Source organism: Kitasatospora sp. NBC_01300 (assembly GCF_041435235.1).
Classification (GTDB): Bacteria; Actinomycetota; Actinomycetes; order Streptomycetales; family Streptomycetaceae; genus Kitasatospora.
This window is the reverse complement of record NZ_CP108408.1, coordinates 3,758,693-3,813,239: the sequence shown is the minus strand read 5'-3', so window position 1 is coordinate 3,813,239 and position 54,547 is coordinate 3,758,693. Positions and strand designations below refer to the sequence as shown.

General features: G+C 72.8%; 55 protein-coding genes and 1 pseudogene (2 of these 56 cut by a window edge). 27 read left to right on the top strand and 29 right to left on the bottom strand.

What is annotated here, in order from left to right:
* The 4 genes and pseudogenes from OG556_RS17010 to OG556_RS16995 form a co-directional block, all read left to right on the top strand.
* Positions 1-1,105 carry the 3' portion of a phenylacetate--CoA ligase family protein gene (locus tag OG556_RS17010; protein ID WP_371517783.1) on the top strand. It extends 365 nt beyond the left edge of the window, so 1,105 of the gene's 1,470 nt are visible here — the last part of the coding sequence; the start codon falls outside the window, past its left edge; the stop codon is at positions 1,103-1,105.
* Positions 1,102-2,127 carry a hypothetical protein gene (locus OG556_RS17005; protein WP_371517782.1) on the top strand — a complete coding sequence of 342 codons (1,026 nt, stop codon included), beginning with the start codon at positions 1,102-1,104 and terminating at the stop codon, positions 2,125-2,127. Before OG556_RS17010 ends, OG556_RS17005 begins: the two co-directional genes overlap by 4 nt.
* A gap of 112 nt (positions 2,128-2,239) precedes the next feature.
* A pseudogene (locus OG556_RS17000) lies at positions 2,240-2,791 on the top strand (winged helix-turn-helix domain-containing protein); the annotation flags it as partial.
* The gene (locus OG556_RS16995) at positions 2,686-3,297 is read left to right on the top strand and encodes a transposase (RefSeq protein WP_371522728.1); all 612 of its coding nucleotides are present in this window, start codon (positions 2,686-2,688) and stop codon (positions 3,295-3,297) included. The pseudogene OG556_RS17000 and the gene OG556_RS16995, both read left to right, overlap by 106 nt.
* A 72-nt stretch (positions 3,298-3,369) precedes the next feature.
* Here OG556_RS16995 and OG556_RS16990 read toward each other — a convergent pair whose 3' ends face one another.
* On the bottom strand, positions 3,370-3,990 hold the full coding sequence (locus OG556_RS16990) for a hypothetical protein (RefSeq protein ID WP_371517781.1): 621 nt from the start codon (positions 3,988-3,990) through the stop codon (positions 3,370-3,372).
* Positions 3,991-4,832: 842 nt separating this feature from the next.
* Positions 4,833-5,720: an LLM class flavin-dependent oxidoreductase gene (locus tag OG556_RS16985; RefSeq protein ID WP_371517780.1), complete on the bottom strand. Its 888-nt coding sequence runs from the start codon at positions 5,718-5,720 to the stop codon at positions 4,833-4,835.
* A 221-nt stretch (positions 5,721-5,941) separates the two neighbouring features.
* On the opposite strand from OG556_RS16985, the gene OG556_RS16980 reads away from it, so the two are divergent.
* The 5 genes from OG556_RS16980 (at position 5,942) to OG556_RS16960 (ending at position 10,398) form a co-directional block, all read left to right on the top strand.
* Positions 5,942-6,586 (top strand): SIMPL domain-containing protein, encoded by a 645-nt coding sequence (locus tag OG556_RS16980; protein WP_371517779.1) that lies wholly within the window; start codon positions 5,942-5,944, stop codon positions 6,584-6,586.
* 241 nt (positions 6,587-6,827) lie between these two features.
* Positions 6,828-7,790, top strand: a complete 963-nt coding sequence (locus tag OG556_RS16975; protein WP_371517778.1) for an ABC transporter ATP-binding protein — start codon at positions 6,828-6,830, stop codon at positions 7,788-7,790.
* On the top strand, positions 7,774-8,676 hold the full coding sequence (locus OG556_RS16970) for an ABC-2 transporter permease (RefSeq protein ID WP_371517777.1): 903 nt from the start codon (positions 7,774-7,776) through the stop codon (positions 8,674-8,676). The genes OG556_RS16975 and OG556_RS16970 overlap by 17 nt, the downstream gene beginning before the upstream one ends.
* A gap of 26 nt (positions 8,677-8,702) precedes the next feature.
* Positions 8,703-9,620: an ABC transporter ATP-binding protein gene (locus OG556_RS16965; protein WP_363621121.1), complete on the top strand. Its 918-nt coding sequence runs from the start codon at positions 8,703-8,705 to the stop codon at positions 9,618-9,620.
* A 58-nt stretch (positions 9,621-9,678) separates the two neighbouring features.
* Positions 9,679-10,398 carry an ABC transporter permease gene (locus tag OG556_RS16960; RefSeq protein WP_371517776.1) on the top strand — a complete coding sequence of 240 codons (720 nt, stop codon included), beginning with the start codon at positions 9,679-9,681 and terminating at the stop codon, positions 10,396-10,398.
* Between the two features lie 78 nt (positions 10,399-10,476).
* Here the strand turns inward: OG556_RS16960 and OG556_RS16955 are convergent, their stop codons facing one another.
* The 11 genes from OG556_RS16955 to OG556_RS16905 form a co-directional block, all read right to left on the bottom strand.
* Entirely contained in the window at positions 10,477-11,796 is a 1,320-nt protein-coding gene (locus OG556_RS16955) for a CynX/NimT family MFS transporter (protein ID WP_371517775.1), read from the bottom strand.
* Between the two features lie 66 nt (positions 11,797-11,862).
* Positions 11,863-12,594 carry a FadR/GntR family transcriptional regulator gene (locus OG556_RS16950; RefSeq protein ID WP_371517774.1) on the bottom strand — a complete coding sequence of 244 codons (732 nt, stop codon included), beginning with the start codon at positions 12,592-12,594 and terminating at the stop codon, positions 11,863-11,865.
* A 139-nt stretch (positions 12,595-12,733) separates the two neighbouring features.
* On the bottom strand, positions 12,734-13,594 hold the full coding sequence (locus tag OG556_RS16945) for an HAD family hydrolase (RefSeq protein WP_371517773.1): 861 nt from the start codon (positions 13,592-13,594) through the stop codon (positions 12,734-12,736).
* 47 nt (positions 13,595-13,641) lie between these two features.
* Positions 13,642-14,916 carry a serine--tRNA ligase gene (gene serS, locus OG556_RS16940; RefSeq protein WP_371517772.1) on the bottom strand — a complete coding sequence of 425 codons (1,275 nt, stop codon included), beginning with the start codon at positions 14,914-14,916 and terminating at the stop codon, positions 13,642-13,644.
* A 559-nt stretch (positions 14,917-15,475) separates the two neighbouring features.
* Positions 15,476-16,411: a prephenate dehydratase gene (gene pheA, locus OG556_RS16935; protein ID WP_363581480.1), complete on the bottom strand. Its 936-nt coding sequence runs from the start codon at positions 16,409-16,411 to the stop codon at positions 15,476-15,478.
* A 125-nt stretch (positions 16,412-16,536) separates the two neighbouring features.
* Positions 16,537-17,889 (bottom strand): iron uptake transporter deferrochelatase/peroxidase subunit, encoded by a 1,353-nt coding sequence (efeB, locus tag OG556_RS16930; protein ID WP_371517771.1) that lies wholly within the window; start codon positions 17,887-17,889, stop codon positions 16,537-16,539.
* 5 nt (positions 17,890-17,894) lie between these two features.
* The gene (locus OG556_RS16925) at positions 17,895-19,928 is read right to left on the bottom strand and encodes a FixH family protein (protein ID WP_371517769.1); all 2,034 of its coding nucleotides are present in this window, start codon (positions 19,926-19,928) and stop codon (positions 17,895-17,897) included.
* Positions 19,929-19,942: 14 nt separating this feature from the next.
* The gene (locus OG556_RS16920) at positions 19,943-20,464 is read right to left on the bottom strand and encodes a copper chaperone PCu(A)C (RefSeq protein ID WP_371517768.1); all 522 of its coding nucleotides are present in this window, start codon (positions 20,462-20,464) and stop codon (positions 19,943-19,945) included.
* Positions 20,461-21,129, bottom strand: a complete 669-nt coding sequence (locus tag OG556_RS16915; protein ID WP_371517767.1) for an SCO family protein — start codon at positions 21,127-21,129, stop codon at positions 20,461-20,463. The genes OG556_RS16920 and OG556_RS16915 overlap by 4 nt, the downstream gene beginning before the upstream one ends.
* Before the next feature lie 79 nt (positions 21,130-21,208).
* Positions 21,209-21,964, bottom strand: a complete 756-nt coding sequence (locus OG556_RS16910) for a YcnI family protein (RefSeq protein WP_371517766.1) — start codon at positions 21,962-21,964, stop codon at positions 21,209-21,211.
* A gap of 224 nt (positions 21,965-22,188) precedes the next feature.
* Entirely contained in the window at positions 22,189-23,019 is an 831-nt protein-coding gene (locus tag OG556_RS16905; RefSeq protein WP_371517765.1) for a hypothetical protein, read from the bottom strand.
* 229 nt (positions 23,020-23,248) lie between these two features.
* Between OG556_RS16905 and OG556_RS16900 the strand changes: the two genes are divergently transcribed.
* On the top strand, positions 23,249-23,884 hold the full coding sequence (locus OG556_RS16900; protein WP_371517763.1) for an ATP-binding protein: 636 nt from the start codon (positions 23,249-23,251) through the stop codon (positions 23,882-23,884).
* 102 nt (positions 23,885-23,986) lie between these two features.
* Here the strand turns inward: OG556_RS16900 and OG556_RS16895 are convergent, their stop codons facing one another.
* A complete protein-coding gene (locus OG556_RS16895; protein ID WP_371517762.1) occupies positions 23,987-24,997 on the bottom strand; it encodes an LAETG motif-containing sortase-dependent surface protein in 1,011 nt (336 codons plus the stop codon).
* A gap of 208 nt (positions 24,998-25,205) precedes the next feature.
* Here OG556_RS16895 and OG556_RS16890 point away from each other — a divergent pair, with 208 nt between their 5' ends.
* Both OG556_RS16890 and OG556_RS16885 read left to right on the top strand, forming a co-directional pair.
* On the top strand, positions 25,206-25,436 hold the full coding sequence (locus tag OG556_RS16890) for a hypothetical protein (RefSeq protein WP_363368038.1): 231 nt from the start codon (positions 25,206-25,208) through the stop codon (positions 25,434-25,436).
* 39 nt (positions 25,437-25,475) lie between these two features.
* Positions 25,476-26,828, top strand: a complete 1,353-nt coding sequence (locus OG556_RS16885) for an amidase (protein WP_371517761.1) — start codon at positions 25,476-25,478, stop codon at positions 26,826-26,828.
* On the opposite strand, the gene OG556_RS16880 is transcribed toward OG556_RS16885, so the two are convergent.
* On the bottom strand, positions 26,825-27,466 hold the full coding sequence (locus OG556_RS16880) for a TetR/AcrR family transcriptional regulator (protein WP_371517760.1): 642 nt from the start codon (positions 27,464-27,466) through the stop codon (positions 26,825-26,827). The two genes, OG556_RS16885 and OG556_RS16880, sit on opposite strands and share 4 nt — an antisense overlap.
* A 187-nt stretch (positions 27,467-27,653) precedes the next feature.
* Here OG556_RS16880 and OG556_RS16875 point away from each other — a divergent pair, with 187 nt between their 5' ends.
* The 3 genes from OG556_RS16875 to OG556_RS16865 all read left to right on the top strand — a co-directional run bounded on the left by OG556_RS16875 (position 27,654) and on the right by OG556_RS16865 (position 30,300).
* A complete protein-coding gene (locus OG556_RS16875; protein ID WP_371517759.1) occupies positions 27,654-28,520 on the top strand; it encodes an alpha/beta hydrolase in 867 nt (288 codons plus the stop codon).
* Positions 28,517-29,137, top strand: a complete 621-nt coding sequence (locus tag OG556_RS16870) for a TIGR03086 family metal-binding protein (RefSeq protein ID WP_371517758.1) — start codon at positions 28,517-28,519, stop codon at positions 29,135-29,137. The genes OG556_RS16875 and OG556_RS16870 overlap by 4 nt, the downstream gene beginning before the upstream one ends.
* Positions 29,138-29,478: 341 nt before the next feature.
* Positions 29,479-30,300 carry an integrase gene (locus OG556_RS16865; RefSeq protein WP_371517757.1) on the top strand — a complete coding sequence of 274 codons (822 nt, stop codon included), beginning with the start codon at positions 29,479-29,481 and terminating at the stop codon, positions 30,298-30,300.
* Between the two features lie 70 nt (positions 30,301-30,370).
* Here the strand turns inward: OG556_RS16865 and OG556_RS16860 are convergent, their stop codons facing one another.
* Positions 30,371-31,321 carry a pirin family protein gene (locus OG556_RS16860; RefSeq protein WP_371517756.1) on the bottom strand — a complete coding sequence of 317 codons (951 nt, stop codon included), beginning with the start codon at positions 31,319-31,321 and terminating at the stop codon, positions 30,371-30,373.
* 126 nt (positions 31,322-31,447) lie between these two features.
* Positions 31,448-31,951 carry an SseB family protein gene (locus tag OG556_RS16855; protein ID WP_063348360.1) on the bottom strand — a complete coding sequence of 168 codons (504 nt, stop codon included), beginning with the start codon at positions 31,949-31,951 and terminating at the stop codon, positions 31,448-31,450.
* A gap of 214 nt (positions 31,952-32,165) precedes the next feature.
* Here OG556_RS16855 and OG556_RS16850 point away from each other — a divergent pair, with 214 nt between their 5' ends.
* Together OG556_RS16850 and OG556_RS16845 are read left to right on the top strand one after the other, a co-directional pair.
* A complete protein-coding gene (locus tag OG556_RS16850; protein WP_371517755.1) occupies positions 32,166-33,995 on the top strand; it encodes an acyl-CoA dehydrogenase in 1,830 nt (609 codons plus the stop codon).
* Between the two features lie 399 nt (positions 33,996-34,394).
* Positions 34,395-35,705, top strand: a complete 1,311-nt coding sequence (locus OG556_RS16845; RefSeq protein WP_371517754.1) for a M18 family aminopeptidase — start codon at positions 34,395-34,397, stop codon at positions 35,703-35,705.
* 109 nt (positions 35,706-35,814) lie between these two features.
* On the opposite strand, the gene OG556_RS16840 is transcribed toward OG556_RS16845, so the two are convergent.
* On the bottom strand, positions 35,815-37,644 hold the full coding sequence (locus tag OG556_RS16840) for an NHL domain-containing thioredoxin family protein (protein ID WP_371517753.1): 1,830 nt from the start codon (positions 37,642-37,644) through the stop codon (positions 35,815-35,817).
* An 87-nt stretch (positions 37,645-37,731) separates the two neighbouring features.
* Here OG556_RS16840 and OG556_RS16835 point away from each other — a divergent pair, with 87 nt between their 5' ends.
* Positions 37,732-37,986 carry a hypothetical protein gene (locus tag OG556_RS16835; protein WP_371517752.1) on the top strand — a complete coding sequence of 85 codons (255 nt, stop codon included), beginning with the start codon at positions 37,732-37,734 and terminating at the stop codon, positions 37,984-37,986.
* Between the two features lie 45 nt (positions 37,987-38,031).
* On the opposite strand, the gene OG556_RS16830 is transcribed toward OG556_RS16835, so the two are convergent.
* Positions 38,032-38,541, bottom strand: a complete 510-nt coding sequence (locus tag OG556_RS16830) for a GNAT family N-acetyltransferase (RefSeq protein ID WP_371517751.1) — start codon at positions 38,539-38,541, stop codon at positions 38,032-38,034.
* 91 nt (positions 38,542-38,632) lie between these two features.
* On the opposite strand from OG556_RS16830, the gene OG556_RS16825 reads away from it, so the two are divergent.
* From OG556_RS16825 to OG556_RS16815, 3 genes are all read left to right on the top strand, one after another.
* Entirely contained in the window at positions 38,633-39,121 is a 489-nt protein-coding gene (locus OG556_RS16825) for an LURP-one-related family protein (RefSeq protein WP_363581438.1), read from the top strand.
* 121 nt (positions 39,122-39,242) lie between these two features.
* Positions 39,243-39,665, top strand: a complete 423-nt coding sequence (locus tag OG556_RS16820; RefSeq protein WP_371517750.1) for a DUF350 domain-containing protein — start codon at positions 39,243-39,245, stop codon at positions 39,663-39,665.
* A 148-nt stretch (positions 39,666-39,813) separates the two neighbouring features.
* Positions 39,814-40,383, top strand: coding sequence for a GNAT family N-acetyltransferase (locus tag OG556_RS16815; protein ID WP_371517749.1), 570 nt, complete (start codon positions 39,814-39,816; stop codon positions 40,381-40,383).
* 175 nt (positions 40,384-40,558) lie between these two features.
* Here the strand turns inward: OG556_RS16815 and OG556_RS16810 are convergent, their stop codons facing one another.
* The 3 genes from OG556_RS16810 to OG556_RS16800 are packed head-to-tail and all read right to left on the bottom strand — an operon-like array spanning position 40,559 to position 42,248.
* Positions 40,559-40,819: a hypothetical protein gene (locus OG556_RS16810; protein WP_371517748.1), complete on the bottom strand. Its 261-nt coding sequence runs from the start codon at positions 40,817-40,819 to the stop codon at positions 40,559-40,561.
* A gap of 38 nt (positions 40,820-40,857) precedes the next feature.
* Positions 40,858-41,133: a type II toxin-antitoxin system Phd/YefM family antitoxin gene (locus OG556_RS16805; RefSeq protein ID WP_371517747.1), complete on the bottom strand. Its 276-nt coding sequence runs from the start codon at positions 41,131-41,133 to the stop codon at positions 40,858-40,860.
* 59 nt (positions 41,134-41,192) lie between these two features.
* Positions 41,193-42,248, bottom strand: a complete 1,056-nt coding sequence (locus OG556_RS16800) for an aldo/keto reductase (RefSeq protein ID WP_371517746.1) — start codon at positions 42,246-42,248, stop codon at positions 41,193-41,195.
* A 225-nt stretch (positions 42,249-42,473) separates the two neighbouring features.
* Between OG556_RS16800 and OG556_RS16795 the strand changes: the two genes are divergently transcribed.
* Complete coding sequence (locus OG556_RS16795; RefSeq protein WP_371517745.1) at positions 42,474-43,472, top strand: NAD(P)/FAD-dependent oxidoreductase; 999 nt, start codon at positions 42,474-42,476, stop codon at positions 43,470-43,472.
* A gap of 148 nt (positions 43,473-43,620) precedes the next feature.
* Positions 43,621-44,523, top strand: coding sequence for a methyltransferase domain-containing protein (locus OG556_RS16790; protein ID WP_371517744.1), 903 nt, complete (start codon positions 43,621-43,623; stop codon positions 44,521-44,523).
* Positions 44,524-44,613: 90 nt separating this feature from the next.
* Here OG556_RS16790 and OG556_RS16785 read toward each other — a convergent pair whose 3' ends face one another.
* The 4 genes from OG556_RS16785 to OG556_RS16770 all read right to left on the bottom strand — a co-directional run bounded on the left by OG556_RS16785 (position 44,614) and on the right by OG556_RS16770 (position 48,085).
* A complete protein-coding gene (locus tag OG556_RS16785; protein ID WP_063348348.1) occupies positions 44,614-44,925 on the bottom strand; it encodes a helix-turn-helix transcriptional regulator in 312 nt (103 codons plus the stop codon).
* Between the two features lie 183 nt (positions 44,926-45,108).
* Positions 45,109-46,842 carry a methionine--tRNA ligase gene (gene metG, locus OG556_RS16780; protein WP_371517743.1) on the bottom strand — a complete coding sequence of 578 codons (1,734 nt, stop codon included), beginning with the start codon at positions 46,840-46,842 and terminating at the stop codon, positions 45,109-45,111.
* Positions 46,843-47,036: 194 nt separating this feature from the next.
* On the bottom strand, positions 47,037-47,237 hold the full coding sequence (locus OG556_RS16775) for a DUF397 domain-containing protein (RefSeq protein ID WP_063348346.1): 201 nt from the start codon (positions 47,235-47,237) through the stop codon (positions 47,037-47,039).
* Positions 47,234-48,085, bottom strand: coding sequence for a helix-turn-helix domain-containing protein (locus tag OG556_RS16770; RefSeq protein WP_371517742.1), 852 nt, complete (start codon positions 48,083-48,085; stop codon positions 47,234-47,236). Before OG556_RS16770 ends, OG556_RS16775 begins: the two co-directional genes overlap by 4 nt.
* A gap of 309 nt (positions 48,086-48,394) precedes the next feature.
* Between OG556_RS16770 and OG556_RS16765 the strand changes: the two genes are divergently transcribed.
* The gene (locus tag OG556_RS16765; RefSeq protein ID WP_350880619.1) at positions 48,395-48,553 is read left to right on the top strand and encodes a hypothetical protein; all 159 of its coding nucleotides are present in this window, start codon (positions 48,395-48,397) and stop codon (positions 48,551-48,553) included.
* Positions 48,554-48,604: 51 nt separating this feature from the next.
* On the opposite strand, the gene OG556_RS16760 is transcribed toward OG556_RS16765, so the two are convergent.
* The 3 genes from OG556_RS16760 to OG556_RS16750 form a co-directional block, all read right to left on the bottom strand.
* Complete coding sequence (locus tag OG556_RS16760) at positions 48,605-48,805, bottom strand: DUF397 domain-containing protein (protein ID WP_350880617.1); 201 nt, start codon at positions 48,803-48,805, stop codon at positions 48,605-48,607.
* 60 nt (positions 48,806-48,865) lie between these two features.
* On the bottom strand, positions 48,866-49,495 hold the full coding sequence (locus OG556_RS16755; protein WP_371517741.1) for a GNAT family N-acetyltransferase: 630 nt from the start codon (positions 49,493-49,495) through the stop codon (positions 48,866-48,868).
* Between the two features lie 123 nt (positions 49,496-49,618).
* A complete protein-coding gene (locus OG556_RS16750) occupies positions 49,619-50,902 on the bottom strand; it encodes an adenylosuccinate synthase (protein ID WP_371517739.1) in 1,284 nt (427 codons plus the stop codon).
* A gap of 126 nt (positions 50,903-51,028) precedes the next feature.
* On the opposite strand from OG556_RS16750, the gene OG556_RS16745 reads away from it, so the two are divergent.
* The 3 genes from OG556_RS16745 to purM all read left to right on the top strand — a co-directional run.
* Entirely contained in the window at positions 51,029-51,883 is an 855-nt protein-coding gene (locus OG556_RS16745; protein WP_363621220.1) for a diacylglycerol kinase, read from the top strand.
* Between the two features lie 242 nt (positions 51,884-52,125).
* Positions 52,126-53,709 carry an amidophosphoribosyltransferase gene (purF, locus tag OG556_RS16740; protein WP_350880611.1) on the top strand — a complete coding sequence of 528 codons (1,584 nt, stop codon included), beginning with the start codon at positions 52,126-52,128 and terminating at the stop codon, positions 53,707-53,709.
* Positions 53,710-53,788: 79 nt separating this feature from the next.
* Positions 53,789-54,547, top strand: partial view of a phosphoribosylformylglycinamidine cyclo-ligase gene (purM, locus tag OG556_RS16735; RefSeq protein ID WP_371517738.1) — the 5' portion only. Its footprint extends 327 nt past the window's final position; 759 of the gene's 1,086 nt are visible here — the first part of the coding sequence; it begins with the start codon at positions 53,789-53,791; the stop codon falls past the right edge of the window.

The window sequence follows — 54,547 nt, the reverse complement described above, 5'->3', positions numbered from 1 at the left end:
CTCCGCCGCCGCCGCGCCCGCCCTGATGGCGCTGACCACCGGCACCAGCGGCACCCCGACCGCGGTCTGGTACTCCCGGGCCGAGTTGGAGACCACGATCGCCCTCAGCACCATCTCGGCGGCCCTGACCCTCGGGCTGCGCCCCCGACACACCGTGGCCTACGCGGGCTGCTCCAGGGCCACCCTGCCGCTGGTCGTCGCCGAGGAGTCCACCACCCGGGTCGGCGCCTCGTTCGTCCAGTTCGGGACGATCGACCCCGCGCTCGCCCTGGACCGCCTCGCCGCACCGCTCGGCCTGCCCGGCAAGGCCCCGCAGATCACCCACCTCACCGCCTCCGCGTCGTACCTCTCCGCGCTCGTGCAGGAGGCCGAACAGGGCGGGTGGCGGTCCGCGGACTTCGGGCTGGAGAGCATCGGGGTGGGCGGCGAAGTGCTGTCGGCCCCCCTGCGGGAGCGGGCCGAAGCGGCCTTCGGCGCACCGGTGTCCACGTCCTACCTGATGACGGAGACGCTCCCCTCGGGCGGCACGCCGTGCTCCCAGGGGCATCTGCACCACACCACCGAGTTCGGGCACCTGGAGGTGCTCGACCCGCAGACCTGGGCGCCGACCGCGCCGGGGGAGGTCGGGATGCTGGTGCACACCCCCTTCGTGCCCTACCGGGAGTGCACGCTGCTGCTGCGGTACGCCACCGGCGACCTGGTCCGGCTGCCCGTCGGCGAGACCGGGTGCGAGTGGGCGCACCTGCCGGCCACGTCCGCCGTCCTGGGCCGCTGGTCGGGGCCGCTCAGCGCCTCCGTGCCGACCAGGGACGTCCTCGACCTGGTCGAAGCGGAGCCGGACGTGCCGCTGCCGGCCCGGTACGCGCTGACCGAGGAGCCGGACGGCGGTGCGCTGCTGCACCTCCTGGTCCGGGCGCTGCCCGCGGCGACGCTGCACCGCAGGCTGGAGGAGCGGGCGTCGGCGGCGGGGCTGCCGCTGGCCGGCATCGTGCTCCACGACGACCGGTCGAAACTGCCGCCGTCCAGTCCGGTCCGCGCGGACCTGCGGGAACACACCTTCGAGTCGGCCCGTCCGGTCGGCGTCCCGGCCGGGAGCGGCGCATGAACGCGATCCCCCTCATCGCCCTGAGCTGCTGCGTGGCCCTGCTGATGGCCGCGGCCGGGGGATACCTCGTCCGCGTGCGGATGCCCAGGCCCCCGGTGGGCGTCTACACCTCCGGCGACATCGCCGTCCTGTGCGTCGGCGTCGTGCTGGCCCCGCTGCTCTACCTCAAGCTGCCGGGCGTGGTCGTCTCGGCGCTGTTCGGCCTGGTGCTCTGCCTGGCGGTGCAGTTCACCCTGGCGCCGGTCTGCTCCGGCCGCTGGGCCTGGGGCCTCGCACTCGTGGCCGCCGGAGCCACGGCGGCGTGCAGCGGCCACCCCGTCGCGGTGCGCGCCTGTACCGACGTGATGCTCGCCGTCGCGGTGGTCGGCGTGGCCAACCTGTGGACGCAGAGCGGAATGCGGTCGGCGCACGCGGCCGGCCTGGCCGCCGTCCTGTCCTGCTACGACCTGGTCGCGACCACCCTGACGCAGGTCACCGCGAACTTCGTCACCCAGGTCCAGGGAAGGCCGTTCGCCCCGATGCTCGTCCTGACGGGCGGCAGCCCGCCGGTCGCCGTGGGCCTCGGCGACCTGCTCCTCCTCGTGCTGTTCCCACTGGTCGCCGCCAAGGCCTTCGGACGCACGGCCGCGTTGCTCGCGGCAGCCGTCGGAGTGGTCGTGACCAGTGCGGTCAGCGCGCTGTTCGCCCTGGGCGCGCTGACGGCGGGCTTCCCCCTGCTGACCGTGCTCGGCCCCCTGATCGTGGTCCAGCACGTGGTGTGGTCACGCCGCCTGGGCGGCGAGCGGACGACGGCCCGCTGGCGCGCTGGCACCACGTCGCCGGCCCCAAACCTCGACCGCCTCCAGCCGGACCCCGCCCTGACGTCGGCCCTGTCCCTCACCCCGCCCGCCGGGCTGGCACCGGGTACCTGGATCGCGATCGCCGACGGCCGGATCCTCGGCACCGGCAACTCCCCCGGCCTCGCCCGCCGCAACGCCCGCAGGCACGGCACAGCCACCCTCCCCATCGTGCGCCAACTCTGACCGGCCGCCCTTACTGACTTCGGCGCGCCAGGGTGAACTGTCCTGGTTTGCCTGACGAGTTCGGTGTGGTGGCTGTATCCGATGGTGTGTGAGATACGCGGATGGGGGCGGGCTGACCGCCTCAGGACGGCTGCGCCGGGAGACGGTGCGGATGCAGGCGGCCGAGCTGTTCGAGCAGGAGGTCAAGCCGGCAGAGGTGGCCCGGCGCCTACGGGTGAGTGTGAAGTCGGCCTACCAGTGGCACCAGTTGTGGCGCGACGGCGGGGTCGAGGCGCTGGCATCACGCGGCCCGGGTGGGTCACGGTGCCGCCTGTCCCCGCGATGCCTGGAGAAGCTCGCCGCGTATCTGGACCAGGGCCCGGCCGCACACGGCTGGGTGGAGGACCAGGTGTGGACTGCTTCGCGGGTGGCCACGCTGATCGGGCGGACGTTTCACGTCTCGTACAGCGTCTCGGGCGCTACACGGCTGATGCACAGACTCGGCTTCACTCCGCAGATGCCCGCGAGACGGGCCGCGGAACGTGACGAGCAGGCCGTGACCGCGTGGACGGAGGTGACCTGGGCGGAGGTAAAAGAGCCCGGGCGGACTGCGACGGGTGGGTCTGCTTCGAAGACGAGGCCGGCTTCACGCGCAGGCCGCCCCGTGGACGCACCTGGGGACGGCGGGGCATCACCCCTGTCGTGAAGGTCTCCGGCAGCCGCTCCGGACGTGTCTCGGTCGCTGGGCTGATCGCCGTGCGGCCGGGTTCCCGGACCAGGCTGTCCCACCGCATCCGGCGGCACACCGGTCGCAAGGGCGAGCGGCGGAGCCTGTCCGAGCGCGACTACATCGGCCTGATCGACGGAATCCACCATCTGGTGAAGGCGCCGATCGTGCTGGTCTGGGATCGGCTGAACACCCATGTCTCCCACGTGATGCGCGAGTTGGTCGCCGCCAGGAACTGGCTGACCGTATACATCCTGCCCGCCTACGCGCCGGACCTGAACCCCGTGGAGTGGCTCTGGGCGCACGTCAAGCACAGCCTGGCCAACCTCTCCTCGGTCGCCGTGGACCGTCTCGAAGCCCTCGTCCGCAACCGGCTCAAACGGCTCCAGTACCGCCCCGACATCCTCGACGGCTTCCTCGCCGGGACCGGCCTCTCCCTGGACCTGCCACCACCATCACCCTGAAACGCCGAAGTCAGTAAGCGGCTTTCAGCGCCCTTCTACCGACGGCGGCCACGGCGTTCGCGGCGTTCCCGGCTACGGGCGATGGGCCTGGCCCGGCACGCGCCGTGCGCTGGTGAACCGCTGCCGTCGCCCGCCGGCCGCCAGTTCGCCGAGGCGCTCACCGACGACGGAGACACCGGGCCGGGGCTCCTGCGCGTAGTACCAGGGCTTGCGGCGACGCAACAGTTCCTCGCCGTGCTCGCTCCAGGTGAACCCGGGTTTCCGCAGCAGCTTCCGGAACACCGAGTCGGCGGTCTCCGGGTGGGCGGTGGCCAGTCGCCGGATCGGCAGTGGCGTGATCGACTGCTCGCGCAGGTACGTGCGCAGCAGGTCCTGGTGCGGTTTGCGACCTGTGAGGGAAGGACCGGCGAAGAGGTCCCGCAACAGCCCGTAGTCCGCGTAGAAGTTGAGCCCGTCGACCTCGTCGTAGATGACTCCGACGGTGTCCGCGTCCGCAAGGTCCCGCGGCAGCTCGAAAGCCGGGAAGTCGAGGCCCGGGAGCCGCCGGCCCCGGGCGCGGTCGGGATGCCCGGCGGCGGCGTCCTCCTGCCGGTGCCGGTAGTAGGCGTTGAGCCGTTCCTCGGCTTCGGCGGGCGGAAGGACCAGTTCGTCGCTGCCGAGGAACTCGACGAACGCGTCCCGGTCCGCCCGCATCGACTCCCATCCCTGCTCGATCTTTTGGTCGGCCGTTGCTCGATCATGAACTCGCTCTGGTTCAAGCGTAGTTCGCTTGCCATGAGCGTCTCGATGTAGACCACGGCTCAAGCTTGGGGATCTTCAAGGCGACATAGGCCACAACTGGCATCGGCCTACGTCGCCATCGAAAGCCCCCTCGCCACCGCCTTCCTCCCCGTAACTCAGGTGGCCAGCAGGCTGCCTCAGCACGGTGGTCGAAAGGTGCCACTGTGGCGAGCCTGAGCAGCCCTTCCCTCGGGGCGCCGATCGTTGATGCACTCAACCGGATCTCCGCCCTGGCCACTGTCCCGGTGAGTGTCTACGATCCCCGTGATCGCGACTTCAATCACTACCTGCTAACCCACCTCGGCGCGCTGACCAGCCGGGACTCGCGCGCCGATCTCCTGACCGGTACGCACAGTCTGTGGTACGAGTACCCCTGTCTGCAGCTCCACCAGGAGCTGGCCGACCTGGACGACGCTCTGGCAGCAGTGCTCCCGCCTGTGGTGACCGCGATCGAAGGGAACTGGCCCCGGAGGCACGTGAATTGCACGACGCATTGGCCGATTAGCCCGGCAACAAGAAGGCCGACTCCCGGGAGATCGAGATCGGCTGCTGGACAAGGTCGAGCAGCAGACAGACCTTCTCGCCAAGTGGGCCGGGTCTGGCGTCGATGTGACGCTCGATGGAACGGAGTTCGTGGTCGCCCAGGGCCGCGACAGCTGAGTCCCGACGCCTGTCCGCCAGTGGCCGATCGGCCACTGACGGACAGGTTGCTCGGTGTGGGTCGGCGGCGCGAACCACGGGGAGCGAATCCTCGATCAGGCCAGCTGGGCGAGGCCCTCGGTGGCGATCTTCTCGAAGACGGCGAGGTCGTTCTCGAAGATCGAGTCCGGGACGGGCCAGTGGATCACCAACTCGGTGATGCCCAGGTCGCGGTAGGTGCCGGCCCAGTCGACGAAGGCGTCCAGCGACTGCAGCGGCTTCTCGGCGGTCGAGCCCTGGAGCAGCACCTTCTCCAGCTCGCCGGCGTCCCGGCCCCGTGCCTCGCAGGCGGCCGTCAGCTTCGCGATCTGCGCGGCGATCACGCCGGGCGCCTGCTCGACCGGCACGTCCGCGGGGCCCTTCGGGTCGCCGTACGTCACCCAGCCCTGCCCGTGCTCGGCCGCGAGCCGCAGCCCGCGCGGCCCGGCCGCGGCGACGTAGAACGGCACCCGGGGGGTCTGCACGCAGCCGGGGATGTTCCGCGCCTCGACCGCCGAGTAGTACGTGCCCTCGCGCGTCGTGGCGTCGGTGCGCAGCAGCTCGTCCAGCAGCGGCAGGAACTCGCCGAAACGGTCCGCCCGCTCCTTCGGCGACCACGCCTCCTGGCCCATCGCCGTCGCGTCGAAGCCGGTGCCGCCGGCGCCGATGCCCAGGGTGACCCGCCCGCCGGACACGTCGTCCAGCGTGATCAGCTCCTTCGCCAGTGTCACGGGGTGGCGGAAGTTCGGCGACGTCACGAGGGTCCCGAGCCGCAGGCGCTCGGTCGCGGTGGCCGCCGCGGTCAGCGTCGGGATCGATCCGAACCACGGCTCGTCGCGGAACGACCGCCACGACAGGTGGTCGTAGGTGTACGCGGCATGGAACCCGAGCTCCTCGGCCCGCCGCCAGATCTTCTGCCCCTCGCTCCACCGGTGGATGGGGAGGATCACGGTACTCAGTCGCATGGTGTCGACCCTATGCGTCGGAACGGCCGCGCGGCCCTCGCGTCTCCCGACCGGGTCGCCGAGGGTCGCCGAGGGTCGCCGAGGGTCGCCGAGGGTCGCCGAGGGTCGCCGAGGGCCGTCGAGGGCCGTCGAGGCGGATGCGACAGGTCAGGCATCGGCGGTCCGGTGGGGCCGGGGGAAATCCGTACCCGGGACGCGCGCTCCGTGCTTGACTGCCGGGCATGCAGACGACGATCAGATCGCCTTGGGGAATCACCAGTTACGGTGCGGCAAGTGTCCAGGTGGCACCCGACGTCGCCCGGATCCGGCTGGGAATCGACCGGACGGAGGGTTCGCCCGAGCAGGCCTTCGCCGCCGCGCGAGCGGCCATCTCCGGCCTGCGCGAGGCAATACGGGCCCATGGCGTCCCGGACGGGCAGGCGTCGGCCTCACGGCTCGATCTCCAGAATTCGTGGAACGGCTACGGTGCGGACCGGCAGTTCCTCGGATACCGCTGCCAGGCCGCGTTCGCCATCGAGTACCGGGACCTCGACTCCCTCGAACCGTTCCTGATCGCCGCGGTGGAGGCGGGGGCCAACCAGGTGGAGGGCGTCGACTTCGACGTCCGCAGCAAGCCGGCTCTGAGGGCGCAGGCCCGGGCGGACGCCGTCCGGGTCGCGAGGGCGAAGGCCGAGTTGTACGCGGAGGCCGCGGGCGTGCGGCTGGGCCAGGTCGTCCACATCGAGGACGTCGACCCGGAGAGCATCGGAAGCGGCCGGTACCGCGGGCACGGCGACTCCGGTGGCGTTTCCGAGGCGGACCTCGCGCCGGGTGCCGTCGTGGTCTCGGCCGCGGTCGTGCTGGGGTTCGCGATCGCCGCCCCGTAGCTTCTGGTCGCGCCGCCCGGAGTCCGGCCGGAGACCGCCGCCCCGATGTCGCCGCCGCCGGATTCCGCGTGGCCGGCCTCCGCGTGGCCGGCCCCCGCGGAGGCGATGAGGACGTGCCGACCCTGAGTGGGAGATCCTCCTCCCCTTAGGGGAGAGCCTCCGCGGCGTCATACCGCAGCAGCAGACGGGCTCGTCATTCCAGCTCATAGCCCTTGGCGCGTATGCCCGTTACGTTGAGCAGGTGTCCACTGCTGTCATCAAGACGGACGGCCTCACCAAGAGGTTCCCCCGGGTCACCGCCCTCGACCAGCTCACCGTCGAGGTGCGGCCCGGGGTGGTCGGGCTGGTCGGGGCCAACGGGGCGGGCAAGTCCACCCTCATCAAGATCCTGCTCGGCCTCGCCCCGGCGACGTCCGGCCGCGGCGAGGTCCTCGGCCTGGACGTCGCCACCCGGGGGCCGGAGATCCGTGAACGGGTCGGCTACATGCCCGAGCACGACTGCCTGCCGCCCGACGTGTCGGCGACCGAGTTCGTGGTGCACATGGCGCGGATGGCGGGGCTGCCGGCCACCGCCGCCCGTGAGCGCACCGCGGACACCCTGCGGCACGTCGGCCTGTACGAGGAGCGGTACCGGCCGATGGGCGGGTACTCGACCGGCATGAAGCAGCGGGTCAAGCTCGCCCAGGCGCTGGTGCACGACCCGAAGCTGGTGCTGCTGGACGAGCCGACCAACGGCCTCGACCCGGCGGGCCGGGACGAGATGCTGGGCCTGATCCGCCGGGTGCACACCGACTTCGGGATCTCGGTGCTGGTCACCACCCACCTGCTCGGCGAGCTGGAGCGCACCTGCGACCACCTGGTCGTGATCGACGGCGGCAAGCTGCTGCGCTCCTCCTCCACCGCCTCCTTCACCGAGGCGACGGCCGTCCTGGCGGTCGAGGTGACGGACCACCCGCAGGACGCCGTCGCGGAGCCGGGCGCCGCCGTCCGCGAACGGCTGGCCGCCGCCGGGCTGTCCGTCCAGCCGGAGGGCTCGCACCTGCTGCTGGTCCGGCTGGCCGGCGACGACACCTACGACACCATCCGCGACACCGTCGCCGGCCTGGGCCTCGGCCTGGTCCGGCTGGAGCAGCGCCGCCACCGGGTCGCCGAACTCTTCACCGACGAGAACAGGGGAGGGACGGACGATGTCGCTGCCTCCTGACACCAGGTCCGCCGACACCGGCGTCATCCACGACATCGGCTACCGCGGCTACACCGGGCCCCGGCTCGGCCGGGCCTACGCGACGCGCTCGCTGTTCACCCAGGGCCTGCGCGCCGCGTACGGGCTCGGGCGCTCCGGCAAGTCCAAGGTGCTGCCGATGCTGGTGCTCGGCGTGGTCACGCTGCCGGCCGTGGTCATGGTGGCGGTCGCCCTCGCCACCAGCGCGAAGGAGCTGCCGCTGGACTACCCGCGGTACCTGTCCTCGTTCGTGCTGGTCGTGTCGATCTTCCTGGCCTCGCAGGCGCCGGTGCTGTTCTCCCGGGATCTGCGGCACCACACCGTCCCGCTGTACTTCTCCCGCCCGATCACCCGCGCCGACTACGTCCGGGCCAAGTTCGCCGCGATGGTCAGCGCCCAGTTCCTGCTGATGGCGGCGCCGTTGCTGGTCCTCTACATCGGGGCGCTGCTCGGCGGGCTGGACTTCGGGCACAACACCGGGCACTTCCTGTCCGGCCTGGTCGCCGCCCTGCTGTACTCCCTGGTGCCGACCTCGGTGGCGGTGGTGGTCGCCGCCGCGACCCCGCGCCGCGGCTTCGGGGTGGCCGGGATCATGGGCTACCTGGCGATCAGCACGGCCGTGGTGGCGATCCTGACCCGGATCGGCACCGCCACCGAGCTCACCGTCCCGGACTCCGCCCAGTGGATCGCGCTGCTGTCGCCGAACGACCTGGTGGAGAGCCTGACCAACCAGCTCTTCGACGTCGGCGGGATGGGTGGCCGGATGCACGCGCCCGGCGGGCTCGGCGTGGTCGTCTTCACCGCCGCCGTCCTCGCGATGGTGTCCGGCTCGTACGGGCTGCTGCTGCGCCGCTACCGCAGCGTCTGATGAACCGAGGAGTTTGAGAGGGCGTCATGGCCACCATCACCATCGACAAGGTCTCCCGCTGGTTCGGGAACGTGGTCGCCGTCAACGACATCAGTATGACGATCGGCCCAGGCATCACCGGCCTGCTCGGTCCGAACGGCGCGGGCAAGTCGACCCTCATCCACATGATGAGCGGCTTCCTCTCGCCCTCCAGCGGGGCGGTCACCCTGGACGGCGCGCCGATCTGGCGCAACCAGCAGGTGTACCGGCAGATCGGCCTGGTCCCGGAACGGGAGTCGATGTACGACTACCTGACCGGCTGGGAGTTCGTGCTCGCCAACGCCGAACTGCACGGCCTCGCCGACCCGGGCGCCGCCGCCCGGCGCGCCCTGGACCTGGTGGAGATGGCCTACGCCAAGGACCGCCGCACCGGGACGTACTCCAAGGGCATGAAGCAGCGGGTCAAGATGGCCTCCGCGCTGGTCCACGACCCGGCCGTGCTGCTGCTCGACGAGCCGTTCAACGGCATGGACCCGCGCCAGCGGCTCCAGCTGATGGAGCTGCTGCGCCGGTTCGGCGCGGACGGCCGGACGGTGCTGTTCTCCTCCCACATCCTGGAGGAGGTCGAGCAACTGGCCCGGCACATCGAGGTCGTGGTGGCCGGCCGGCACGCCGCCTCGGGCGACTTCCGGAAGATCCGCCGACTGATGACCGACCGCCCACACCGCTACCTGGTCCGCTCCAGCGACGACCGCCGGCTGGCCGCCGCGCTGATCGCCGACGGCTCCACGACCGGTGTCGAGGTGGACGCGCGGGAACGGGCGCTGCGGATCGAGGCGGTGAACTTCCAGGGCTTCACCACCCTGCTGCCCCGGGTCGCCCGGGAGGCGGACATCCGGCTGTACACCGTCTCGCCGGCGGACGAGTCGCTGGAGAGCGTCTTCTCCTACCTGGTCTCCGCGTGAGGCCCGGCGTCCGAGCCACCGAACTCCCGTACCGGACCCAGGAAAGGGCCGACCGACCATGAACCCGACCGTCGCCAGGCTGACCCTGCGCGGCCTGCTGGGCCGCCGCCGCGGCCTCCTGCTGCTGGTGGTCCCCGCCCTGCTGCTGGTCATCTCGGCCGTCGCGAGCGGCACCGCCGGTGGGAACGAGCACGACCTCACCGTCAAGATCCTCGGGCAGCTCGGCCTCGGCACCCTGGTGCCGATCCTCGGCCTGGTCGTCGGCACCGGCGTGATCGCCACCGAGATCGACGACGGCTCGATCGTCTACCTGCTGGCCAAGCCGCTGCCGCGGTGGAAGATCGTCACCACCAAACTGGTCGTCGCGATCGGCACCACCTGGGTGTTCGCCGCCCTCCCGACGCTGCTCTGCGGCCTGCTGCTGATCGGCACCAGGGACGGCATCGCGCTCGGCTACACCGTGGCCGTGCTGGTCGCCGGGGCGGCGTACAGCGCGCTGTTCCTGCTGCTCGGCGTGGTCACCCGGCACGCGGTGGTGGCCGGGCTGGCGTACGCGCTGGTCTGGGAGTCGCTGATCGGCAACTTCGTGTCGGGCGCCCGGACGCTGAGCGTCCAGCAGTGGGGCCGGTCGGTGGCCGAGGCGGTCGCCGGGGACGCCGCGATCGGCGCCGACGTCTCGCTCGGGGTGGCCGTCCCGCTGTTGCTGGCGGTCACCGTGGCGGCGACGGTGCTGGCCTCGGTGAAGCTGGCCGGGCTGACCCTGGCCGCCGAGGAGTAGCCGGCCGGGGCCGACCCGAGCCGGCCTCAACGGGGTCGGCCCGGGTCGGCCTCAACGGGGTCGACCCGGGCGGAGGCCCTAGCCGAGCGTCCGGTTGCGGCCCGCGCCCCAGCCGGCCGCGCCGACCACGGTGGCCAGCACCAGCATCAGCACCAGGGTGGCCGTCCAGCCGCCGGTGAGCTGGTGCAGCGCGCCGGCGCCGACCGGGCCCGCCGCCGCGACCAGGTAGCCGACCGCCTGCGACATCCCGCCCAGCTGGGCGGCGCCGGCCGCGCTGCCGGTGCGCAGCACGATGAAGGCCAGGCCCAGGCCCAGCGAACCGCCCTGGGCGACGCCCAGGATGGTCGCCGACACCCAGGCGCCGGACACCGGCGCGATCAGCAGCAGGGCGATGCCGAGGCCGTTCAGCCCGGCCATCGCCACCGCCAGCCCGCGCTGGCGGGTCATCCGGCCGGCCAGCAGCGGCACCAGGAAGGCGCCCGCGACCTGCACCAGGTTGGAGAAGGCGAAGACCAGACCGGCCTCGCCGCGGTCCATGCCGTGGTCGGCCAGGATGGTCGGCATCCAGGCGACCAGGGTGTACACCAGCAGCGACGAGATGCCCATGAAGAGGCTGATCTGCCAGGCCATCGGCGAGCGCCAGATGCCCTCGATCGGCTTCTCGGCCGCCCGACCTGCCGCCCGACCTGCCGCCTGACCGGCCACGGGGCCGGCCGCCTGACCGGCCGCAGCGCCGGCGGAGAGGCCCGTCGGCGCCGCGACCGCCGCCCGCTCCTGCCGGGAGCGCAGCACCTGCGGCAGCCAGGCCACCGCGGCGATCAGCGCGAGCAGCGACCAGGTGCCCAGCGAGGCCTGCCAGCCGCCGCCGAGGGCGTGCTCCAGCGGCACCGACAGACCGGCCGCCAGGGTCGCGCCGACCAGCATGGTGGTCGAGTAGACGCCGGTCATCGCCGCCGCCCGGTCCGGGAACTCCCGCTTCACCAGGCCCGGCATCGACACGTTCAGCACCGCGATGGCCACGCCGATCACCACGCAGCCCGCGTACAGCGCCGCCACCGAGGGCAGCACCCGCAGCAGCACGCCCGCGCCCAGCACCAGGACCGCGCCCAGCACGACCCGTTCGGTGCCGAACCGCCGGGTCAGCCGGGGGGTGAGCGGGGCGCCGACGCCCTGGAACAGCACCGGCACGGTGGTGATCAGTCCGCTCGCGGTGGCGGAGAGTCCGAAGGTCCGCTGGATCTCGCCGACCATCGGCGACACCGCCGCCAGGCATGCGCGCATGTTCAGCGCGACCAGCAGGATGCCGGTCAGCAGCAGCGCGGGGTGGGCCAGCCGGGTGCGGACGGGAAGCGGGAGGGACGTGGTGGCAACCGGCTGCTGGGCACGGGTGACGGCCATGGGTGTGCTGTTCTTTCGTGAATGTGCGCGAGGGCGCGGAGGACGGAAGGGAGGCGGGTGCCTACGTCACTTCCGGGCCGCGATGGCGGCGAGGAGCTGCTCGACGGCCGCGGTCGGCTCGGCGAGCAGCTCACGACACGCGGCCTCGGCACGGTCCGGGTCGCCGCTCTCGATCGCGTCGACCAGCGCCGCGTGCGTGGCGACGGCCACCTCGGGCATGTCGTGGTCGCCGAAGGCCGAGGTCATCGACTCGCGCACGGAGGCGCCGAAGTAGCGGTAGACCTCGGTGAGCGCCGGGTTGTGCGCGGCCTCGACGATGGCGGTGTGGAACTCCAGGTCGTGCTCGACGGTGGCCTCGCGGTCGGTCCGCTCGGCGTGCGAGGCGATCACCTCGGCCTCGCGGGCCAGCGCGGCCCGCATCCGCTCGACGTCCTCGCGGGTGTGCCGCAGCGCGGCCAGCCGGGCGGCCTCGGTCTCCAGTGCGGCCCGGACCTCCAGGACGTCCCGGATGCCCGAGCGCTGGACGCCGCGCAGGACGGCGGCCGGGTCGCTGGTGGAGCGGACGAACGTCCCCTCGCCCTGGCGGGAGACCAGCATGCCGGCGTGCACCAGCACCCGGATCGCCTCCCGGACGGTGTTCCGGCCGACCTGCAGCTGCTCGGCGAGCTCGTGCTCGGTGGGGATCTGCGATCCCACCGGCCAGACGCCGCCGGCCAGTTGCTCGCGCAGCTGGTCGATCGCGGTGTCCACCAGGGAGCGCCGTCCGGCCGCCTGGAGGCTGTTGCCGTCGCCGGTCATGCCGGTGCTCCCTTCGTCGCTGGTCGCCGCGTCGCTGGTCAACGCCGGTCGTCGGTCATCCTACAACCGCTTGCCCGGTCATCCTACAACTGGAGGTGAACCTCCGCCGAACACCACGGCGTGATCCGGAAGAGAGCCCCTAGACGCCCGGGTAGAGCTGTTCCAGGACGACGGCGACGCCGTCCTCGTCGTTGCTCGCGGTGACCTCGTCGGCGACGGCGAGCAGTTCCTCGTGGGCGTTGGCCATCGCCACGCCGCGGGCCGCCCAGCCGAACATCGGCACGTCGTTGGGCATGTCGCCGAAGGCGATGGTGTCGGCCCCGCGGACGCCCAGGCGGCGGGCGGCGACGGCCAGCCCGGTGGCCTTGGACAGGCCCAGCGGCAGCAGTTCGACCACTCCGGCGCCGGCCATCACGACGCCGACCAGGTCCCCGGCGACGCGGCGGGCGGCCTCGGCGAGCGCGTCGTCGGTCAGGCCGGGGTGCTGGATGTAGAGCTTGCTGACCGGGGCGTCGAGCAGCTGGTCGCGGTCGACCCGGACGACCGGGAGGTCGGAGCCGATCAGCAGCTCGTAGCCGGGGCCGGCCAGCACCTGGCCGTCCAGACCGTCCTGGTTGGCGGCGACGGCCAGCTGGCCGGTCTCGGCCTCGATCTTGGCGATGGCGAGCGCGGCGAGCCGGCGGTCCAGGGTGAGGGAGGTGAGCAGCCGGTGAGCGCCGGCGTCGTACACCTGGGCGCCCTGGCCGCAGACGGCTATCCCGGTGTAGCCGATCTCGTCGAAGACCGGGCGGGCCCAGGCGGCGGAGCGGCCGGTGACGACGATGTGCAGCGCGCCCGCGCCGGTGGCCGTGGCCAGGGCGGCGCGGGTGCGCTCGGAGACGGTTTCCGCGCTGGTCAGCAGGGTGCCGTCGAGGTCGGTGGCGACCAGCCGGTAGGGCAGGTCGCCACCGCTCGGGTGCTCACCGTTGGGGGAGACGGGGCTGGGGCTGGTGGTGCTCATGGGCCGTACGTCTCCCGGGAGTTGCGGGTGGTGCGGGTGGCGCGGTGCTACTTGACCGGTTCGAGGACGGTCCGCCCGCCGAGGAACGGCCGCAGTGCCTCGGGCACGACCACCGAGCCGTCGGCCTGCTGGTGGTTCTCCAGGATCGCCACGATGGTGCGGGGGACGGCGACCAGGGTGCCGTTCAGGGTGGCCAGCGGGCGGGTCTTGCCCTCCTCGCGCATCCGGATGGCGAGCCGGCGGGCCTGGTACTCGGTGGTGTTGGAGGTCGAGGTGACCTCGCGGTACTTGCCCTGGGTCGGGATCCAGGCCTCGATGTCGAACTTGCGCGCGGCCGAGGCGCCGAGGTCGCCGGAGGCGACGTCGATCACCCGGTAGGGCAGCTCCAGCGCGTTGAGGAAGTCCTTCTCCCACTGGAGCAGGCGGCGGTGCTCGTTCTCGGCGTCCTCGGGAGTGGTGTAGACGAACATCTCCACCTTCTCGAACTGGTGGACGCGGATGATGCCGCGGGTGTCCTTGCCGTAGGTGCCGGCCTCGCGGCGGAAGCAGGACGAGTAGCCGGCGTAGCGCAGCGGCAGCTTCTCGGCGTCGAGGATCTCGTCCATGTGGTACGCGGCGAGCGGGACCTCGCTGGTGCCGACCAGGTACCGGTCGTCCTCGGCGAGGTGGTACACGTTCTCGGCGGCCTGGCCGAGGAACCCGGTGCCGTCCATGGCGGCGGGCCGGACCAGGGTCGGGGTGATCATCGGGATGAAGCCAGCCGCGGTGGCCTGCGCGATGGCCATGTTGACCAGGGCGAGCTCCAGCAGCGCGCCGACGCCGGTCAGGTAGTAGGAGCGGGCGCCGGCGACCTTGGCGCCGCGCTCGGTGTCGATCGCGCCCAGGATCTGGCCGAGCTCGACGTGGTCGCGCGGCTCGAAGCCCTCGGCGGCGAAGTCGCGCGGGGTGCCGATCTCCTCCAGGGTGACGAAGTCCTCCTCGCCGCCGACCGGGGCGGCCGGGTCGATGAGGTTCGCCAGCGAGCGGAGCAGGCGCTCGGCCTCCTCCTTGGCCGCGCCCTGCTCGGCGTCCGCGGCCTTGACCTCGGCGGCCAGCTCCTTGGTGCGCTGCAGCAGGGCGGTCTTCTCCTCGCCCTTGGCCTGGGCGACCTGCTTGCCGAGCGTCCGCTGCTCGCTGCGCAGTTCGTCGAAGCGACTGCCCGAGGACCGGCGCCGTTCGTCGGCGGAGAGGAGGGCGTCGACCAGGTCGACGTCCTCGCCACGGACGCGCTGCGAGGCGCGCACTCGGTCAGGGTCCTCACGAAGCAGGCGAAGGTCAATCACAGGCCCAAGCGTACCGGGCGGAGGCTCATCCACCGGTACGGGTTTTCCCCTGGGGATAACCGCCCGGATCCTGTGGATAACTTCTGTGGGCAACGGGCAGGGCCCGGGTTATCCACAGGATCCGGGCGGCGCCTGTGGATTGAAGGGGAGGTCGGCCCTCCGATCACCGAAGCCAGGGAATTGAGGTTTCAAACCTCATTTGACCTTCTCGGGTGAGGGAATTGAAGCACTCAGACGGGTGATTTAGTGGCACACGGGTGACTCTGGTCCGATTAGTCATCTCTACGCCGCTAACCAATGATCCGACCGAAACCGGCAGTGGCTATACCGGTTTGTCGACTCATCCCCAGGCCTGTGGATAACTTTCGGCTGTGGATAGTCCCCGCCCCTGTGGATGGCGGGTTCCGGCGCCGCGGGCCCCTGTGGACGACGGGTGCGGTCACCCTCCCCCTTCCGTCCGGCCGGGAGAAAACGATCGGAAAAGGGCGGAAAGACAAAGGGCATCGATCAGATGTTGTCGCGGTGCCCTCGCGGTGCCGGCGCGGTGCCCTCGCGTGGATCAGATGTCGCCGCGCCCGTCGAGGCACCGGGAGAGCCAGTCGGCGGCGGCCGTGAAATCGTCGTCCGAGGTGCCCGGCCGCCGGTGCGTGGAGACCTGCCGGTCGGCGCGCGGATAGGAGCCGAGGAACCGCACCTGCGGGCTGATCCGCTTCAGCCCCATCAGGGCCTCCGCCACCCGGCGCTCGGACAGGTGCCCCTCGCAGTCGATCAGGAAGCAGTAGTTGCCGATGCCCTCGCCGGTCGGCCGCGACTCGATCCGCATCAGGTTGACCCCGCGCACCGCGAACTCCTGGAGCAGCTCCAGCAGCGCGCCCGGGTGGTCGTCCGGCAGCCAGACCACCATCGAGGTCTTGTCCGCGCCGGTCGGCGAGGAGACCCGGCCCGGGCGGCCGACCAGGACGAACCGGGTGGTCGCGGTCTGCGCGTCCGCGATGTCCTTGACCAGCGGGTCCAGCCCGTAGATCGGCGCCGCGAACTCGCCCGCGAACGCCCCGTCGTAGCGGCCCTCGGCGACCAGCCGGGCGCCGTCCGCGTTGGAGGCGGCCGACTCCCACTGCGCGTCCGGCAGGTTGGCCGCCAGCCAGCGGCGCACCTGCGCCTGGGCCACCGGGTGGCTGGTCACCGTCTTGACCCCCGCCAGGTCGGTGCCCGGCCGCACCAGCAGCGCGAAGGAGATCGGCAGCAGCACCTCACGGTAGATCATCAGCGGTGCGCCGGCGGCGAGTTCGTCGTTGGTCGCGGTGACGGCGCCCTCGACCGAGTTCTCGATCGGGACGAACGCCCCGGAGGCGTCCCCGCCGCGCACCGCGTCCAGCACCAGCGGCACCGAGGCCAGCGGCACCAGTTCCCGGGTCGCGGCCTCGGGCAGGGTGCGCAGCGCCGCCTCGGTGAAGGTGCCGGCCGGGCCGAGGTAGGTGTAGCGGGTGGCCGACATGACGCCTCCGTGGGGAACAGGGGGGAACCGGGGCAGGGGTGTTGCCGAAGAAGTCACCATAACGACTCCGCCCGCCGGCCAGGAAAGCGTTTCAGTGGCCGGGACCGGAGACCGCCGCGGGCGTGCTACTCGAAGAGCTGCTGGCCGAGGTGGCCGCCGGCCGGGACGCCCGGCGGCACCGCGTACAGGCCGCTGGCCTCGTGCCGCAGGAAGCGGGAGAGGCCGTCCCCCCGGGCCAGCTTGCGCTGCACCGGGGTGAAGCCCTTGCGCGGGTCGGCCTGGAAGGCGAGGAAGAGCAGTCCGGCGTCCGGCGAGCCGTCGGGCAGCAGGCCGTCGTGGTACGAGAACCCGCGCCGCAGCATCGCCGCCCCGCCGTTGGCGGCCGGTGCGGCCACCCGGACGTGCGCGTCGGCGGGGATCGCCAGCGCGCCGTCCGGGCCCTGCGCGGCCAGGTCGACGGGGGTGCGCTCGCCGGCCCCGGCGGGTGCGCCGAGCGGCGCGCCGTCCGACTTGCGCCGCCCGATCACCCGCTCCTGCCGGTCGGTCGGCAGCGCCTCCCAGTTGTCCAGCAGCATCCGGATCCGCCGGAACACCAGGTACGAGCCGCCGGCGAGCCAGGCCGGCTGGTCCGGTCCGGCGGTGCAGAACACCTTGGCGGCGAAGCCGTCCTCGTCCGGCCGGGGGTTGTTGGTGCCGTCGATCTGGCCCATCAGGTTGCGGCCGGTCATCGGGCGCGCGGTGGCACCGGGCGTACGGGCGAAGCCGGCCGACTGCCAGCGCAGCGCCGCCGTGCCGGCCGCCTGGCGCTGCAGCACCCGCAGCGCGTGCACGGCCACCAGGGCGTCGTCGGCGCCGATCTGGACGAACAGGTCGCCGTCGCCGCGCGCCGGGTCGAGCGCGTCGGCGGGGAAGGGCGGCAGCGGTTCGAGCGCCTGCGGGCGGCGGTCGGCCAGCCCGGCCTTGTCGAACAGGGCGGCGCCGAAGCCGACGGTGAGGGTGAGCGAGCAGGGGCCGGCGTCCAGCGCCACCTGGTTGTCGGCGTCCTCGGCAGGCTCCCCGGCGGTCAGCCGCTCGGCGGTCCTCGTCCAGCGCTGGAGCAGGGTGCGCAGCCCGTCCCGCCCGGCGCCCTCGGCCAGGTCGAAGGCGGCCAGCTGGACCCGGGCCTGCTGGGGTTCGAGGATGCCGGCCTGGTGCTCGCCGTGGAACGGCACCCGGGCCGTGCCGAGCGCGCCGCCCGGCCCGGCGGCGGGCCCTGCGCCGGGGTGGCGGTCCAGGGCGACCGCCCCGGCGACGCCGGCTCCGGCGCCGGCCAGCAGCCCGGCGCCGGCGGTGCCGAGCAGGGCCCGCCGGGTGAAGCCGGCCCGGCCGGGCGCCTGCGCACCCGGTGCTGCGGGCCTCGGCACCGTGGCCCGGTCCGTCGGGGCCTGGTCCGCCGTGGCCCGGTCCGCCGGGGTGCGGTCCGTCGAGGTGTGCTCCATCGCGGTCAGCCGATCTTGAACTGCTGGGTCGGGGTGGTCTGGTCGATGTCGGAGGAGCGGATCTGCACCGACACCACCCAGGTGCCGGCCAGCGGCAGCTGCGCGGTGCCGCTCCAGCGGCCGGTGCCCTCCGGGGTGAGCGCCACCGGCAGCGGGCCGAGGTCGCGGTCCGGCAGGGTGAAGGCGAGCTGCACCTCGGGGACGTCCACCGGCTGCCCGTCCGCGCCGGTCAGCGCCAGGTGCACCTCGTTCGAACCGGTCCGGGCCGGGTTGAGGGTGACGGTCGCCGTCCCCTTGGCGTTCGGGGTGCGGCCCTTGGTGTCGTACGGGAGCTTGAGCTCCACGGTGCGGCCCGGCTCGGTCTGCGGGGCGGGCGCGCCCCCGGCGGCCGGCCCGGCGGCGGGCGCGACGGCACCGGCCTTGACCTCGCTCGCCACCCGCCCGGGCGGGGAGTTGGTGAGCATCGTGGTGACCACCAGCACCGCCACCGCGACCAGCGCCTCGACCAGCACCGAGCGGCGCAGCCCGGCCCGGGTCGGGGTCAGTCCGCGCTCGCGCCCGGCGCTCTCCCGGGCCGCCTGCTGGCGGGCCAGCTGGGCCTGCCGGAGCGGGTCCTCGGAGTGTGCGGCGGCGACGCCGACCGGCTCCGGCACAGCGGCCGGCTCGACCTCCGCCGCCTCGGCCGGGGCCGCGCGCAGCCGGGCCAGCCAGGTGCGGGAGAACCAGGCGGCGCCGAGCATCACGGCCACGCAGCCGGTCTTCACCAGCAGCAGCCGCCCGTACTCGGTGCCGGTCAGCGCGCCCCAGCTGCCGAGGCCGCGCCAGGACTGGTAGACGCCGGTGGCGGCCAGCACCGCGACCGAGCCGAAGGCGACCTTCGAGAAGCGGTCGACGACCTGCGCGCCGACCCCCTCGCGCAGCGCGACCAGCAGCGCGGCCAGGCCGCCCAACCAGAGCGCCATCGCGATCAGGTGCAGCATGCCGAGCGGCAGCGACAGCCAGACCTGGATGCCGACCGAGGCGTGGTCGGCGCCGACCCAGGTCGCCGCCAGGGCGATCGAGAGCACCAGCCCGGCGACGCCGAGGCCCAGCCGGGCCTCGCGCTGCGGCCGCTCGGCGACGCGCTGCTCCAGTTCCCGCAGCTCGGCCTCCTCGGCTTCCTCGTCGCCCGTGCTTCCGGCGCTCCCCGCGCTTCCGCCGGTCCCCGTGGTCCCGGCGCCGCCGGGCTGCGCCGCCGGCCGGGCCGGCTGCCCCAACTGGCCGACCAGCAGCGACAGGAACACCCCGCTCGCCGCGAGCAGCAGCAGCCGGGCGGCCAGCGCGGTGCCGATCCGCTCGTCCAGGGTGGCGCGCACCAGCGACAGGTCGAGGGCCTTGCCGATCCCCGAACCGCGCTCGTACGGGCCGCGCAGCATCAGCACCGCGACGGTGGAGGTCAGCAGCGCCGCCCAGCCGGTCATCAGCAGCCGCTGCATCCGGCGCCGGGTGGCGCCCTCCGGCCAGCAGATCAGTACGAACGCGGCGACGCCGGCGAGCAGCGCGAACGCCGCGTACGCGACGGTGCGCCCGGTGCCGTAGAGGGCGGAGACCAGGCCGTCGGCCTTGGCCCCCTGGAGCGCGGTGGCGGACACCGAGGTGTCCGAGGGCGCGCCGATGGAGAAGGTGAACGCGCCGCCGATCGGGTGCGAGTCCTCCGAGACGGCCCGCCAGGCGACGGTGTACGTGCCGTTGGCGAGCCCGCTGTTCAGGCCGACCCGGGCGGTGTCCGCCTTGCCGTCGGCGTGCCCGGGGTTGCCGGTGTCCACCGCCTTGCCGGCCGGGTCGAGCACCCGCACCGAGTCGCTGGACAGTGACACGGACTCGCTGAAGGTCAGCGTGACCGCCTGCGGGGCGGTGGCGACCACCGAGTTCTGGTGCGGGTCGGTGGACTCCAGGGTGGCGTGCGCGGCGGCCGGTCCGGCGCCGGCGAGCATCAGCGCGAGCAGCGCGCCGAGCGTCCCGAGCAGTCCGGCGATGCGGCGGTGGGCGGCCTTCTCCATGCTGGCGGGTCCCCTTAACTCTGGCCGGGGCGGTAGGTGAGCTCCTTGACCGGCACCTTGACCGACAGGGTGCCGGACTTGGCGAAGGTCAGGTCGAGCTCCAGCTCGTCGCCGAGGGCGGGGGCCTTCTGCCACCCCATGATCATCAGGTGGGTGCCGCCGCGGGCGAACTCCAACGCGCCGTGCGCGGGCACGTCCAGGCTCGGGACCTGCTCCATGCTCGACGGGGTCGAGCGGTGCATCGTGACGGACTCGGCGCCCGGGCTGCTCACCTTGACCAGCTGGTCCTGCCCGCCGTCGTTGCGGACGGTCAGGTAGCCGGCGGCCATCCCGCCGGCCGGGGGCAGCGGGATGTAGGAGTCGGCGACGCTCAGCTTCGCCGCCCCGCCGCCGGCACCGCCCTGACCGCCTGCTCCGCAGGCGACCAGGATGGCGCCGCCGCCCAGGGCCGTCGCCAGTACCGCGCCCGTGAGCGCCGTCCGCCGGAAGCCGAGGGTCGCGCGGCCGGCCGGGGCGTGGCCGGTCGGGGCCTTCATGCCGCGACCCCCTTGGCGAGCAGCGGCAGGTCGTGCTCGTAGGTCTTCTCCTCGGTGCCGCTCAGGTAGAGCACGTGCGCCTTGTCGTCCGAGGGGAGGAAGGCCAGCACCTGCGCGCCGTGGGTCGAGGTGACGGTGCCGTCCGCGTTGACCACCGGGTCCTCGATCAGGATGCCGAGCGACTTGGCGGCCGTCTTCACCTTGGCCAGGTCGCCGGTCAGGCCTATGAAGTCGCTGCCCATCGAGTCCAGCCAGGTGCGCAGCACCTTGGGGGTGTCGCGCTGCGGGTCGGTGGAGACGAAGACGACGTTGACCTTCTGCCGCTCCTCGGCCGGGAGCGCCTTCATCGCGACGCCGATGTCGCCCATGGTGGTCGGGCAGACGTCCGGGCAGCTGGTGTAGCCGAAGAACAGCAGCGTGGTCTTGCCGTTGGTCTGCTGCCGCAGGTCGTACGGCTGGCCGGAGGTGTCGGTCAGCTGGAGGTCGGGCTTCTCGAAGTTCTTGGTGAGCACCGTGCCCTGGTACGGCGAGTCGGACTTCTGCTTGGTGACCTTGGCGGGGGCCGAGCCGCCCCCCGAGGAGCCGCAGGCGGTCAGCGTCAGGGCGGCGGCGAGCGCGACGGCGGCCGCGCCGGCCAGGCGGGTGGTGCGGGTGGTGCGGAGCATGGGAGATCCGATCGTGCGGGGTGGGACCGCCGGCGGGACCGTACCCGGGGCGTGGGTACGGCCCCGCCGGCGGGGTGGGTCAGGAGGCGGAGCCGCTGTTCCGGCGGCGCAGGCCGAGCACGCCGACGGCGGTGCCGATCACGCCGACCACGATGCCGACCACGCCGAGCACCCGGGCGGTGGAGTCGCTGGACTTGGCGTCGGCCGGGGCCGCGGCGTGGTCGGCGCTGTCGCCGTGGGCGCCCGCGGAGGGGGAGGCGGTGACGCCACCGTGGGCGTCCTCACCGGCGGCGGCCTTGGTGAGCTTCAGGACGGGGGCCGGGTGGGCCGGCTCGGGCTGGCCGTCCTTGGACTCGTCGATCCAGCGGACGATGTCGCCGTTGTCGTAGGTCTGCAGGGTCTTGAAGACCATGCTGTCGGCGTCGGACGGCAGCGGGCCGAGCGAGACCCGGAACTCCTGGAACTGACCGGGGGCGATCTTGGTGCCGGCGTCGGCGGTCCAGGTGATCTTGGAGACGGCCTCGTTGACGTCGCTGCCGTGCACCTTGATCGGCTTGTCGAGCTTCGCCTTCTCGACGGCCGCGGTCCAGCCCGGCAGCGGCAGGGTGCGGACGGAGGCCAGCGGGTGGTCCAGCGGGAGGTTGACCTCCAGCTTCACCGTGCCGGCGGCGTCGCTCTCGTTCGGCACCCGGAAGTCGACGGCCGTGTAGCCGCCCTGGGCGGCCGCACCCGGGTTCACGGTGACGTGCGCGAACGCGGGACCGGCCAGCGCCACCACGGAGGCGGCGGCGGTGAGGGCGACGGCGGCGAGACGGCGGGTGGGAAGGGAACGCATGATGCGGTGTCTCCGATCGGAGCTCGGCGGACCGGCCCGCGTCCGGGCGACGGGAAGACCGTGCCTCGGCGGGGCCGCGCGTGGGGACGTGCTGGGGACGTGTGGGGGCGGAACCGGGGGCCGTCGGCGTGTCGGGGACACACGGGATGTCGGGGACACGCGGGACCGGCCCGGGACGCTGCGCACGACCGGGGCCCGACACGAACGGGGCGCCAGGAGCCGGATCAGTACGCGAAGGCCCCGCGCGGCGGACCGCGCCGCACCACGCTGTGCCGCAGCGCGGCACCCGCCGGAAGCGGACTCTCCCCGTCCCGGACACCGAAGGGGCGGGCCGGACCGGCCGCGCCGAACAGGCCGCGCAGCAGCGCCGCCACCAGCACCAGCGCCGACCGCAGCGGCGCCGCCCAGTGCTCCCGGGCCGCCGACGCGGTCACCCGCACCAGCCGCCACAGCGCCGCCTCACCGCGCCGCAGCCACCAGCCCGCCACCAGCGCGGCGGCCAGGTGCCCGGCCAGCATCGACGGCGTCATCCCGAACACGCCGCCCTGCCACCACGGGGCGACGGCGTACGCGTTCGGGTCCAGGCCCGCCGAGGAGACCAACTGCTCGGCGGTCGGGCTTCCGGGCAGGCCGGCCAGCGTGCCGGGGCGCGCCTCGTTGCAGATCAGCCGGCCCGCCACGGTCGGCAGGGTCAGCGGACCGGAGCCGCCGTGGTGCATGCCGGCCATGCCGCCGATCGCGGCGTGGCCGTTGAAGCCGTGGAACAGGCAGTGCAGCCCGAGCTGCCCCGCGCCCAGCGCACCGGCGATGGCCGTCAGCGAACGCTCCCGCCCACCGCAGGCCACCGCGAGCACCAGCACCGCGGCGAAGCCCGTCGCCAACGCGGTCGGCGGCACGTTCCCGCCACCCGCCAGGGCATGCCCGGCGGCCGCTATCAGCGTGCACACCAGGGCGAACGGGACGGCCCGGGCAAGCCGCAGGTCCCAGGCGGCGGCCCCCACCGGCGCATCCGGTGCGAGGGCGCCCGGGAGCGGGGCGGCGGGGAGGGCAGTCATGGCCGGGACATCATCTCACCGCCTACCTCGCCCGCGTGGGCAGGGTGGGAAATCCCTACGAATGCCCCGTTCGGCAGCGGCGTGCAGGCCGGAGAGTGCGCCACTCGGCACAATCCACGGCCTCAGTCCATCCGCCGAACGGGCGGCAGCGGGCCCCGGGCACGGTTCACCGCCGAATCGCCCGGAGATACCTAGTTGTATGTGGAGCCGCAGCCAGGAGGGACCTCCCGTGGACATCTGGTGGACTCTGCACCTCAAGCGCGACCCGGCCAGCGTCCCGCTGGCCCGGCGCATCCTGCTCGGTGCCATGGCGACGGCGGGCGTCGACCCGCAGATCGCCCACGACCTCGGCGTCGCCCTCAGCGAGGCCTGCGCCAACGCCGTCGAGCACGGCGCCTGCGGGCGGCCCGACGACGGCTTCCAGGTCACCGCCTCGATCAGCGGCGACCGCCTGCGGATCGAGGTCACCGACTCCGGCCCCGGCCTGCCCGGCCCCGTCGGCACCCCCGCCCCGGTGCTGCGCCGCCGCCCCGTCCCCCCGCCGCCGCCCCGCCCGGCCGCGCACCGCCGCCCCCGCCGCGGCCGCGCCACCGTCCCGGCCCGCGTCCTCACCGGCCACCAGCCCCGGCGCGACGGCCACCCCTACGACACCCACGTCCTCCCCGCCCGCCCCGCTGCGCCCACGCTGCGCCCCGTGGACCTCGACACCCTCCCGGACCTCACCGCCGAATCCGGCCGGGGCCTCTTCCTCATCCACGCCCTCACCGACCACGTCCAGCTCCGCAACCACCCGCTCCGGGGCGCCATCGTGAGCTTCGACAAGATCCTCAAGTGGCAGGACGGGGCCCTGCTGCGGGCGTCCTGACACGGCGAACCGATGACGACGCGCTGATACGACGAACTGATACGACGAACGCCGGGGGCGCGGACCACGGTCCGCGCCCCCGGCGTTCACCCGGGTGCAGGGTCAGCTGTGCGCGCCGGCCTTGCGGCGGCGCAGGACGAACACGGTGCCGGCGCCGGCCGCCAGGACGGCGGCGCCGCCGAGGGCGATCGGCAGGGTGTTGGAGTCGGCACCGGTCTCGGCCAGGTGCGGGCCCGCCGACGGCGAGGCGGAGGCCGAACCGTGGCCGGCGGCCGCGGGGGTGCCGGCAGTCGGCGTGGCGGCGGACGCGTCGGTCACCTTGAACAGGTCGTCGACCCGGTAGCTGCCGTCGTACCGGAGGCAGCTGTCGGTGGCGGGGGCGCCCGGCACATCCTTGGCCTCGAACTGCTCGGAGTAGCCGCTCAGCTGGGCGAAGTAGCGGGCGGTCACGGCCTTGTCGGTGGCCGCGAGACGCACCTGGAAGGTGATCTTCTGCCCCTTGGCGATCTTGTACTCGCCGAGGTCCACCTGGAGGTAGGACATGTCGCCCTTGATGCTGCTCGCGGCGGGGGTCTTCCAGTCTCCACCGGGCAGCTTGACCTGGATGGTGAACGACTCCTTGCCCCAGATGATCGGGTTGATCACCGGCTCCACCTCGCTCACGTCGGTGAAGAAGAAGTCGACGTCGACCTTCTTGAGGTCGACCGGGCCCGTGTTCTCGAAGGTCACCGTGGCCTCCTGCGCCGCGCCGCCCTTGACCAGGGTGGTCTTCGCGAGGCCGGTGCCGGTGACCTTGAGGTCCTGGTGCAGGCCGCCGCGGCAGGGTCCGCCGCTGGGCGTCGGCATCGGCGGGGTCGGCAGGTTCGTGGGCTTGCCGGTGGGCGCCGAGGTGGTCGGGGCCGGGGTGGTGGGCGCCGAAGTGGTCGGCGCCGGGGCGCTCGGGGTGGTGCTCGGGGCCGGGGTGCTCGGCGCGGGGGCGCTCGGGGTGGCCGTGGTGGAGGTGGGGGGCGGGGAGGAGGGGACTCCGACCGCACTCGCGCTGACGGCGCCGACCGTGGTGCCGAAGGAGAGCGCCATCAGCGCGGACGCGGCCAGAAGGCGAGAAGAGCGCACGTTGAGAAGCTCCAGATTGGGGTAAATGGGGTTGATTTCGGGCGACTTGAGGCCTCCGGCAGGGCCGCCGGCGCTGGTCGCGCCCGCGAACCCTACCGGTTGCGGGTGGCTTGTTTCGATCAGATTTGGCGCTAAGTGATCGATGCTGCCCGGCACGCCCGTTCGGCCACCGGTTGCCGGGGTGGCCGGGGGGTCGGACGATGGCCGCATGAAGCACCAGATGCGAGCCGAGTACGGGGCCGGGGGTGCGACCGGCGGGGTGCGGTTGTGGCACATGGTCCGGGGGGTGGAGAGCGTGGCGATGTGCGGCCGGGAGCTCGACCCGGGCGCGCAGGTGCGGGAGCCGGTGGACTGGGGCAAGACACCGGAGCTGTGCTGCCACACCTGCGGGGCGTACTACCTGCGCGAGACGCCGTACCTGTCGGCCGAACACCAGTAGTGCGTCCGGTGCGCCAACGGGTGGTCTACCGTGATCGGCATGGAGCAACCCCTCGCCCGGCCGCGGTCGTTGACCCGTGAGGCCGTCGGGCTGCGGTCCGGCGCACCGGACCTGTCCGAGCACGTCGACCGGTTCTGCGCGCTGGTCGAGCGGGTGGATCCGCTGATCCACGCGTTCGTCCCGGAGCCGGGGCGGCACGACCGGCTGCGCGCGCAGGCGCGGGCGCTGGCCGCGCGGCACCCCGAGCCGGCCGGGCGGCCGCCGCTGTACGGGGTGACGGTGGGGGTCAAGGACATCGTGCACGTGGACGGGCTGCGCACGCACGGCGGTTCGGCGTTGCCGCCGGGCGTCCTGGCGGGGCCGCAGGCCGTGGTGGTGGACCGGCTGCGGGCGGCCGGGGCACTGGTCGCCGGCAAGACGGTGACCGCCGAGTTCGCGGCGAGCGCGCCTGGACCGACCCGCAACCCGCACCATCCCGGGCACACCCCGGGCGGTTCCAGCAGCGGGTCGGCGGCGGCGGTCGCGGCGGGGCTGGTGCCGCTGGCGGTCGGCACCCAGACGGTGGGGTCGGTGATCCGGCCGGCCGCGTACTGCGGGGTGGTGGGCTTCCGGCCCACGTACGGGCGGATCCCGACGGCCGGGGTGATCCCGAACGCGCCGAGCTTCGACACCCTCGGGGTGTTCACGGCCGACCTGGCCGGGGCGGCCCTGGCGGCCGCACTGCTCTGCGACGACTGGCGGGGCGACGAGTGGCAAGGCGACGACTGGCGCGGCGGGCCGGCGGCCGGGGGCCGGCCGGTGCTCGGGGTCCCGGACGGGGCGTACCTGGACCGGGCCGAGCCGGCGGCGCTGCGCGCCTTCGAGGAGACCCTGGAGCGCTTGGCGCAGGCAGGCCTGACGGTGCGCCGGGTGCCGCTGTTCCCGGACTTCGCCGGGATCGCCCGGCAGTTGCAGACGGTCAACCGCTTCGAGCTGGCCCGCAGTCACGCCGACTGGTTCGCCCGGTTCGGCGGCCTGTACCGGCCGGAGACGGCGGCGAGCATCCGGGTCGGCCAGGGCGTCGCGGCAGAGGACCGGGCGGCCGCGCTGCAGGCCCGGGACCGGTTGCGCGAGCGGGTCGCCCGGGCGACCGCCGAGGCCGGGGTGGACCTGTGGCTGGCGCCGTCGGCGACCGGCGGGGCGCCGGAGGGCTTGCACACCACCGGGGACCCGGTGATGTCGCTGCCGTGGAGCTACCTGGGCCTGCCCGCGCTGAGCCTGCCGGCCGGGCGGACGGCGGAGGGGTTGCCGCTGGGACTCCAGGTGGTGGGCGCGCCGGGCGGCGACGAGCGGCTGCTGGCCCAGGCGGCTTTCCTGGAAGAGGCGCTGGGCGGAAGCTTAGAAGCCGCCTAGGCGAGCGCCGGGTCGGCCGGGTCGGTGGCCTCGGCGCGGAGCAGGCGCAACAGGAGGCGGCCGGCCCGCTGGTAGGGAACGTCCTCGTCGTGCAGCACGGCCTGGGAGTTGGCCGTCTCCAGGAGGGCGATCAGGGCGAAGGCGAGGTCGTCGAGGTCGGTGCCGGGCCGCAGGCCGCCGGTGGCGCGGGCCTCGGCGAGGGCGTCGGAGATCACCTGGCGCCACTCGCGGGCGCAGTCGGCCAGGGCGTCCCGGACGGCGCCGGGGCGGGCGTCGAACTCGGCGGTGACCTCGTAGAAGAAGCAGCCGCCGGGGAAGATCCGGGCCCGGGAGTAGGCGAGCCAGCTCTCGCAGAGGGCGCGGGCCCGGGCGAGGCCGGGCGGGGTGTCGGCGACCGGGGCGACGACGGCGTCGGCGAAGATGCGGCGGGCGGCGCGGACGGTGGCGAGCTGGAGCTCCTCCTTGGAGCCGAAGCCGGCGAACACGCCGCTCTTGCTGAGCCCGAGGTCGGTGGCGAGGCGCCCGATGGAGAGCGCGCCGAGGCCTTCGACGGAGGCGATCGCGACGGCGCGGTGCAGCACCGCCCGGCGGGTCTCCTCGCCGCGCAGGACCCGTCCGTCCGTGGTCGATCCGGCCATCGGCCACCTCAGTTCTCGTCGTCGTCGCCGCTGTCACCGTCGCCGTCGCGGTGCGTGCCGCCAGGGTAGCCCGGGGGTGGGCGGCGGACTTCCTGTCCATAAAACTGTACGAACGGTCGTGCTAATATCCGCACCGAGCACGGCCCCCGCACCCCGGCACGCCCGTCCGCACCGACAGGGAGACCGCATGGACCCGGCCCTCGCACTGGTTCGCACCGCCCTCAACACCACCTCGCACCTGGCGCCCCGGCTGGCCGGCCGCGCCGCGTACGAGCTGTTCCAGCGCCCGCTGCGGCGCAGCGCCGTCCGCCCCGCCGAGCGGGAGATCCACCGGCAGGCCGCCGTCGAGCGGATCGCCGTGAACGGCAAGGAGGTCGTCGTCTACCGCTGGGGCGACGGGGCCCGGCCGGTGCTGCTGATGCACGGCTGGCGCTCCCGCGCCTCGCGCTTCGCCCCCTACGTGCCCCGGCTGCGCGCGCTCGGGCTGAGCCCGGTCGCCTTCGACGCGCCGGGCCACGGCGACTCCGGCGGCCGGGCCACCACGGTGCTGGAGTACCGCGCCATCGCCGGGCAACTCCAGGACGGCTACGGCGGGTTCGAGGCGATCGTGGCGCACTCGCTGGGCGTGGCCGGGGCGTTCCTGGCGCTGCGCGAGGGAGTCCGGGCCGGGCGGCTGGTCGCCCTCGCCGGGGTCAGCGAATTCGCCTACCTGCCAGGCGCGTTCTGCGCCGGGCTCGGCCTCGGCCCGGTGATCGAGCGGGACCTGCGGCACCGGATCGAGCACGAGCTGTTCGCCGGCACCGAGGACCCGTGGCGGCGCTTCGACGCCGCGCACCGGCCCGAGGAGGTGTCGCCGCCGATCCTGGTGGTGCACGACGAGGGCGACGACGTGGTCGGAATATCGCACGCGCGGCGCCTGAAAGCCGCGTACGGTGACCGGCTGGAACTACTGGTCACCCGAGGGCTCGGCCACCGCCGGATCGTCGCCGAGCCCACCGTCATCGACAACGCGATCGGCTTCCTGTCGGCCGGTCAGGAGGTCAGTGCCGCATGAGCCGTGCCGGAGAGCTCGTCGAACTGCACGCCCGATCAATGGAGTTGGCCGCCGAGGTGGTGGACGGCCTGCGGCCGGACCAGCTGGAGCTGCCGAGCCCGTGCGCGGGCTGGACGCTGCGCCGGCTGATGGAGCACATCGTCGGCCAGCACCAGGGCTTCGCCGCGGCCGCCCGCGGCGCCGGGCCCGACCTCGCACTCTGGGCCGACGCCCCGGTCGGCGACGACCCGGCGGGCGCCTTCCGCCGTACGGGCACCGAGCTCACCGCGGCGTTCCGCGAGGCCGTGGCGGCCGGGCGTGACGTCTGGCTGCCGGAGATCCAGCACGGCGGCCCCTTCCCGCTGGCGCACGCGGTCGGCTTCCACCTGCTCGACACCCTGGTGCACGGCTGGGACATCGCGGCCGCGCTCGGCGTCCAGGCCCCGTTCACCGCCGTGGTGGACGGCGACGAGGCACTGGTGGCGACCCTGCTGGCGGTCGCCGAGGCCGTCCCGGCCGCGCCGGAGAACCGGGTGCCGGGCAAGGCGTTCGCGCCGCGCCTCGAACCGGGTGCGGCGGGCGGCCGGTTCGACCGCGCGCTGGCCCTGCTCGGGCGGGACCCGGCCTGGAAGGCCTAGGAACGCCGGTCCGGAGAGCTAGGCGTGCCGGCCGCCGCGCTGTTCGTCGGGGAAGCGCGGCCCGCCGATCAGGAAGAGCAGCGCGGCGGTCGGAAAGCCGGTGGAGGCGGCCACCAGCACGATGAACTCCCAGAACATGTCCTGCTCCTCGTCAGTCCCGGGCCGCCCGGACACCCGAAGGTGATCCCAAACCTGACAGGCCCTGATTGGCCGAATTGTCCGGTCGTTATTCGACGGTATGACCGGAATGCCCCGGCTGCCACCGGGCGGCGGGGACCGGCCCGCGCCACACCGGCGCAGGGGTCTGGGCGTGGGCCGGGGGCGGCGGCCACACTGTCGGGATGCAGCTACAGCTCGCAGGGGAAGCACGGCGGCCGGACCGCGAGAGCGAGGACTTCGCGGCGGCCTCGCCGGAGGCGCTGGTACTGCTGGACGGTGCGAGTTCGCCGACCGGCCTGGAGTCCGGGTGCCGGCACGGAACCGCCTGGTACGTCCGCCGGTTGGGCGTGCACCTGCTCGCCCGGCTCACCGACCGGGTGGACCGCTCGATCGCCGAGTGCCTGGCCGACGCCATCGTGGAGACGGCCGCGCTGCACGGCGGCCGCTGCGACCTGGGCCACCCCAACACCCCCGCGGCGATGGTGGTGGCGGCCCGCCGGCACGGCGAGTCGCTGGAGTACCTGGTGCTCGGCGACTCGCTGCTGGTGCTGGAGTACAAGGACGGCCCGCCGAAGGTGATCGGGGACAACCAACGCTTCCCCGGCGGGGAGGAACTGCGCCGGCAGGTCTGGGCGACCGTCCCCGGCTCGGCCGAGCGGGCCGCGCTGCACCTGGAGTACGCGCTGGCCGTCCGGTCCGCCCGCAACCGGGGCAACGGTCCGTGGATCGCCGCGGCCAGCCCGAAGGCGGCCGGGCACGCGGAGACCGGCTTCGTCCGGCTGGAGCGGCTGCACGCGCTGGCCGCGCTCACCGACGGCGCCTCGCGCTTCACCGAGCGCTTCGGGCTGGGGAGTTGGGCGGACGTGCTGCGGCTGCTCGCCGAGTCCGGTCCGGGCGAACTGATCGCGCAGGTCCGCGAGGTCGAGCGGGCGGACGCCGCCTGCGAGCGCTGGCCGCGCGGCAAGGCGCACGACGACGCCTCGGCCGTCTACGCGCTGTTGTAGCGCGCGGACGGCCGAGGCGCCCGGGCCGTGCGGTCACCGGGGCGGTGCGGTGACCGCCGGGATGGTGCGGTCAGTCGATCGGGTGGCCGAACCGGCCGGACTGGAAGTCCTGCATGGCCTGCTCCAGTTCGCGGTGGCTGTTCATCACGAACGGCCCGTACCAGGCGACCGGTTCGCGGATCGGCTGCCCGCCGAGCAGGATCACGTCCAGGTTGGGGTGGCGGGAGTCCTGCTTGGTGTCGGCGGTGATGGTGATGGTGTCGCCCTCGCCGAACACGGCCGCCTGCCCGGTGTGGACCGGGCGGCCCTCGGCGCCGACGGTGCCGTCGCCGTTGAGGACGTAGGCGAGCGCGTTGAAGTCCGGCCGCCACGGCAGGGTGACCTGCGCGCCCGGGGTGATGCTGGCGTGCAGCAGGGTTATCGGCGTGTGGGTGACGCCCGGGCCCCGGTGGCCGTCCAGCTCGCCCGCGATCAGCCGCAGGACCGCGCCGCCGTCCGGGGTGGAGAGCAGCTTGACGTGGCCGCCGTGGATGTCCTGGTAGCGCGGGGCGGCCATCTTGTCGGAGGCCGGGAGGTTGACCCACAGCTGGATGCCGTGGAACAGGCCGCCGGTGGCCACCAGCGACTCCGGCGGGGTCTCGATGTGCAGGATGCCCGAGCCGGCCGTCATCCACTGGGTGTCGCCGCCGCTGAGGTGGCCGCCGCCGCCGTGCGAGTCCTTGTGGATGAACTCGCCGTCGATCAGGTAGGTGACCGTCTCGAAGCCGCGGTGCGGGTGCCAGGGCGTGCCCTTGGGCTCGCCGGCGGCGTACTCCACCTCGCCCATCTGGTCCATCATGATGAACGGGTCGAGGTACTTGGTGTTGATCTTGGCGAAGGCGCGGCGGACGGGGAAGCCCTCGCCTTCGAAGCCCTCGGGTGCGGTCGCGACGGTGAGGACCGGCCGGGCGCTGGTGGCGGCGGGGTCCGGGGTGGCGACGCGCGGCAGGGTCAGCGGGTTGTCGACGGTCACGGCGGGCATGTCGGCCTCCTTCGGGGTGTTCCTCTGGCCTACGTCCACGAGATTAGTTCAATTCTCAACAACAAGCAAGTTGAAAGTTGAACCATGTGGTGACGAAGGAGCGCGGGGCTCCTCCTCCAGGATGGGTCAGCCGTACATGCGGCGCATGGTGAAGTCGACCATCTGCTCGACCGCCTTGGCGTCGAACACCATCCGGTGCTCGCCCTCCATGTCCAGCGCGAAGCCGTAGCCGGTCGGCAGCAGGTCCAGGACCTCGGCGCCGGTGACGGTGAAGTGCTTGGAGTCCTTGCCGGCGTACCGGCGCAGCTCCTTCAGCGAGCTGAACATCGGGATCACCGGCGTCGGCGTGTTGTGCAGCGCCAGGAAGCCGGGCCGCTCGCCGCGCGGGCAGTGCACCTTCGAGGTGATGAAGATGGCCTGGAAGTCCTCGACCGCCATCGAGCCCGTGGTGAACGCCCGGACGGCGTCCGCCAGCGACGGTGGCGAGGGCTCGGGGTAGAGGGACTGCTGGGACGCCTGCGACTGCGCGCCGTAGGCGTCGGGGCCGGGCATGCCGTTCATGCCCGGCTGCGGACCCGCCTGCTGCTGGTAGGGGTCGCCCGGGTATGCGTTCTGGTCATATCCGTACACACGGACAGGCTATCGGGAGCGCACCCGCCCGTGCGGGCGTCGATCCTGACAATGACTGGTCGTCCCGACTTGTGGGACGTGACCACGTTCATAGCGGATTCACCGCCAGGGGCTTGCCCAAGTTACCGCTGGGTAGCATCATGATGCGTACTGGTGGGTACGGGGCGCCCGAACGCGGCGGTCTCCCGGAAGCGACGAACCGGAGAAAACGGCCATGGGTCACTACAAGTCCAACCTGCGGGACGTGGAGTTCAACCTCTTCGAGGTGTTCGGTCGCGAGCAGGTCTACGGCTCCGGGCCGTTCGCGGACATGGACGTCGAGACCGCGAAGAACATCCTGAGCGAGATCTCGCGCCTCGCCGAGAACGACCTCGCCGCGTCCTTCACCGACGCCGACCGCAACCCGCCGGTCTTCGACCCCGAGACCAACACCGCGCCGGTCCCGGCCACCTTCAAGAAGAGCTACCAGACCTACATGGACGCCGAGTGGTGGCGTCTGGGCATCCCGGAGGCGATCGGCGGCCAGGTCACCCCGTCCTCCCTGATCTGGGCCTACGCCGAGCAGGTCCTGGGCTCCAACCCGGCCATCTGGATGTACTCCTCCGGCCCCGCCTTCGCCGGCGTCGTCCACGACGAGGGCACCGAGGAGCAGAAGAAGGTCGCCCAGCGGATGACCGACCGCCTCTGGGGCGCCACCATGGTCCTCACCGAGCCCGACGCGGGCTCGGACGTGGGCGCCGGCCGCACCAAGGCGATCAAGCAGGAGGACGGCTCCTGGCACATCGAGGGTGTGAAGCGCTTCATCACCTCGGGCGAGCACGACATGTCCGAGAACATCATCCACCTGGTGCTGGCCCGCCCCGAGGGCGGCAAGCCCGGCACCAAGGGCCTGGGCCTGTACATCGTCCCCAAGTTCGACTTCGACTGGGAGACCGGCGAGCTGGGCGAGCGCAACGGCGCCTACGCCACCAACGTCGAGCACAAGATGGGCCTCAAGGCCTCGAACACCTGCGAGATGACCTTCGGCGCCAAGCACCCGGCCAAGGGTTGGCTGCTCGGCGAGAAGGTCGACGGCATCCGCCAGATGTTCAAGATCATCGAGTTCGCCCGGATGATGGTCGGCACGAAGGCCATCGCCACCCTCTCCACCGGCTACCTGAACGCCCTGGAGTACGCCAAGGAGCGCGTGCAGGGCGCCGACATCTCGCAGTTCCTGGACAAGACCGCCCCGCGCGTCACCATCACCCACCACCCGGACGTGCGTCGCTCGCTGCTCACCCAGAAGGCCTACGCCGAGGGCATGCGCGCGCTGGTCCTGTTCACCGCCTCCGTCCAGGACGACATGGTGGCCGCCGGCCTGCGCGGCGAGCGCGACGAGGCCGCCGAGCGCCTCAACGACCTGCTGCTGCCGATCGTCAAGGGCTACGGCTCCGAGAAGTCCTACGAGCAGCTCGCCCAGTCCCTGCAGACCTTCGGTGGCTCCGGCTACCTGCAGGAGTACCCGATCGAGCAGTACATCCGGGACGCCAAGATCGACACCCTCTACGAGGGCACCACCGCGATCCAGGGCCAGGACTTCTTCTTCCGCAAGATCGTCAAGGACGGCGGCCAGGCGCTCACCGCGCTGTCCGAGCAGATCCAGAAGTTCCTCGGCGCGGCCGAGGGCGGCGACGCCCTGGCCGCCGAGCGCGAGCTGCTCGCCAAGGCCGTCGGCGACCTGGACGCCATCGTGGGCAAGCTGCTGGCCGACCTCACCTCGGTCGAGCAGGACGTCAAGAACATGTACAAGGTGGGCCTCAACACCACCCGCCTGCTGCTCGTCTCCGGCGACGTCGTGGTCGGCTGGCTGCTGCTGCGTCAGGCCGCGGTGGCCCTGGCCAAGCTGGAGGCCGGCGCCTCGGAGAAGGACGTCCCGTTCTACCAGGGCAAGGTCGCGGCGGCCCGCTTCTTCGCCAAGAACGTCCTGCCGACCGTCGCCCCGCAGCGGCTGATCGCCGAGGGCATCGACAACGAGATCATGGACCTGGCGGAGGAGGCCTTCTGAGGCCCTCGCCCCACCCGTCACCCGCCGCAGTGCCCCCAGGGGCGCCGCGAGGGGCGTGACACCTCTCCGACCGCCTGACAGCACCCTCACGTCGAAGGGCCCGGCTCCCGCCGGGCCCTTCGGCGTTGCCGCCCGTCCGCCCCGCACCCGTCGCCGAGTTCGCCCGTTTCGCACCTGTTGTTCGGGGGCCCAAGGCACAGGGCCGGGCGTGGCGATGACCGTCCGCGACCGGCGCGGATCTCTGGGTGTACGGAGTTCGGCACGGCGTCACTTCACGGTTGTGTCCTCGTTCTGCATCCGTTGGGAGGTTCCGAATTCCCTGTCCGTGTACGGGCATATGCTCAAGGTGCGAAGCCGACTCCCCATCCGGCTTCGGCCCTCCCTCGACTCAGGAGCAGTATGTCGACCGCCGCCGCCCGCCAGGCATTCTTCGACCGGACGCACAGCGACGATCTGATCGCGTTCCTCGGCACCTCGCCGTCCCCGTACCACGCGGTCGCGAGCGCCGCCGAGCGGCTGGAGAAGGCAGGCTTCCGGCAGGTCGCCGAGACCGACGTCTGGGACGGCGCCGCCGGCGGCCGTTACCTGATCCGTGGCGGCGCCCTGATCGCCTGGTACCTGCCGGAGAGTGCCCGCCCCGAGACCCCGTTCCGGGTGGTCGGTACCCACACCGACTCGCCGAACCTGCGGGTCAAGCCGGTGCCGGACACCGGCTCGGCCGGCTGGCGCCAGGTCGCCGTGGAGATCTACGGCGGTGTCCCGCTGAACACCTGGCTGGACCGTGACCTCGGGCTCTCCGGCCGCCTCGCGCTGAAGGACGGCAGCTCGCGGCTCGTCCAGCTGGACGAGCCGCTGCTGCGGGTGCCGCAGCTCGCGATCCACCTGGACCGCCAGGTCAACGACGGCATGAAGCTCGACAAGCAGCGCCACCTCACCCCGATCTGGGGCCTCGGCCCGGTCGACGAGGGCTCGCTGATCTCGTACGTCGCCGAGCGCGCGGGCGTGGACGCCGCCGACGTGGCCGGCTGGGACCTGATGACGCACGACGTCCAGCCGGCCGCCTACCTGGGCCGCGACCGCGAGCTGCTGGCCGGCCCGCGCCTGGACAACCTGCTGTCCGTCCACGCCGCCACCGCCGCGCTGGCCGCCGTCGCCACCGCCGAGGGCGCCGCCGACCTGCCGTACATCCCGGTGCTGGCCGCCTTCGACCACGAGGAGACCGGCAGCGAGTCGGACACCGGCGCGCAGAGCCCGCTGCTCGGCAACGTCCTCGACCGCACCGTCCACGCGCGCGGCGGCACCCCGGAGGACCGCGCCCGGGCGCTCGCCGGGACGATCTGCCTCTCCTCGGACATGGGCCACGCCGTCCACCCGAACTACGCCGAGCGGCACGAGCCGGGCCACCACCCGCTGCCGAACGGCGGGCCGATCCTCAAGGTCAACGTCAACAACCGCTACGCGACCGACGGCGTCGGCCGGGCGGTGTTCGCGGCCGCCTGCGAGAAGGCCGGCGTGCCGTGGCAGTCCTTCGTGTCCAACAACGCGATGCCCTGCGGCACCACCATCGGCCCGATCACCGCGGCGCGCCTCGGCATCAAGACGGTGGACTGCGGCATCGCGGCGCTGTCCATGCACTCGGCGCGCGAACTGTGCGGCGCCGAGGACCCGTACCTGCTGGCCAGCGCGATCAAGGCGTTCCTGGAGGGCTGATCGCGGGCTGATCGCGGGCTGATCCCGGGCTGATCCCGGGTGATCCCCCCTCAACGGCGAAGGGGCCCGGCGGAGTACGCTCCGCCGGGCCCCTTCCGCGTCGGACGGGCTACTCCAGTCCGGCGAGCACCAGCGGCAGCCGGCGCGCGCCGCCGGCGACCAGCTTCACCGGCACGCCCCAGTCCTGCTGGTGCACGTGGCAGGCCGGGAACTCGATCTCCGGGTCGTCGTCGCAGGACGCGGCCATCGCCGAGACGTGCAGCACGCCCTCGGTGACCTCCTCGGAGAGGACCAGCTCGCGCGACAGGTCGCTGTCCGCTCCGGCGCCGGAGACCAGCAGCTCGGGCGGGGTCGCGCTGACCAGCAGCCGGGTGGACGGGCCGTACCGCTCGTCCAGCTTCTGGCCGCTCGGCGCCGAGAACACCACGTCCAGCCGGAACGCGCCCGGCGCGACCTCGGTGGCCGCCCGCTGGGTGCGGTGCGCGACCGACTCGACCCGCACCGCCTCCTCCGGCAGCCGCAGCCTGGTCAGCCGGTGCCGGGCCGACTCGACCACCACGATGTCCCCGTCCACCAGGACGGCGCCGGACGGCTCGCGCAGATCGGTGGCCAGCGTGGTGACCTCGCCGCTCGCCGGGTCGAAGCGGCGCAGCGCGTGGTTGTAGGTGTCGCTGATCGCCACCGAGCCGTCCGGCAGCACGGTGACGCCCAGCGGGTGCTGGAGCAGCGCCTGCGCGGCCGCGCCGTCCCGGTGGCCGAAGTCGAAGAGGCCGGTGCCGACGGCGGTGTGGACCGTCCCGGTTTCACGTGCCCCGTCCGATCGACTGAGCCAACGGATCGAGGAGGTCTCCGAGTCGGCCACCCACAGCCGCTCGCCGTCCGCCGAGACCGCCAGACCGGACGGCTGGGCGAACCAGGCCTCGCCGACGGGCCCGTCCACCAGGCCCTCGTTGGTGGTGCCGGCCGCGACGCCGACCGTGCCGGCGGCCGGGTCGTACGCCCACAGCTGGTGCACGCCGGCCATCGCGATCCACACCCGGCCGTCGAACCAGGCGACGTCCCACGGCGAGGAGAGGTCCACCTCGCGGGCCGGGCCCTCGGTCGCCGAACCCTGCCACCACTGGCGGCCGGTGCCCGCCAGCGTGGTCACGGAGCCGTCCGCCAGCCGCACGCCGCGCAGCGCGTGGTTGACGGTGTCGGCCACGATCACGTCGAACTCCGAGCCCTCCGGCAGCAGCGCCAGCCCCTGCGGCTCGCTGAACCGGGGGCTGGTGCCGTCCACCAGGCCGCGCTGCCCGTCACCGATCCGGCGGACCACCGTCTCGCCGTCCTCGGCCAGCTCCACCAGCGAGTGGTGGCCGGAGTCGGCGACCAGGAAGTGCCCGTCGGGCAGCCGGACCGCCTTGCCCGGGAACTTGAGGTCCCCCGCGGTCGGCTCCGGCGCCACGTACGGGCCGTCGCCGCGGCGCAGCGTGCCCTTCGCCGCGTGCTCGGCCTCCAACTCCTCCACCAGCCGCGCGATCGCGTGCGCGTGGCCCTCGCCCGCGTGCTGGGCGACCACGTACCCCTCCGGGTCGATCACCACCAGCGTCGGCCAGGCCCGCACGGCGTACTGCTTCCACGTCGCCAGCGCCGGATCGTCCAGCACCGGGTGGTGCACCTCGTACCGGGCGACCGCGTCCACCACGGCCTGGTGGTCCGCCTCGTGCACGAACTTCGGCGAGTGCACCCCGACGATCACCACGGTGTCCCGGTGCTTCTCCTCCAACTCCCGCAGCTCGTCCAGGACGTGCAGACAGTTGATGCAGCAGAACGTCCAGAAGTCCAGGACGGTGATCTTGCCCCGGAAGTCGGCGAGCGTCAGCTCCTTGCCACCGGTGTTCAGCCAACCGCCTGCCCCGACCAGCTCGGGGGCGCGTACACGTGCACGAGATGCCATGCCTGTATCCAACCGCATCGTGGTCGGGCGGCATTCCGGGGCGTGTCGGCGGGGTGGGGGAAGGGGGGTCGTGCTGTCGTTGTCCGCATGGTCACCTCACCCCTGCTCCGGTCGGCCCTGACGGTCGCGACCGCTGTCCTGCTCGCCACCGGTGCCGGCGCCGCCTCGGCGGCCGCCGCCCGGCCTGCTCCGCGTGACGTCACCGCGGAGCAGTGCCAGGACGCCGGGGGGTGGGTGGAGGGCTCCGGGTACTGCGTGGGGGCCGAGGGCGACGACTACTGGGGGCAGCCGATCGACGGGCAGGCCGTCAACCCGCATCCGGCGCCGGGCGAGGAGGACTGAGGGCGTCAGGTCCGGGGCTGGGGCCGGGGCCGGGTCAGGTCGGGGTCAGGGCCGGGGGAGCTCCGTCTGCCAGCGGGTCTCGCCGTCCTGCTGCTCGCCGGTGGGGGTGAGGCCGAGGGCCCGGGCGACGGCGGCGGAGGCGTGGTGGTCGGGGTGGATGTGGGCGGTGACGGTGCCGACGCCGGTGGCGGCGAGGTGGGAGAGCAGGGCGCGGGTGGCCTCGGTGGCCAGGCCGCGGCCCTGCCAGGGGGTGCCGACCACCCAGGCGAGCTCGGCGGCCTCGGGGCGGACGGTGGTCTGGACGTAGCCGGTGAGGCGGCCGTCGGCGCGCAGCCGCAGTGCCCAGTTGCCCCAGGTCTCGGTGGGGTCGGGGGAGCCGGCGGCGAGCCGGGCGTAGCGGACGCGCAGGTCGTCGGCGGTGGCCGGGGAGCCGCCGGTGAAGGCGTGCAGGGCGGGGTCGGCGAGGGCGGCGGCCAGCTCCTCGGCGTGCTCGGGGCCGATCGGGAGGAGGTCGAGGCGCTCGCTGTGCAGCGGGGCGGTGGGGTCGGGACGCATGCCGCCATTGAACGCCCGTGTGCGGCGGTGCTTCCCGGCGGGCGGGGGGATCGGGTCGAATGGGGGTCACGTCGACACGGAGGAGGCCGCTGTGCGGTACCTGGTCAGGGAGAAGCTGTTCGCAGTCGGAGACGACTACTGGATCGAGGACGACCGGGGCCACAAGGCGTACCTGGTGGACGGCAAGGTGTTGCGGCTGCGGCACACCTTCGAGCTGAAGGACGCGCACGGGCGGGTGGTCGCGGTGGTGAAGGAGAAGGCGTTCACCGTCCGCGACGCGATGAAGATCGAGGACGCCGACGGCGAGGTGATCGCGACCGTCCGGGAGAAGCTGTTCACCCCGTTCCGCGACAAGTACCTGGTGGAGCTGGCCTCCGGCGGCGAGCTGAAGATCCACGGCAACCTGATCGACAAGGACTACCGGATCGAGAACCACCACGGCGACGACCTCGCCCGGATCTCCCGCAAGTGGTTCCGGATCCGGGACACCTACGGGGTGGAGATCGCCGACGGCGCCGACACCGGCCTGCTGCTCGCGATCGCCGCCTGCGTCGACCACCTGGTGCACGAGGAACACTGATCCCCCACTGAGGTCAGGGGTCTGCTTCCCCGGTCCGCCGCCCACCTCGGTGGGGTATCTTTTGCCAACCCTTGACCAGGCCGGTCGGGGATCGGCGAGCGGACCGGGGGCTGGGACCACGATGAACGACATCCTGCACGGGCTCGGCGCGGCGGCCGCCTACGGAGCCCTCGGGGTGGTGCTGCTGCTCCTCGGCGTCGGCCTGGTGGACCTGTTGACGCCCGGCAGGCTCGGCCACCAGATCTGGGTCGAGCGCAACCGCAACGCCGCCGTGCTGCTCAGCTCCGCGCTGCTCGGCATCGGCGGCATCGTCTTCACCGCGATCATGTACACCTACGCGGACTTCGCCAAGGGCCTGCTCTCGACCGCCTGTTACGGCCTGCTCGGGCTGGTGCTGATGGCCGTCGCCTTCTGGGCGGTGGACCTGCTGACGCCCGGCAGGCTCGGCGAGATCCTGGTCGAGCCGGAGCCGCACCCGGCGGTCTGGGTCTCGGCCAGCTGCAACATCGCGGTCGCGGCGGTGGTGTCGGCCGCGATCGCCTGACGGCCCGCCCGAGCGCCCGAGCGCCTGGGCGCGTCCGGCCGCACGTTCGGTTGATGGAGCGTCGGCCGACGGCCGGCGGTGGGGATGAGGATCCGACCGGGGTCGCCGACCTGCTGCGGCGGTGGGGTCCGGCCGGTAACGTACCGGCATGGCTGACCTTGAAGAACGCGCCAACGTCGTCGCGTCCGGCTCGCGGCAGGCCGGGGCAGGGGTGTCCGTCCGACGGCGCCGCGTCACCGACCTCGCCGACTGCGTCCGGGTGCTCGGCGACGTCCACGCCACCGACGGCTACCCCGCCGACTGGCCCGACCGACCCGCCGCCTGGCTCACCCCCGGGGGCCTGCTCGCCGCCTGGGTCGCCGAACTGGACGGCCGCCCGGTCGGGCACGTGGGCCTCTCCCGCAGTGCCCCCGGCGACGTCGCCCCCGGCCTGTGGAGCCGCCGCACCGGCGGCCGCCCGGAACTCACCGCCGTGATCGGCCGGCTCTACGTCGCCCCCACGGCGCGCGGCCACCGGATCGGCGCACAGCTGGCGGCAGCCGCCGTGGCGCACGCGCGGGCGCTCGGCCTCCACCCCGTCCTCGACGTCCTCGCCACCGCAGCCCCGGCGAACGCCTGCTACCGCCGCCTCGGCTGGACCTGGCTCGGCAGCGGCGAACAGCAGTGGGCCGCCGACCGCACGGTCGTGGTCCACTGCTTCGCCGCCCCGAGGGAGTAGCGGCTTCCCGCGGGCGGCCGGTGGCGGCGACCCGTCCGGAAGTGGCGACGGCACCACTGGAGCGGGGCCGTTCTTCACACGGGGATGACTTCGACGCCCTGCTCCAGGCCGACGAAGTCGCCCGCGTTCCGCGTGTAGAGCGGCAGGCCGTGGCCGGCCGCGGTTGCCGCGATCATCAGGCCCATGCGGTGGGGCGGGGGTCCCGCTTGGCCTGGATCGTGAGGGTGGTCAGGGTGCCGAACCGCCGAGCTGCCTCGCGGTCGAAGGGGAGGGTGGTGAACTCCGCCTCCACGTCCGCGAGTCGCTGGGCCCTGGCCATCATCTGCACCGGGTCCTTGGCCATGGCGACGCCCTGGGCGAGTTCGGCCAGCACGATGGACGACAGCGCGGCATCGGCTGGCAGGAGCTGTGGATCGATCTGTGGCAGATCGATCACGACGCAGGTGTCGAGCAGTCCGCGTTGGCGTCGCCCGGTCACTTCCGTTCCCACGGGTCGTCGCCGCCGATCCGGTCCTCATCGCCGTAGAAGGCGTCGGCTTCCGCGCGCGTCTGCGTCGCGTCGACCGTCGGCGCGTTCCGCCACTTTCGCTGGAGCTCCTCGACGGGGACGAATCGGCGGCGACTGCTGATCGGCCGGACTTCGGCGATCTCGGTGCCGTTGCGAGTGATGTGGTAGATCTCGCCGGCTTCGACATCGTCGAGCACGGCCTTGGACCGCGCTGCGAGTTCGCGCTGCGTGATGGTCTTCATGAGGCCAGTGTGTCGCGCCGTAATGCACCATGTCGCACTCACGGGGGCGGCCGGTTCGGCTATCCCGCCGGGCGGTCCGTGGTGGGGCGGCGGCGGAGGGCGGGGGTGGTGACGGACGGGGGCTGCCAGACGCCGTCGGGGTGGTAGACGTTGGTGCCGGGCGGGACGATGGCGTCGATGCGGTCCAGGGTGGCGTCGTCGAGGACCAGGTCGGCGCCCTTGAGGGCCGCCTCCAGCTGGTCGTGGGTGCGCGGGCCGAGGATCACCGAGGTGACGGCGGGGTGCGCCAGCGGGAAGGCCACGGCCAGTTCGGGCAGGGTGCGGCCGAGGTCCCCGGCGAGGGCGGTGAAGGCCTCGACGGCCTCCAGCTTGGCCACGGTGGTGGGCAGCGCCGGGTCGAAGCGGCCCGGGTTGATGGTCGGGCGGCCGGTGGTCAGGTCGGCCGGGCGGTCCTTGCGGTAGCGGCCGGTGAGGAAGCCGGAGGCGAGCGGGCCCCAGGTCAGTGCGCCCATGCCGAGCCGCTGGACGACGGGCAGCACGTCGCGCTCCACGCCGCGGGCGAGCAGCGAGTACGGCGGCTGCTCGGTGCGGAAGCGCGGCAGGCCGCGGCGCTCGGCGACGTGGTGCGCGTCGACGATCTGTTCGGCGGGGAAGGTGGAGCAGCCGAAGGCGCGGATCTTGCCGGCCCGGACGAGGTCGCCGAGGACGGACAGGGTCTCCTCGACGTCGGTGGTGTGGTCCGGCCGGTGGATCTGGTAGAGGTCGATCCGGTCGGTGCGCAGCCGGCGCAGGCTGTCCTCGACCGCCCGGAGGATCCAGCGCCGGGAGTTGCCGCTGCGGTTGCGGCCCTCGCCCATCGGGAAGTGCCCCTTGGTGGCGAGCACGATCTCGTCGCGGTCGCCGCGGGCGGCCAGCGTCCTGCCGACGATCTCCTCGGACTCGCCGGCCGAGTACATGTCGGCGGTGTCCACGAAGTTGATGCCGTGGTCGAGCGCGGTGTTGATGATCCGGGCGCAGTCGTCGTGGTCGGGGTTGCCGACGGAGCCGAGCATCATCGTGCCGAGGCAGTAGGTGCTCACTTCGATGCCGGTGCCGCCGAGAACGCGGTATCGCATGGTGCTGCTCCCCCTGGTGGTGGGCCGGTGGTGCGTCAGAGGCTAGGAGTTGGAGTGCACTCCATGGCAAGGGTCGGTCCGGATCCCCGTCCACCGGGGGGGAGTTCGGGCCCGTGGCGCGGAGCGGACGGGCGGGGCCGGTCGGGGTGCGTTGTTTGCGGAAACGGCAACAAAGCTTGCCGATACGGCTGGTCCGGTCGCAGCCTGGCGGTGGAGGTGAGCGCCATGGGCGACACGATGAGGACGGCAGGGCCGACGGCCCCCCGGGACGACTACGACGCGGTGGTGGTCGGCGCGGGCGCGGCCGGGCTGAGCGCCGCGCTGGTGCTGGGCCGGGCCCGGCGCCGGGTGGCGGTGGTGGACGCGGGCCAGCCGCGCAACGCCCCCTCCGCCCACATGCACGGGTACCTGAGCCGGGACGGCATGCCCCCGGCGGCGCTGCTGGAGGTCGGCCGGGCGGAGGTCGCCGGCTACGGGGTCGACCTGATCGACGCCCGGGTCGACCACGTCGAGGCCGTCGCGGATGCCGAAGCCGCGGGGACGGGCTTCGCCGTCCACCTGGCGGGCGGCCCCGTGCTGCACGCGCGCCGGGTGGTCGTCGCCACGGGCCTGCGCGACGGGCTCCCGGAGCTCCCGGGCCTGCTCGAACGCTGGGGCCGGGACGTGCTGCACTGCCCGTACTGCCACGGCTACGAGGTCCGCGACCGCCCGCTCGGCGTGCTCGGCACCGGCCCGGGCGCGGTCGACCAGGCGCTGCTGCTCCGGCAGTGGTCCGCGGACGTCGTCCTGATCACGCACATCCTCACGCCGACCGGGGCCGAGCGGGAGCGGCTCGCCGCCCGCGGCGTCCGGGTCGTCGAAGGCCGGATCACCCAGCTGGTGACGGACGCCGACCGGCTGCGCGGCGTGGAACTCGCGGACGGCCGGGTGGTGCCGCGCGAGGCCGTGTTCGTCTTCCCGCAGCCGGTGCCCCGGGACGCGCTGCTGTTCGGCCTGGAATGCGCCCGGGACGAGAACGGCTGGGTCACCACCGACCGGGCCGGCCGCACCAGCGTCCCCGGCGTCTGGGCGGTCGGCAACGTCGCCGACCCGCGGGCGCAGGTCGTCGTCGCCGCCGGGGCGGGCGCGGCGGCGGCGTTCGACCTCGACCACGACCTCGTCGCGGAGGAGGTCGGACGGGCGGTCGCCGAACACCGCGCGTCCGGCGCCGCCGTCCCCGCCTGAGCGGGGGAAGCTCCCCCCGGCACCCTTGCCCGGCGTCACCCATTCGCCGGCGTCGCCCATTCGCCGGCGTCGCCCATTCGACCGGCGTCACCCGTCCGACCGGCGTCACCCGTCCGACCTTCCGTCACCCACGATCGGAGAACCCACGATGTCCGAACACCAGCACCGGCACGGCCAGGGCCACCAGCACGGGCACCACCACGGCGACGTCCCCGCCGCCGACTTCGACTGGGACGCCCTCGCCGCCCACCTGGAGCGGGAGGCCGAACTGCGGGCCCCCGCCATCTCCGGGGCCGCGCAGTGGCTGCGGTCCCTGCGCGGCGAGACCGACGGGGTGCGGCGGGTCCTCGACGTCGGCAGCGGGCCCGGGGTGATCGCCGGACTGCTCGCGGACGCCTTCCCCGAGGCCGAGACGGTCGCCGTCGACCAGTCGGCCGCCCTGCTGGAGCGCGCCCGGGCCCGCTCCGGCGGCCGTCTGAGCACCCAGCAGGCCGACCTGCCCGCCGAGTTCGGCAAGCTCGGCGAGGCCGACCTGATCTGGTCCGGCAACGCGATCCACCACCTCGGCGACCAGCAGGCCGCCCTGACCTCCCTCGCCGCGACGCTCCGGCCCGGCGGCCTGCTGGCCGTCGCCGAACGCGGCCTGCCGATGCGCTACCTGCCGCGCGACTTCGGCCTCGGCCGGCCCGGCTTCCAGGCCCGGCTCGACGCCGTGCACGAGGACGGCTTCAGCACCATGCGCGCCGAACTGCCCGGCGCCACCGAGGAGGTGGAGGACTGGCCGGCCATGCTCACCCGCGCCGGCCTGACCCCCAGCGGCACCCGCACCTTCCTGATCGACCACCCGGCCCCGCTCGCCCGCCCCGCCCGCGAGCACCTCCACACCCAACTCGCCCGCCTGCGCGACCAGCTCGCCGACAACCTCGCCCCCGAGGACCGCACCACCCTCGACACCCTCCTCGCCGAGGACACCCCCACCGGCATCCTGAACCGCCCGGACGCCTTCTTCCTCTCGGCCATGACCGTCCACACCGCCCGCAAGGCCGCCTGACGGCCGTGCGGCCGAGCCGGCCGCAGCCGGGCGGGGAGTCTCCGCCCGGCTGCGGCAGGAGCCCACAGGCAGGAGCCCACAGGCAGAGGCCTACAGGGTGTGGCCGAGAGCGGTGATGAGGGCGGCGATGCGGGCCTCGTCACGGCGGTAGTGGGTCCACTTGCCGATGCGGGTGGCGCGGACGAGGCCGGCGCGCTGGAGCTCGGCGAGGTAGGCGGAGACGGTGGACTGGGCGAGACCGGCCTTGGCCTGGATGTGGCTGACGCAGACGCCGACCTCGCGCGGGTCGGCGACCGCTTCCTCCAGGGGGAAGTGGCGTTCGGGTTCGCGCAACCATGCCAGCAGTTGCAGGCGCGTCGGGTTGGCGATCGCCCGCAGGGCGGTGACCAGGTCAACATCCATGGCTGGAAGCGTACCGGCGTGTGACGGCAGGGCATCGGCGAACCGACGCCGGTCGGTGGGGCAGTGCGGTGCCGCCGGGTGGGGTGCCGATGCCCTGGACGAAGCATCGGTGATGGTGCGTCAGATTCCCTACGGCGTCAGGCAGGTGGCGGACGGCCCGGGCCCCGGGCCGTCCGCCGGGGCTCAGCCCTCCTGGCCGCCGAAGCGGGTGGTCCAGCCGGCCAGGTCCTCGTCGGTGATCTTGGCGAACAGCACCGGCGGCACGGTGAACGCCGTCCCGGCCGGCACCAGGTCCAGTGCCCGCGCCTGCTCCGGGCCGACCCAGGACAGGCCGACCGCCGGAGCGTCCGCGGGCAGGGCGAAGGCGCCGCGCATCGCCGCCGCCGCGGTCGGGATGAACGGCTCGGAGACCACCGCGTACAGCTGGATCAGGTTCATCGCGGTGCGCAGGGTCAGCGCCGCCGCGTCCGGGTCGGTCTTCACCTGGAGCCAGGGCGCCTTCTCGTCCAGGTACGCGTTGCCCGCGCTCCACAGCGCGCGCAGACCCTGCGCGGCCTTGCGGAAGTTGAGCGCGTCCAACTGGGCCTCGTACTCGGCCAGCAGGGCGGCGATCTGCTCGCCGAGTCGCTGTTCGGCCTCGCCGGGCGCGTGGCCGGCCGGGACGGCGTCGCCGAAGCGCTTGCGGCTGAAGGTGAGCACCCGGTTGACGAAGTTGCCGAGGGTGTCGGCGAGGTCCTTGTTGACGACGGAGGCGAAGAGGTCCCAGGTGAAGCTGGAGTCGTCCGACTCGGGGGCGTGCGCCATCAGGAAGTAGCGCCAGTAGTCGGCCGGCAGCAGTTCCAGGGCGACGTCGGTGAAGATGCCGCGCTTCTGGCTGGTGGAGAACTTCCCGCCGTAGTACGTCAGCCAGTTGAAGGCCTTGACGTAGTCGACCTTCTTCCACGGCTGGCGCGAGCCGAGGATCGTGGCCGGGAACATCACGGTGTGGAACGGGACGTTGTCCTTGGCCATGAACTCGGTGTACCGGACGCTGTGGTCGGCCTCGTACCACCAGGACTTCCAGTCCCGGGCCTGCCCGGCCGGGGCCGCGTCCGCCCACTCCTTGGTGGCGCCGATGTACTCGATCGGGGCGTCGAACCAGACGTAGAACACCTTGCCCTCGGCCGCCAGCTCCGGCCAGACGTCGGCCGGCACCGGGACGCCCCACTCCAGGTCGCGGGTGATCGCGCGGTCCTGGAGGCCCTCGGTGAGCCACTTGCGGGCGATCGAGGAGGCCAGCACCGGCCAGTCGTCGCCGTGGGCGGCGATCCACTGCTCGACCTCGTCGGTCAGCTCCGACTGGAGCAGGAACAGGTGCCTGGTCTCCCGGACCTCCAGGTCGGAGCTGCCGCTGATCGCCGAGCGCGGCTCCAGCAGGTCGGTCGGGTCCAGCACCCGGGTGCAGTTCTCGCACTGGTCGCCGCGCGCCTTGTCGTAGCCGCAGTGCGGGCAGGTGCCGACGATGTAGCGGTCCGGCAGGAAGCGACCGTCGGCGTTGGAGTACACCTGCCGGATCGCGCGCTCCTCGATGAAGCCGTTGCGCTGGAGTTCGCGGGCGATCTCCTGGGTGATCTCGCGGTTCTGCGGGGAGGAGCTGCGGCCGAAGTGGTCGAAGGACAGCCCGAAGCCGTCGTACACCGCCTTCTGCGCGTCGTGCGCCTGGGCGCAGAACTCGGCGACGGGCAGCCCGGCCTCCTGCGCGGCGAGTTCGGCGGGCGTGCCGTGCTCGTCGGTCGCGCAGATGTAGAGCACCTCGTGGCCGCGCTGGCGCAGGTAGCGGGAGTAGACGTCCGCCGGGAGCATCGACCCGACCATGTTGCCCAGGTGCTTGATCCCGTTGATGTACGGAAGGGCGCTGGTGATCAGGTGCCGAGCCATCCTCGGATGCTCCGATTTCTCCCGCACGCGCACCCCACCCGGAGTGCTGTGCCAGGCGCAGGGGTCCACTGTGGGCTGCCAAGCCTACCGCCGCCGGGCCGGGAGGACGGCGCGGTTCAGGGGGGGGCGGGCTCAGGGGCGGTGCTGCTCAGGGGCGGGTGCTGCTCGTGCTCGGGTGCGGGGGCGGGCGTGGCTCAGGGCCCGACGGAGTCGCTGTACCGGTCGAACTCCCCGGCCTTCACCCCGCGGACGAACGCGGCCCACTTGCGCGGCGTGGTCCGGACGACGATCTCGGGGCGGTCCGACTCGCGGATCTCCACCAGACCGTCGGCGGCTCTGATCTCGACGCACTCGTTGCTCTCGCCGCTGGACGAGGACTTCCGCCACTCAGTCATGAGAAGTCTTTCAGTAAGGCCCGGATGAAGTCCCGGGACTCGGCCGGCCCGAGGGCGACCGCGGCGGTCTCCTCCTTGATCTGTCGGTACGTCTGCAGTTCGGTGTCGGTGTGCACGAACTTCGGCCCGTTCGAGAGGTCGATCTGCACGGTGTCGAGCTCGGGAACGGGCCCGCGGGCGAGGTAGAGGCTCTCTCCGGACCCGGGAAAGGTGTCGACGCTGAACGGGATGGTCCGGATCTCCACCCCGGGCCGCTCGGAATGCTCCAGCACGCCGAGCAGTTGGTCGCGCAGCACCACCGCCCCGCCGAACTGCATGCGCAGCGCGGATTCGTGGATGTACGCGGCGTACGGCTTCGGACGTTCGGTGAACAGCCGCTGGCGCTGGATCCGGAACGCCGTGCGGGCGTCGGCGTCCGGCTGGGGCATGGGCGGCCGGACCCGTGCGAACACCGCGGAGGCGTACGCCGAGGTCTGCAGCAGTCCGGGGATGAAGGTGGTGTGCAGGATGGCCAGCGACTCGGCGTGGTGCTCCATCTCCGCGATGTCGATGAGCCCGCCGGGCAGCCGGCCGCGGTAGCCGTCCCACCAGTACTTGCGCCGGTCCTGCGTCATCGCGAGCAGCGCGTCGAGGTAGGGGCCGTCGGCGCAGTGGCAGGTGCGGGCCCAGAGCCGGAGCCGGTCGGCGCTGATGCCGGACTTCCCGTTCTCCATCTGCGAGATCTTGGGCAGGTCGGTGCCCAGGGTGGCGGCCAGGCTCTTGGGCGTCACGCCCACGCGTTCGCGCATCTTGCGCAGCTCGATGCCAAGGCGCTGCTGACGCACGGTCGGCGACAAGCGGGGTGGCATGACTCTCTTCTCCGGATCGCGGCTCGGGTCGATGCTTCCGGTGAAGTGTGCCGTGCTTACCCGGCCCTAGCTACTGAAATGGGGGATACCCCACGATGGAGTGAACGTTCTCCCGCTCGGTAGCAAGTCTTGCACCTCGACCCTATGGTCGTTCCCGCGTCAGTCACTGACTTGTTGTGGCCTAAACAGCCGCCAATCAGCCGTAAATACACACCAGATGCATGGTCGGCACGCTCGACATCACCGACCGGAGACTGTCATGCCGCTTCCGCTGCTTCTCACCCCCGCCCACCGCATTCCCGCCACCCGGTGAACGGCCTGCTCGTCGCCGGTTTGTCCGCCCTCCTGCTCGCCGTCCTATTCGTCGGCTGGCTGGTCTGGCTGGTCAACGCCCAACCCCGCGAACCGCGTTCCGTAAAACGCGAGTTCGTCGTCCGCCATTCCTCCGCCGCCGTCGAGAAGAAATAGCGCGCGGCAGCGGTGGCCCCCCGCCGGGAGGGGGGCCACCGGAGGGTGCGGTCAGCCGTCGCCGAAGTGGTCGAATTCGCCGCGCTTCACGCCCTCGATCCAGAGCGCGAACTTCTGCGGGGTGGTGACGATGATCGCGTCGGGGCTCTCGGATTCGCGGACCTCGATCAGCCCCCGTTCGTTGACGGACACCTCCACGGAGTCGCCGCCGTCCCGGGTGCTGCTGGTGGACTTCTGCCACTGCTGGGTCATCGGTTCCCTACTCCCATCGCGGTTCCTGCCTGGCACCCTGGACAACTCCCGGGCGGCCGTTCAGGAACGGGGGCGCACGGGGGGTCGGGCACCGCGCGAAAGGCGCTCGACGAGGCGGATCCGGGCGGCGGGCCACTCGTCGGCGAGCATCGAGAAGTAGGCGGTGTCGCGCCACACGCCGTTGGCGCGCCGCTTCTCGCGGCGGTGGACGCCCTCGTACTGGGCGCCGAGGCGCAGGATCGCGTTGCGGGAGCGCTCGTTGAGCGCGTCCGTCTTCCAGTAGACCCGGCCCATGCCCAGGTCGTCGAAGGCGTGCGAGAGCAGCAGCAGCTTGGCCTCGGTGTTGACGGGCGTGCGCCAGACCGAGCGGGCGTACCAGGTGCCGCCGATCTCGACGACCTCGTCGACGAGCCTGAAGTCGTAGTAGCCGGTGACGCCGACGGCCCTGCCGCTGGGGAGGTCGATCACGGCGAACTTCACCGCCGACCCGGCCGCCACCTCGGCGAGCCGGGCGTCGAGCATCGCGCCCAGTTCCTCCTCGGTCGCGGGCGGGAGGGAGGGGACCCAGCGCCAGACCTCCGGGTCGGGGCCGACGCCGGCCCACAGGTCGGGCAGGTGGTGGCGGCCGAGGGGCTCCAGGCGGACGTGGCGGCCGGTGAGGGTCACGGGCGTGGGCGGCTGTGCGGTCATGCCGGAAAGGTAGCGCCATGCTGCACTAGATGCAATGGATATCTGCACTAGTGCAAAATCGGAGGAGCGGGCAAAGCGAAGGGCCCTGCGGGACGTCCCGCAGGGCCCTCGACCGGATCAGGCTCAGATGAACGAGTTGATCTGGATCGTCTCGTCGCGGCCCGGGCCGACGCCGATGGCGGAGATCGGCGCGCCGGACATCTCCTCCAGCGCCTTCACGTACGCCTGCGCGTTCTTCGGCAGCTCGGCGAAGGTCTTGGCCTTGCTGATGTCCTCGGTCCAGCCCGGCAGCGTCTCGTAGATCGGCTTGGCGTGGTGGAAGTCGGACTGGTTGTACGGGAGTTCCTCGACCCGCTTGCCGTCGATCTCGTACGCGACGCAGACCGGGATCTGCTCCCAGCCGGTGAGCACGTCGAGCTTGGTGAGGAAGAAGTCGGTGAGGCCGTTGACCCGGGTCGCGTAGCGCGCGATGACCGCGTCGAACCAGCCGCAGCGACGGTCACGGCCGGTGGTGACACCGCGCTCGCCGCCGATGCGGCGCAGCGCCTCGCCGTCCTCGTCCAGCAGCTCGGTCGGGAACGGGCCGGAGCCGACGCGGGTGGTGTAGGCCTTGAGGATGCCGATGACCCGGTCGATCTTGGTCGGGCCGATGCCGGCGCCGGTGCAGGCGCCGCCCGAGGTCGGGTTCGACGAGGTCACGAAGGGGTACGTGCCGTGGTCGACGTCGAGCAGGGTGCCCTGGCCGCCCTCCAGCAGGACGACCTTGTTCGCCTTGAGCGCCTGGTCCAGGACGAGGGTGGTGTCGGCGAGGAAGGGCTTGATCTTGTCCGCGTAGCCGAGGTACTCCTCGAGGACCAGCTCGGCCGGGATGGCGCGGCGGTTGTAGAGCTTGACCAGGATCTGGTTCTTGTCGTGCAGCGCCGCCTCGATCTTCTGGCGCAGGATCGACTCGTCGAACAGGTCCTGGACCCGGATGCCGACGCGGTTGATCTTGTCTGCGTAGGTCGGGCCGATGCCGCGGCCGGTGGTGCCGATCCGGCGCTTGCCGAGGAAGCGCTCGGTGACCTTGTCCAGGGTGCGGTGGTACGGCGTGATCAGGTGGGCGTTGCCCGAGATCAGCAGCTTGGAGGTGTCGATGCCACGGTCGTTGAGGCCGCTCAGCTCGGAGAGCAGCACGCCCGGGTCGATGACGACGCCGTTGCCGATGACCGGCGTCACGTTAGGGCTGAGGATGCCGGAGGGGAGAAGGTGCAGGGCGTACTTCTGGTCGCCGATGACCACCGTGTGACCGGCGTTGTTGCCGCCCTGGTAGCGGACGACGTAGTCGACGGAGCCGCCGAGGAGGTCGGTGGCCTTCCCCTTGCCCTCGTCCCCCCACTGAGCGCCAACGAGCACGAGTGCCGGCACAGGCGTACACCCCTTCCGGTTGGGGCATCCTGCGTAGGCCGCAGTCTGCCCCGAGATAGACGAAGCCCCTGGCGCAGTAGCGCAAGGGGCTCTTGCACCGAGAGATTACCTGAGGAAGGACCGGTCGTGTCGTCCCTGTCCACGCCCGCAACCGGCGGCCCCGAGCCGCTCCTGCTGCTCCTCGACCCGGCGGCCCGGCAGACCGACGGCGAGTCGGTGCGGATCGCGAAGGACGTGCTCTGCGGAGGCGCGGACGTCAAGGTGGTCTATCCGGAGAGCCCGTCCGAACTCGACCGGGTGCTTTCGCACCGGGGTCGTCGGCGCCCGGTCGTGATCGGTTCCGACCTGGCCTTGCAGCGGGTGCTCCAAGCCCTGTACCGCCAGCGTGAGCTGGGCGCCGATCCGGTGGGCATGGTTCCGGTCGGCCGGTCGGAGGAGCTGGCCGCGGCCCGCGCGCTCGGGGTGCCGGGGGAGCCGGTCCGGGCCGCGCGGGCGGTGCTGTCGGGTGCGGCGCGCAAGCTCGACCTGCTGGTCGACGACGGCGGCGGGGTGGCGCTGGGAGGGGTGCGGATCACCGGTGCCGGGACGCGGCGTCCGGCGGGCCGTACGGGTGGTTGGCGTTCGCTATGGGCGAAACTGGCTGCGGCCGAGCAGGCGAACGCACTCGCGGCGGACGGCCGGTCCTCCGCCGAGCACAATCCCCGGGTCCGGGTCGAGGCCGACGGCCGGCTGCTCGCGGACGTGCACCGGCCGGTGCGGCTGGTCCAGCTGACCCTGCCGGGCGCCGAGGCGGACGCCGCCGGCGTGCTGGAGGTGGTGATCCGCGCACCCGGCGCCCTGGTGCGGGCCCGGGCGGAGAGCGTCTCGGTGGTCGGGCGCGGCTTCGGCTACGAGGCGGACGGCCACCCCGTCGGTCCGGTCCGCGCCCGCACCTGGACGGTCCACCCGGGCGCCTGGGGCCTGTTGCTGCCCGCCGCGTGACGCCGGGGTGAACCCCGGGTGAGCAGGCTCACTTTCGCCGCCGCCCCGACTCCCGGCCCTCCGCACACGGAACGCCCCAACAGGCGCGAACCACAAGGCCAACCGCCTCCGGCCGGAATTCCCCCCACCCGAAATCCCCACCTGGTAAGGGGTTTTGTCTACGCGCGTTACCGGCCGATCGTCAGACAATCCCGGCCGCCCGGGTTCCGGAAGCCCGTGCCCGCTGCCCTAGACTCGAAGACGTGCCACGTGGTGACGGAAGACTCAACCACGATCTTCTTCCCGGTGAGAAAGGCCCCCAGGACGCTTGCGGCGTCTTCGGTGTCTGGGCTCCCGGCGAGGAGGTCGCCAAGCTCACGTTCTTCGGCCTTTACGCCCTGCAGCACCGCGGTCAGGAATCCGCGGGCATCGCAGTGAGCAACGGCTCCCAGATTCTCGTCTTCAAGGACATGGGGCTTGTCTCCCAGGTCTTCGACGAGGCCTCCCTGGGGTCGTTGCACGGGCATATCGCCGTCGGACACGCCCGCTACTCGACCACCGGGTCCTCGGTCTGGGAGAACGCCCAGCCGACCTTCCGCGCGACCGTGCACGGTTCGCTGGCCCTCGGGCACAACGGAAACCTGGTGAACACCGCCGAACTGGCGGCGATGGTCGCCGAACTGCCCGGTGAGGAGCACGTCTCCCGCTCCGGGCGGAGCGCCGCGACCAACGACACCGACCTGGTGACCGCGCTGCTCGCCGGCCACCCGGACCTCTCCATCGAGGAGACGGCCAAGGTCGTGCTGCCCAAGGTCAAGGGCGCGTTCTCGCTCGTCTTCATGGACGAGCACACCCTCTACGCCGCCCGCGACCCGCAGGGCATCCGCCCGCTGGTGCTCGGCCGGCTGGAGCGCGGCTGGGTGGTCGCCTCCGAGACGGCGGCGCTGGACATCTGCGGCGCCTCGTTCATCCGCGAGGTCGAGCCCGGCGAGCTGATCGCCGTCGACGAGAACGGCATGCGCAGCTCCCGCTTCGCCGAGGCGAAGCCCAAGGGCTGCGTGTTCGAGTACGTCTACCTGGCCCGCCCCGACACCAGCATCGCCGGACGCAACGTGCACCTCTCCCGCGTGGAGATGGGCCGCCGCCTGGCGAAGGAGGCGCCCGTCGAGGCCGACCTGGTGATAGCGACGCCGGAGTCCGGCACCCCCGCCGCGATCGGCTACGCCGAGGCCAGCGGCATCCCGTACGGCTCCGGCCTGGTGAAGAACGCCTACGTGGGCCGCACCTTCATCCAGCCCAGCCAGACCATCCGTCAGCTCGGCATCCGGCTCAAGCTCAACCCGCTGCGCGAGGTCATCGCGGGCAAGCGCCTGGTGGTCGTCGACGACTCGATCGTCCGCGGCAACACCCAGCGCGCGCTGGTGCGGATGCTGCGCGAGGCCGGCGCCGCCGAGGTGCACATCCGGATCTCCTCGCCGCCGGTGAAGTGGCCGTGCTTCTTCGGCATCGACTTCGCCACCCGTGCGGAGCTGATCGCCAACGGGATGACCGTCGAGGAGATCGGCCGCACGCTCGGTGCGGACTCGCTCTCCTACATCTCGATCGACGGCATGATCGAGGCCACCAAGCAGCCCAAGGACAGGCTCTGCCGGGCCTGCTTCGACGGCGAGTACCCGATGGAGCTGCCGGACCCGGCACTGCTCGGCAAGCTCCTGCTGGAGGCCGAGATCAAGGGCAGCCAGCAGCCGCCGGCCGTGCGCGGCAAGCCGACCAGCGGCAGCGACCTGGACGGCGTCCAGTCGCTGCTCGGCGGGGCGGGCGCGGCCGACGCGCTGCGCCGCCCGTAACGAATCCACGGTGGGGTCCCGCGAAACGGGGCCCCACCGCTGTTCCATCCCCCACCAGACCCGAGAGGGCCGCACCGTAGTGACCAGCAACCAGAACGGCGCCACCTACGCCGCAGCCGGCGTCGACATCGAGGCGGGCGACCGCGCCGTCGAGCTCATGAAGCAGTGGGTGAAGAAGGCGAACCGCCCCGAGGTGGTCGGCGGTCTCGGCGGCTTCGCCGGCCTCTTCGACGCGTCCGCCTTCAAGCGCTACGAGCGGCCGCTGCTGGCTTCGGCCACCGACGGCGTGGGGACCAAGGTGGCCATCGCGGCCGCCATGGACAAGCACGACACCATCGGCCACGACCTGGTCGGCATGGTCGTCGACGACCTGGTCGTGTGCGGCGCCGAGCCGCTGTTCATGACCGACTACATCTGCGTCGGCAAGGTCGTGCCGGAGCGGGTCGCCGCGATCGTCAAGGGCATCGCCGAGGGCTGCGCGCTGGCCGGCTGCGCCCTCGTCGGCGGCGAGACCGCCGAGCACCCGGGCCTGCTCGGCCCGGACGAGTACGACGTCGCGGGCGCCGGCACCGGAGTGGTCGAGGCCGACGCGCTGCTCGGCGCCGAGCGCGTGCGGGCCGGCGACGTGGTGATCGCGATGGCGGCCTCGGGCCTGCACTCCAACGGCTACTCGCTGGTGCGCCACGTGCTGCTGAACGAGGCCGGCTGGAAGCTGGACCGCAAGGTCGAGGAGTTCGGCCGCACGCTCGGCGAGGAGCTGCTGGAGCCGACCCGGATCTACTCGCTGGACTGCCTGGCGCTCACCCGCGCCACCGAGATCCACGCCTTCTCGCACGTC

What these genes read in the sequence shown, in the direction of transcription:
- OG556_RS16985 (WP_371517780.1), bottom strand. Translation starts at nt 5,720, where the DNA reads ATGCGACTGAGTACCGTGATCCTCCCCATCCACCGGTGGAGCGAGGGG.
- OG556_RS16800 (WP_371517746.1), bottom strand. Translation starts at nt 42,248, where the DNA reads ATGCGATACCGCGTTCTCGGCGGCACCGGCATCGAAGTGAGCACCTAC.
- OG556_RS16945 (WP_371517773.1), bottom strand. Translation starts at nt 13,594, where the DNA reads ATGAGCACCACCAGCCCCAGCCCCGTCTCCCCCAACGGTGAGCACCCG.
- OG556_RS16840 (WP_371517753.1), bottom strand. Translation starts at nt 37,644, where the DNA reads ATGGCATCTCGTGCACGTGTACGCGCCCCCGAGCTGGTCGGGGCAGGC.
- OG556_RS16785 (WP_063348348.1), bottom strand. Translation starts at nt 44,925, where the DNA reads ATGGATGTTGACCTGGTCACCGCCCTGCGGGCGATCGCCAACCCGACG.
- OG556_RS16850 (WP_371517755.1), top strand. Translation starts at nt 32,166, where the DNA reads ATGGGTCACTACAAGTCCAACCTGCGGGACGTGGAGTTCAACCTCTTC.
- OG556_RS16790 (WP_371517744.1), top strand. Translation starts at nt 43,621, where the DNA reads ATGTCCGAACACCAGCACCGGCACGGCCAGGGCCACCAGCACGGGCAC.
- OG556_RS16920 (WP_371517768.1), bottom strand. Translation starts at nt 20,464, where the DNA reads ATGAAGGCCCCGACCGGCCACGCCCCGGCCGGCCGCGCGACCCTCGGC.
- OG556_RS16890 (WP_363368038.1), top strand. Translation starts at nt 25,206, where the DNA reads ATGAAGCACCAGATGCGAGCCGAGTACGGGGCCGGGGGTGCGACCGGC.
- OG556_RS16910 (WP_371517766.1), bottom strand. Translation starts at nt 21,964, where the DNA reads ATGCGTTCCCTTCCCACCCGCCGTCTCGCCGCCGTCGCCCTCACCGCC.
- pheA (WP_363581480.1), bottom strand. Translation starts at nt 16,411, where the DNA reads ATGTCGGCCACCCGCTACACCTACCTCGGCCCGGCCGGCACCTTCACC.
- OG556_RS16990 (WP_371517781.1), bottom strand. Translation starts at nt 3,990, where the DNA reads ATGCGGGCGGACCGGGACGCGTTCGTCGAGTTCCTCGGCAGCGACGAA.
- OG556_RS16865 (WP_371517757.1), top strand. Translation starts at nt 29,479, where the DNA reads ATGCAGCTACAGCTCGCAGGGGAAGCACGGCGGCCGGACCGCGAGAGC.
- OG556_RS16815 (WP_371517749.1), top strand. Translation starts at nt 39,814, where the DNA reads ATGGCTGACCTTGAAGAACGCGCCAACGTCGTCGCGTCCGGCTCGCGG.
- OG556_RS16795 (WP_371517745.1), top strand. Translation starts at nt 42,474, where the DNA reads ATGGGCGACACGATGAGGACGGCAGGGCCGACGGCCCCCCGGGACGAC.
- OG556_RS16960 (WP_371517776.1), top strand. Translation starts at nt 9,679, where the DNA reads ATGAACCCGACCGTCGCCAGGCTGACCCTGCGCGGCCTGCTGGGCCGC.
- OG556_RS16845 (WP_371517754.1), top strand. Translation starts at nt 34,395, where the DNA reads ATGTCGACCGCCGCCGCCCGCCAGGCATTCTTCGACCGGACGCACAGC.
- OG556_RS16775 (WP_063348346.1), bottom strand. Translation starts at nt 47,237, where the DNA reads ATGACTGAGTGGCGGAAGTCCTCGTCCAGCGGCGAGAGCAACGAGTGC.
- OG556_RS16970 (WP_371517777.1), top strand. Translation starts at nt 7,774, where the DNA reads ATGTCGCTGCCTCCTGACACCAGGTCCGCCGACACCGGCGTCATCCAC.
- OG556_RS16805 (WP_371517747.1), bottom strand. Translation starts at nt 41,133, where the DNA reads ATGAAGACCATCACGCAGCGCGAACTCGCAGCGCGGTCCAAGGCCGTG.
- efeB (WP_371517771.1), bottom strand. Translation starts at nt 17,889, where the DNA reads ATGGAGCACACCTCGACGGACCGCACCCCGGCGGACCGGGCCACGGCG.
- OG556_RS16905 (WP_371517765.1), bottom strand. Translation starts at nt 23,019, where the DNA reads ATGACTGCCCTCCCCGCCGCCCCGCTCCCGGGCGCCCTCGCACCGGAT.
- OG556_RS16830 (WP_371517751.1), bottom strand. Translation starts at nt 38,541, where the DNA reads ATGCGTCCCGACCCCACCGCCCCGCTGCACAGCGAGCGCCTCGACCTC.
- OG556_RS16760 (WP_350880617.1), bottom strand. Translation starts at nt 48,805, where the DNA reads ATGACCCAGCAGTGGCAGAAGTCCACCAGCAGCACCCGGGACGGCGGC.
- OG556_RS16770 (WP_371517742.1), bottom strand. Translation starts at nt 48,085, where the DNA reads ATGCCACCCCGCTTGTCGCCGACCGTGCGTCAGCAGCGCCTTGGCATC.
- OG556_RS16835 (WP_371517752.1), top strand. Translation starts at nt 37,732, where the DNA reads ATGGTCACCTCACCCCTGCTCCGGTCGGCCCTGACGGTCGCGACCGCT.
- metG (WP_371517743.1), bottom strand. Translation starts at nt 46,842, where the DNA reads ATGGCTCGGCACCTGATCACCAGCGCCCTTCCGTACATCAACGGGATC.
- OG556_RS16965 (WP_363621121.1), top strand. Translation starts at nt 8,703, where the DNA reads ATGGCCACCATCACCATCGACAAGGTCTCCCGCTGGTTCGGGAACGTG.
- OG556_RS16950 (WP_371517774.1), bottom strand. Translation starts at nt 12,594, where the DNA reads ATGACCGGCGACGGCAACAGCCTCCAGGCGGCCGGACGGCGCTCCCTG.
- OG556_RS16860 (WP_371517756.1), bottom strand. Translation starts at nt 31,321, where the DNA reads ATGCCCGCCGTGACCGTCGACAACCCGCTGACCCTGCCGCGCGTCGCC.
- OG556_RS16870 (WP_371517758.1), top strand. Translation starts at nt 28,517, where the DNA reads ATGAGCCGTGCCGGAGAGCTCGTCGAACTGCACGCCCGATCAATGGAG.
- OG556_RS16885 (WP_371517761.1), top strand. Translation starts at nt 25,476, where the DNA reads ATGGAGCAACCCCTCGCCCGGCCGCGGTCGTTGACCCGTGAGGCCGTC.
- OG556_RS16755 (WP_371517741.1), bottom strand. Translation starts at nt 49,495, where the DNA reads ATGACCGCACAGCCGCCCACGCCCGTGACCCTCACCGGCCGCCACGTC.
- OG556_RS16980 (WP_371517779.1), top strand. Translation starts at nt 5,942, where the DNA reads ATGCAGACGACGATCAGATCGCCTTGGGGAATCACCAGTTACGGTGCG.
- OG556_RS16820 (WP_371517750.1), top strand. Translation starts at nt 39,243, where the DNA reads ATGAACGACATCCTGCACGGGCTCGGCGCGGCGGCCGCCTACGGAGCC.
- OG556_RS16880 (WP_371517760.1), bottom strand. Translation starts at nt 27,466, where the DNA reads ATGGCCGGATCGACCACGGACGGACGGGTCCTGCGCGGCGAGGAGACC.
- OG556_RS16955 (WP_371517775.1), bottom strand. Translation starts at nt 11,796, where the DNA reads ATGGCCGTCACCCGTGCCCAGCAGCCGGTTGCCACCACGTCCCTCCCG.
- OG556_RS16875 (WP_371517759.1), top strand. Translation starts at nt 27,654, where the DNA reads ATGGACCCGGCCCTCGCACTGGTTCGCACCGCCCTCAACACCACCTCG.
- OG556_RS16925 (WP_371517769.1), bottom strand. Translation starts at nt 19,928, where the DNA reads ATGGAGAAGGCCGCCCACCGCCGCATCGCCGGACTGCTCGGGACGCTC.
- OG556_RS17005 (WP_371517782.1), top strand. Translation starts at nt 1,102, where the DNA reads ATGAACGCGATCCCCCTCATCGCCCTGAGCTGCTGCGTGGCCCTGCTG.
- OG556_RS16915 (WP_371517767.1), bottom strand. Translation starts at nt 21,129, where the DNA reads ATGCTCCGCACCACCCGCACCACCCGCCTGGCCGGCGCGGCCGCCGTC.